We start from the raw sequence: 40621 nt of genomic DNA on the forward strand, positions 1-40621 counted from the left end.
GCCAGTGCCAGTGCCAGTGCCAGTGCCAGTGCCAGTGCCAGTGCGGCACCTTTTTATAGGCGTGCCGCTGTGGTTACTGTGGTGGGTGTTGGGGCTGGTGGCGTGTCGCGTTTGGTGCGGGTGTGTCAGTTTGCCGCAGGCCGGGCTGTGTGGTGCGGGCAACCTTATACGGGGCAAGCTGTATTGGCTGTGCGGCAAGGGGTGCCCGTTGTGCAGCAATGCCGTGTTGTGGTTGGGCAGCCTGTTTTTTGTAACGGGCCTTATACAGGCAAGGCTTTAGTACAAACACCACAGGGTTTTTACGCACAATGCCGCGTAAGTGTTGGCTCTATAGTATTTTGCGAAAACCCATTTAATGGAAAAGGTTTAGCAGACTCTATTGGGGCGCCCTAGAGCTGTAGGGGTACATAGCTGCTCTTACGCAGTTTTATGCTGCATTATTGTGGGTGTATTGGGCAGGGAGTGCGTTCTCCCTACCCAACATGGTTTTTTAAGGGGTTTGAGTGAGGCCGCGTGCAGCCAGCATGGGTTCAATTTCGGGGTCTTGGCCGTAAAAGGCTTTAAACATGGTGCTGTAGTCTTGCGTGTACCCGCGAGACAAAATCATGTCTCGAAAGCGTTGGCCGTTTTGGCGTGTTAGGCCGCCATTTTTTTCAAACCAAGCAAACGCGTTGTCGTCCAGCATTTCTGCCCAGAGGTAGGCATAATACCCAGCCGAATACCCATTGGCCCAAATATGCAGAAAATAGCTTGAACGATACCGAGGGGGAATGCTCTGTGTATCTAACCCTGTTTTGGCAAGGGCTGTTTTTTCAAACGTATCCACATTTTGTTTGGGGGCCGTAGCGGGTAGGCTGTGCCATTGCATGTCTAGCTCAGCAGCGCTGAGCACTTCGCCCAGTTTGTAGCCTTGGTTAAATGTTGCGGCTTTTTTAAGCTGCGCCACAAGGTGCTCTGGCATAGGGGCGTTGGTTTTGTAATGGCGGGCGTAGTGGGCCAGTACGGTTTTATCAAGCGCCCAATGCTCGTTAAACTGAGACGGAAACTCTACAAAGTCTCGGGCTACATTGGTGCCAGAAATAAGGGGGTAGGTTTGTTGGGCAAAAAGCCCATGTAGCGCATGCCCAAATTCATGGAACATAGTGGTCACATCATCAAACGTTATAAGGGCTGGCTGGCCCTCTGCCGGTTTGGTAAAATTGCCCACATTATAAATAACAGGCTTTGTGCCAAGCAGTTTAGACTGCCCCACAAAATTAGACATCCACGCGCCGCCTGTTTTGTTGTCGCGCTGGAAGTAGTCAAAATATAAAAGGCCCAGTGCTGTGCCGTCATGGTCAAAAGCTTCATACACCATAACATCTGGGTTGTAGGTGGGTATATCTGTGCGGCGTTTAAAGGTTAGGCCATAAAGTGTGTTGGCGGCAAAAAACACACCATCTTGCAGCACACGGTTAAGCTCGAAATAAGGTTTGACCTGGCTTTCATCAAAATCAAACTTCTGCTTGCGTAGCTTGTCGGCGTAATAGGCCCAGTCCCACGGTTGTAGGGTAAAGTCGGGTTGGGCCGTTTTTTTGCTTTCTTGGTCTATTACGGTTTGGAGCTCGGCTTTTTCGCGCTGTTGTTCGGCGGCAAGAGCAGGGGTTAGGTGGGCCATAAAGGCTTCCGCCTGCTCTGGTGTTTTGGCCATTTGGTCTGCCAATGCGTAGCTGGCATAATTGGGGTAGCCAAATAAAGCCGCTTTTTGTGCACGCAGGTAGGCTAGGGTGGCTATGGTGTCGCGCGTGTCGTTTTCTCCGCCTTGTTCAGAGCGGTTCCAGCTTGCATCAAACAACGCGTGGCGGGTTTGGCGGTCTGTTAAGCTAGAAAGTGCCGGTTGTTGTGTGGTGTTTTGTAATGGTAGCAGCCATTTGCCCTCTAATTTACGGCCCTTGGCGGCCTCTTGGGCGTTATTTAGGCCCGCGCTGTCTAGCCCTGCCAGTTGGGCTTTATCTGCCACAACCAAGGCGGCAGCTTTCGTGCCAGCTAAGAGCTTTTGCTGAAAAAGCGTTTCAAGTTTAGACAACCGCGTATTGATATCGCGCAGTTTGTCTTTATCGGTATCAGAAAGCTGTGCGCCAGAATGCACAAAATTTTGGTAGTAAACCGTTAAAACCTGCTTTTGCTCAGCATCTAGGCCCAGCCCGTCTTGGCGCGCATGCAAAAACTGTACGCGGGCAAAAAGTTGGGGGTTCATGTAAATACTGTCTGCGTGGGCGGCAAGTTGCGGGCCAACAATTTCCTGCACTTTGTCGAGTGTGGCAGATGTATTGGCAGAATACACCCCGTTAAACGTCTGGCTTACCCGGTCTAGCAAACGGCCAGAGCGCTCTAGGGCGGCTATGGTGTTGTCAAACGTTGGGGCCTCGGGGTTTTGGGCAATGTGGGCTATTTCGGCGGCTTGCTCTGCCATGCCCTGTTCAAAAGCGGGCTGGTAGTCGCTTTCTTTTATAAGGTCAAAGCGGGGGGCGTGGTAGGGCAGGGGGCTTGGCGCAGCAAAGGGGTTGCTGGCTGGCAACGGTGCGGCCTGTGCTAGGCTGCCGCCACTGGTTAGGCAGGTAGCCGCGGCCATAACATACAGCCAAGAGCGGTGTTTCATGCAGGGTGTTCCTCCAGCCATTACAGCACAGGCCTAAGCGTGAGTGTGCGGTTGTCTTTTGTTGTCAGCACAAGTGTTTCCCCCTGCATGTGCCAGTGGGTTACATCTTGTTTTAGGTCGTTAAATTTTTGGGCTATTGCGGCATTGGGGCCTATACAGGCCATTAAAGTGCTTACACCGCTTTGTGCGCTGGGTTTTACTGTGCCGTTGGGGCTAAATTCCAGCCCATCTGCATAACGGTTACAGCCGTCCGAGCCAGAAATTTTGCCAGTGGCGTTAATATCTAGCGTTGGGGCCATGTCTTGTATGGCAGTGTTTGGGGCATGCTGGCCTGTGGCTAACGCTGTGCCATTAAGCGCAGTTACACGCCATTTGGTATTGTACAGGCTGGCAGGGCCTACGGGGTCTCCGCCGCAGCCTTTAAAGGTTTGGTTGTGCATTGTTACCCGCACCGTTTCAGAAAATTGCTGCCCGCTCAGGGTATCTGTGCAGGGTTTGGCGGTTATCTCTGCCCGTAGGTCTTGTGCCTCGTACACGCGGGTGGTGTCTTGCGTGTGGGGGGTAGTTACGGTGCTTACACTTTCGGGGCTGCCTGCCTGTTTAAAGGTAAGCGTGTTGTGTGCCAGCGTTAAATGCCATGTGGGGGCGTTACCTGCGGCTTGGTACACGCTGTCTGGTGCGCTGGGGGTTGTAGCTGGGTTTTGGTTGGCTGGGGTGCAGGCCGCAACAGCAAGGGGCAGCAGTAGGGCGGTGGTTGCGTAAGTGGTGCGTGCCTTAACCCATGTTAATTTTTTCATTACGGTTTTCCTGTTACTTCAGAGCGTTACGGTGTTGGCAGGGCACGCGCACCCTGTTTTACAAAGCGGTTATAGTTAACACGCTAACGCCGCCAGCACGCAAACGGTTTGCAACCTGTGTGGGGTCTTCTTGCGCACTGGCCGAGGCATCTGCCAGCACAACGCTTTCAAAACCCAGTTTTTGCGCTGCTAAAGCCGTGTCTGCCACACAGACATCAAGCGCTAGGCCGCACACGATAACGCGCTTTATACCCCGCTCGCGCAGTAACCCGGCAAGGCCGGTGGGGTTTTGGCCGTTATTATCGGTAAAGGCCGAGTAACTATCTACCGCCTGCGCCATGCCTTTGCGCAGTATGGCGCAGAGTGTGTCTGTGCGTAACAAGGCGGCTAACTCTGCCCCTTGTGTGCCTTGCACGCAGTGCGTGGGCCACGGGCCACCTTGGGGCGTAAAAGAGCAATGCCCTGCCGGGTGCCAGTCTTGGGTGGCAATACTGGCCCCAAAGGGTTGGTCAAGCAGGGTATTAAGGGTGGGTATAAGGCGGTCTGCCCCGGCTATGCCCAGCGCCCCACCGGGTAGAAAGTCGTTTTGCATATCAACAATAATAAGTGCGTCTTGCGGGCTAATGGGCATGGGGCTTCTCCTTGCAATAGGGGCAGGTTACGCCTTTTTGGCCGGGGCACCAAAGGCCAAAACCCCGCCCTAGGCGTGACGCCCCCAGCCATAGCCCTTATACTGCCCACTCTCTTACCCCCGGTATGGGGCCAACACATACAGGAGGCTACTGCATGCGAGCGCACCCTTGGGCTAAAAAGGCCGCTGTTATTACCCTGAGTGTTGCCATAACGCTGGGCCTGCTGTTTGCGTGCCTGAGTTTAGCGGGTACCGCCATGCAACTGCTTACCGGCCAGCACACGCCCGGCCCCTTGGCGCGTTGGGGGGTAAGCCTAACACCGTGCATTTTGGTAGCGGTGTTATATGCGCGTTGGCGGGGCCGCCGCCAGCAGCGTAAAGCGCCCCAACCACGCGGGCTGCGTGCGGCTCCTATGCCCGCCGCTACGGCCCCCCAGCCGCACACCGCCCCAACCCAGCCCCTTACCTTGGCCGACCGCCGAAAGGCCCTTCAAAACCAATGATTGTTCAAGGCTACAACTTTTTTTGCGATATGCCCCAAGACATGCGCTACCTGCGCCAAGAGAGCGAGGGCGAACGTTTTATTGAAGAAAATATGATCTTTATTCTGCCAGACCGCCTGCGTAAGTTTCGTAAAAACTTATGGCATGTGCGTAAAAATGCGGGGCCTACACATATTTATGTGCCCCTTTTTAGGGTGCAAACCCAACTGGCAAGCGAGCCTTTGCCCCAAGGGTATGCAGGGCCGCTAGATGTGTACCCCTTTTACACCCATACCGCGCGCAGGCGTAGCCGCTCGCTCGATTACTACGTGCTGTTTGTGTTTAAAGATAAAACGTCTTTTGTTAAATGTAGCCAGCTTTTGCCCGCACCCACTTAAAGGCACGCGCTTAAAGATTGCATCTCGCGTGGGTGCCTGCTACTGCCAGCACCCCTTTGCTCCACTCGTTTTTCCCGCACCACTCCACTGGCCCCCAGTGCGTAAATAAGGCCCGCAGGCGCATGAGCCACTCTGTGCTCCCACACCATTCCCGCAATCTTATGGGCTGCACACGCTAATGGTGTACCATTTTGAGGCCATACAGGCGTTTTCACGTTCTGCCTTACCTCGGCTTGATATTGTGGCAACGGCTGTTTTTGCCATATCTGGGGCTTTGCAGGCGGCTAAAGCCCGGCAAAATATTGTGACCTTTGCTTTTTTTGCCGCTGTAACCGGGGTGGGTGGCGGCACCGTGCGCGACCTGCTTATGGGGGCTCCCGTTTTTTGGGTGCATACCACAACCCCTATGGCGGTGTGTCTCGTTATGGCGCTGCTGGTGTGGTTTACCCCCACACGGTGGTGGCCCCACCACGCCATAGACTGGTTTGATGGCATGGGCGTTGCCGCTTACGGCGTATATGGTGCCGCCAAAGCACAGGCTTACGGGGTGCCGTGGCTGCCTGCTGCGGTGCTGGGTGTAGTTACAGCCTGTATGGGCGGTATTTTTCGCGATGTGCTGGCCAATGTGCCCTCTATTGTTATCCGGCCAGAACTCTACGTAACCGCTGCGGCCCTGTCTGCCGGGTGTTATGTGTTACTTGCAGCCTGTGGGGTGCCCCAACTTGTGGCAACAACCATTGCATTTGCCGCAGGTTTTGCCCTACGCGGCGCGGCTATACGGCACGGTATAAACCTACCCGCCTACCGCCGCTCTTAACGGGTATAGGTGTTAGCTTATGTGGCGGTGGCGTGCTGCACTGGCTCCGTACTTTACACACCCTGCCACAGCGTATGGCGTGCAGCCCCAATGTTTCCATAACGCAAACAGGGGGGCACCCTTAAAGCGCCCCCCCAACAGGTTATTTGGGAACAGGTGCCGTATTTTTGGTAGGGTCAATGTGCGGAAAGGCTACACGTTCCAGAGCATCCGCTTTGCTCGGCAAAGGGGTTTTGCTGGCTGCTACGCCGTTTTCACGCAGTAAAAAGGCCAAAATATCAGCGTTTTCTTCATCAGACAGCGCACCGGGGGCAGAAAGCGGCATGGCGTGGCGTATATAGTCAAACAGGTGGCGTAGCGGCACACCAGACCAGTTGGCAACAAACCGGCCAGTAAGGGGCGGTGTATCAAACGCGCCCGCTAAAGCGGGGCCGTGGCATAGGGCGCAGGTTTCTTTGTATGTTTCAGCGCCACGCTCGGCTTGCTCGGCGGTATAGGTGGCAGCGGGCAGGGGTTTTGTTTTACCGTTTTGCCCTGCCGCATGGGCAGGCGCACTTAGGGCTATAATCAAGGCCAAGGGGGCAATGGCCACAGCAACGGCACTGTTCATGCGGGGGTGGGGCATGCCTCTAAGCAGGGCATGGGCAGCAAGTGTGCCCGCTGCGGGCATAAACATGCTGCCTTGCAGGCTTGCGCCATAGGGGTGGTTTTGGTGCGCTTGCTGTGCGGGGTCGGGCAGAATGTTAGCCAAGAGCTGCACGGTTTTTTGCAAAAAACGGGTCATGCGGGCTGCCCTTTCATGCGGGCAAACAGGTCTTCAAAAATACCGATTGCCTTTTCAGCTTCAGAGCGGTCTGGGTGCTCAAAACTGTTGTTAACGCCAACCATGTCGCCCAAGCCGGTAAAGTCTAGGGCTTGCACCATAATGCCATCTGTTTTGCACAAAAGGGCTGCCCCTTTATAGCGCACGCCGTATAGGCTGTTGGCTTGGGGCGGTAGCCAGTTGGTTTGACCGCGTATGGGTATAAGGCTTTCATCTTGGCACAAGGCGCGTGCGCCGTAGCCGGGGCAGTTTATGACCACAGGCTCGCTCAGGGTTTTAAATTCGGCCGGGGTATGGAACTCCCGCACCACAATTTTACCCCCAGCCTGAAAAAACTCAGACAAAAGAAGGTGTCCGTAGGCTCCAAAATTAAAAATCATCAGGTTTTTACGCTTGGCATGCGCAACGGGAAACGGGTTTTCGCTCGCGTCCAGCACATCAGCGTTGGGAATAATGTCTTTAATCAGCTCGCCATATTCAGCAAATTCTGCGCTATTTTGGGGTTTGCCGGTGCTGGCGTAATCGGGGCTGCCCGCAGGGGGGGCGGGGGGTTCTGGGGTTTGGTCAAATGGTGTGTCAGACAGGGTGTAGCTGTCTCTAAAGTCTATGGGGTTGCCGGGCAGGCCCAAATAGTCACGGTAGGTTTTCCAGCTATAGCGGGCCATTTGCTCCCACAGGCTGGCAAAACCCGGCCCGGCGGGTTTGGTCAGTGCAATGCGGGAGTCTGGTGTCCAGCTTCCGTTAGCGCGCACGGAGCGGGTGTGGGGTAAAAGGTCTTTGGTATAAATAGTAACATCCATACCCGCGCGTTGGGCGGTAAGGGCGGTTGTTAGGCCAATAACGCCACACCCAATAACGGCCACGCGTTTTTCAAGCGTGCTGGCAGCCTTACCCACCACAATATCAGCAGACCCCCAAGAGAGAGACCACCCGCTCCCCCCATGCCCGTAATGATGGATAACGGTTTTATCGCCAATTTTTTCAACATCAAGCCGTGGCCCCGCAGCCCTAAAGGGGCGTAGGCACACTTTAATGTCGGTTAGCTGGTTCATGTGCACACGCAAAGGGGGCAGGTGTGGCATGGTGCCGGGTGTGGCCGTGCGTTGTAAGGCCGCCGCTGCCGCAGGCACAGACGCCCAGCTATTGCGGGCCGCCACAGCACCCAAAGCAAAAGACCCTGCAAACAAATCTCTTCTTTTCACGTGTGCCTCAACCCTTTTTTGGTGTGTGCGGGCCTACCCTGTAAAGGGGAGTGCGCTCTTATACAAAGAGTGTAAGGGGGGTATGGCGTAAAGCAAGTGTTAAAAGCAGGGAGTGGCCACAAAAATACATAAAAATAAAAAGAGGTTTTAAAACATAAAGCACAAAAAAAACACGGGGCGTTGCCACCCCGTGTTTTGTTTATGTCGCCTATGGCGTGTTGGCGTATTAGAAGTCTACGTTCAGGCGGCCATAGTAGTAACCCCCGGTTATAGGCACCTGTAGGGAGTATTGGTCGTAAATTTTAGCACCGCGAGAGTTGTTAATCTGGTTAATGCGGCGTGGGCGAATGTTAAAGATGTTGTTGGCGCCAATAGCAAGGTGCCAGTGTTGGTTAAAGCGGTAGCCAAATTCAAGGTCTGTCAGCCAACGCGGGGTATTTTTAAACTGTGCAAAGCAAGAGTTAGAGTAGGCAAGCGCACCACCGCTTGGGCAGGTTAGGGTTTTGTCTGTCCAGTCAGCATAGCTCAGCATGGAGGTGGTTTCGCCGTAACGGGTCTGGCGAATGTTCACGTCCCAGTTTTTCCAGGTATAAAACGCGTTCAGAATAATTTTGCTGCGTGGGTAAGCGGTTGTAATGTAGGCAACGTTTTGTGCGTTAAGCAGTGGTTGGCCATCTGTGCCCAATGCGTTGTGGTGCAGGCGGGTACGGTTAAGGTCTAGGGCCATGCTAAGGGCAAGGTTACCCGCATTACCCATATGGAAGGTATAGTCGGCCTTAATATCTAGCCCCTGTGTGCGGGTGCTGGCACCGTTGGTCATGTAGTAGGCAGAAACATCGTTTAAGTTAATGCTGTTGGTTGGCAGCGCGTAGCCCATAGCGGTAATGGCGTCATAGGCTTGCTGGCCTTTAACTGTGCCACCACCCACAATGCGGTTACGCAGGTTAATCTGGTAGACATCAACCTCAACATGCAAACCCTTGACAGGCTCAACAACAATGCCGCCGCTTTCGCTCACAGACTGTTCAGGCTTAAGCGCGCTTGCGCCCAGCAGTTTTGCCGCAGCAGAGTTAACCGGCAACAGGCCAGAGGCCGAGTTGGGGTCAACGTTCATGGCGCTATAGTGCTGCTCTGCCAGTGTGGGCGCTCTAAAGCCTGTGCTAATGGTGGCACGTACCGCAATACGGGGGCTTATGTCGTAGCGTGTTGAAATTTTACCGTTCTGGGTGTTGCCCACATCGGTATAATGTTCAAAACGTCCGGCAAAGTCCAAGTCCCAGTGTTTAACGGGGTGAAAGTCACCATCAACATAAGCGGCCCAGATATCACGGCTCCAGTTGCCAGCACTGTTGGGGCCAAGACCCGCATAGCCCTGCGTGCCACCCAACTGGTAAGAGGCAGGCGTGCCTTCAATAATCTGGTAGGTTTCCAGGCGGTGCTCACCACCAAAAGCCAGTGTCATGGGTACAACATGGCCAATGTTGAAATTACGCCTAAAATCGAGGTTGTTTGTCCATTGTGCCATACGGTACGTTTCTGCACGGGTAGAGGTAGGCGACCAGCCACACCCATCGGCAGAATAGTAAGCAGAGCTTGAATCGGTTGAGCAGGTGCTGGCCAGCATACCGGTGTTGGCGGTGTTTTTGTTGCCAATTTTGGCGCCATCTGCCCCATAAGTGGTGCTCAGGTCCCAATCAAACCCAAAAAAGTTGCTGCCTTTTAGCCCAAGAGTTGCCGCATAGTCGTTTTCCTCAATGGTTTCAAGCGGAGAGAAACCGCCGGGGTACATTGTGGGCGCAATGTTGGGCGTACGGTAGTTCTGGTAGGTTTCACCATGGCGGTGCATGTAGGTAATAAGACCATAGAAGTCTATGTTCTCAGATACTTTCTTGCCAAAATCAATAGCCAGACTCTCACGGGTTTCCTCCCCAGTGCTCAGGATCTTGTTGGAATCCTTCGGTACGTTCTGTGCATTGCTGACAACACCGTTATAATAGCCGGTGGTGGTGGCATTGGTGGGCCAGTAGCCCAGCAGGCGGTGGTCTTGTGCGCCTACAACCATGTGGTCTGTGTGGTACATCTGGCCACTAATGTGCATGTAGCCATCGTTACCCAGTTTCAGCCCGCCATCAGCGTTAAGCTGGTACTGCCAGCCATCGCCGTTATAGGCGTTAGCCCCTGTCTGGGCAGAGGCATGAAAGCCGTGGTCTTGTTTTTTGGTAATAATATTAACCACACCTGCAATGGCGTCAGAGCCATACATGGCGGCGGCACCATCTTCCAAAACCTCAATATGGTCAATGGCATTTGCAGGAATGGTGTTAAGGTCTGCGCCGGTAGAGCCAAACTGCGGGCCAGCATCGGCCACAATGTTGGCTGTGGTGTGGCGGCGTTTGCCGTCAATCAGCACCAGCACTTCGTTCGGGCCAAGGCCACGCATCTGGATAGAAGAGGTAAGGGCAGCAGAGTCACCCGCCATAGCCACAACGTTAACAGAGGCATAGGTGCGGGTTAGCGCATCGGCAAGGTTCACCATACCAGAGCGGCGCAGCGTTGCAGCAGAAACCACCGTAACAGGTGATGAGCTTTGCCGTGCCTTACGGTTGGTAGAGTGGGTGCCGGTGGTCACGTTAATGGTTTCGGCATCTCCCGCCATAACAGGGCCGCTGGCTTTTTTGCGGCGTGCTACAGGTGTGGCTTTTGCCGCCGCCGGTGTGGCGTGCGTGCTTGTGGCGGGGGTGTGGTGTGTGCGGCTGTGGGCGTGTGCCGGCGCTGTGCTTACTGTTGCGGCAGATGCACTCATATAAGGCACAACGGTACACAGTGTCGTGGCAAGTAGGGAAAAACGCCTCTTCAGTCTCATAGTTTACCTATTGCCTCCATTATGACTCTGGCCGTGTGCCTGAGCGTTAAGGGTAGTGTGCCTTATTTCTCTCCCAAAACAATTATCAAAACGATACAGAAACAAATAAGCGCTACTTCTGTTGCATAGCTGCAACAAAATGTGCCCTCAGCCCCCATATTTTTGCACATCATGCGCCATTGCCCCTACGCAAGACATAAAAGACCCCCAAGCTAATACCCCATAGGGGTGTGGGCGGCGTGCGGCCCATTGCGTTGGGCCTACCCCCACAGGGTAACGGCGCAGTTGGGGTAGCGGGCTATGTTAAAAATTGTCTGGCCTTAAATGGCCTCTTGCTGGCGGGCGGGTATGTCGTCTTGTTCAATTTCTTCCGCTAAGGCCAAAAGGGTGGGGGCGCACTCTAGTACGGCAAAAGGGCGGGCTTGGCAGTCTAGCCTTGCTATGTAAGGGCTTATGGCCACAGCCGTTGCGCGTAAGCTGCGGGCAATATGGGCCATGTCGTGGCAGTCGGCCTCGGCTTGTTGTTGTGCGTAGGCCAGTGTGCCCGGTAAGGGGCCGGGCAAAGGGGTTATTATACGGCGCGGGCTGGCGGGCTGTGCAGGCAAAACAGGGTGGGGCAAACGCAGTGCCTTCCTTTAAAATGTAAACCGGGTGGCACGTTATAAAACCGACCACCCGCCCGCGCAGCGTGCCCTATGGTGGCCTGCACCCGGTTAAGCTGTTAAAACCACCTTACCCATAGGCACATTTAGCACGATAAAACGGAGGGCAGGGGTATGACATGGCACGTCTGGTGGCTGTTTAGCGGTATTGTATTGGTGCTGTGCGCCATGCCCGGCCCCAATATGTTGCTGGTGCTCAACCGTAGCGCACAAGAAGGCTTTAAACGCTCTGTGGCCGCCATGTTGGGTTGTGCCAGCTCTTTGCTGTTGGTGCTGTGCCTTTCAGCGTGTGGGCTAGGCGCTGCCTTGGTTGCGGCACCGCGTGTGTTTGGCGTGTTGCGCGTTGTGGGGGCGTTTTACCTTATCTATCTCGGCCTTAAGGCGTGGTGGGGGTCTTTCGAGCGGCAGCAACAAGGGGGCGCAATACCGCAAGACACACCCCAGCCCGCAGCCGGTAAACCTGCACTGTCTGTCTGGGCTTTATGGCGCAATGGTTTTTTGGTGGGGTTAAGTAACCCTAAATTTTTATTGTTTGCGACAGCGTTTTTTCCGCAATTTATTACCCCCGGCCAACCCCGCGTGCCGCAATTTGTTATTCTTATAACCACTTTTTTGGCGTTAGAGCTGCTGTGCTACCTTGCCTATGCCGCCGGGGGTGTTAGCCTTGCCCGCCTGTTGGTTAAGCCCGCACTGCGTAAAGCGTTTGAGCGTATAAGCGGCACAATTTTTTTAGGCTTTGGCGCAGGCTTGTTAAAAGCCCGTTTTTAAACAAGGCTGGTGTGGTTTACAGTTTACGCGCAAACCACACCACACGGCCAATAATCTGCACTTGCTCGGCTGGCACACAGTAAGGCGAAAACCGCGTATTTTCAGACTTAATACGCACCATAGGCTCGCTTGCATCGTGCGCGCGCTCAACCCATTTGCACACCACGCCATCTCCATCAAACAGCACAAAAATGCCCGGCTCTATAATAGAGGTGCGGCGTGTATCAACCAGCACCATGTCGCCATTTTGGAGCATGGGCTCCATAGACTGGCCCTCTACTTCTATCACGCGCAGGTCGCACGGGCTGGCGCGTAGGGCGCCGCGTACAAATTCTTCTTCAAAAAACTTGGGTTGGCCTAAAAGCTGGTCTTCAACATACCCGCCCCCACCCATACCCGCTTTAAGCGAAATAAAAGGCACAGCCACATAACCCGGCGGGTTAAGGTGTTGGGTAATTTCGGGCTGGTCTGCTGTGGGGGCGTAAGGGGGGGTGTGCTCACTCTCATTGCGCGCCGTCTCGTGCCGCGCACCCCGGCTACGTGCCCCTGCTCCTGTGGTGTTAAGCGGAAACAACAGGTCTCGCGCCGTGCAGCCCAGTATGGCGGCAATACGCTCCAGCTTTTCGCCGCCGGGGTTGCGCGACTTTCCTTTTAAAATATCGCGCACGTACGTGTCTCCCACGCCAGCGCTCCGGGCCAACGCTTTTTGCGTCAGGCCCAACAGGGTCATGCGGCGTTCGAGTTCTTCAGCAACAGCAGAGCGTATCATGAAAGGACATATTCCACGGTAACAAACCAAGAGTGAAAAAGGGATATATCACATATTTTCCGCTTGACCAAATGTGACTAGTCACATTAGCCTTCCCCTTAAGCCCGGTTGGTGTTTTCCGGCTTGGGGCTTTTTGTGTTTTAGCAGAAAAGTTTACCATGTCACGCTCTTATACAGCGCCTTTATTCCAGCCATTAGACCCCAAAAATTGGTCTTTAACACAGCATTTTTCACACTATACCCCAAGCATGGCGGCACAGTTTGCCCCATGCTGCCCACCTCATGCCCCCATTGCGGCCAGCCCTCACTCTGGTAGCGATACACGCCCTCAATCCGGTTTTTCTGTCTCTATGGAGTGTGATATGTCACACCTCATTTCACACCATCTTGCGCCCCAAGGCCGTGGCGCAGCACGGCCACAGCCGCTTGCCGCCTGTGCCTCTGGCGGCTTTACCCCCCTTAAGGGGCAGCAGCCACAGCGCGTGCACTCAACGGTGCCTGTGGCCAGTGCGGTGCGTGCCCCAACGGCTTCGCACCACTCTGCACCTTCTTCGCCCGCACCCTCTGTGCCAGTTGTTGTGCTACCCACTGCGCACCCCGTCATACCGGCCAGCCAACAGGGGCGCACGCAGGGCGGTGCACACGGTAAAACACCGCGCACACCAACACAGGAAAAACAGAGCAATTCTAAAAAGCATGAACATAATTCTACAGGTGTTGCTCATGCCGCCTATAAACCTGCTGCCCTAAACGCCCCTCACACACAGCTCACGCCGCACAAGCCGAGCCACATTACGAGCACCCCCAAGGCGGCTCAGGCAAGCCCGCCACACACGGCCCTCCCCAAGGTGGCTCAGGTAAACCGGCCATACACGGCCACGGCTCTTACCGGAGCGCCACAGGTTACAGACCCCGCCTGCCACGCCGCGGCACGGGCGCGTACGTCTGTTGCCCAGCTAGAGCACATGGTGGCCCTGCGGCGCTCTGGTTTGTCGTTGCGCCAAATTGGGCGGCAGGTAGGCCGCTGTATGGAAGGTGTGCGCCAAGCCCTTATGCGCTACGAACAAGCCCGAGAAGACACCCCACCCCAAAAAACCACACACCAGCACGATGAAAACTGGTTAGACGACCCCCTGCGCGAGCCAGAACCACTCCCCCCCGGCCACCCCGTAGCCATGCGTGGCCTGTGGCGTGGGCTAGAGCATTGGCGGGGGTTGGTATGAGCAAGCGCCGGTGGTCAAAATTCTGGTGGCAAGACCATGAAAGAGATGCCGCCCTGCGCCTGTGCTCGCTTGCGGCCCAAGGCTTGTGGGTGCGTTTGTTATGCCTCATGCACGAGGCTGAGCCTTACGGCTATTTGTGCCTTAATGGCCACCCCGCACAGCCCCGGCAGCTTGCGCTTATGGTTGGCGTGCCAGAGCGCCAGCTTACGCGGCTTATGGCAGAGCTTGGTAAGGCCAGTGTGTTTAGCACCACGCCCGAGGGCTGCATTTTTAGCCGCCGCCTTGTGCGCGACCGGCTGGTGTCAGACCAAGGGGCGGCATGGGGCCGCACCGGGGGCAACCCGCGCCTGCAAACCCAGCCAGACCCCACCCCCACGCCGCCACCCCATACCGGCCCAGCAGGCTTAACCCCACCCCATAAACACCAAGAAGCAGAGGCAGAGACAGAAGCAGAAATAACGCTCACTCTGTTCACGCCAACCCAAGATGCGCGCACGCAACTTTTCAAACAGGGTTTGGTGTTTTTGCAAACTGTTACCGGCAGGCCAGAGCGCTCAAGCCGTGCTTTGCTGGGTAAGTGGCTCAAAATGCTGCACGATGATGCCCAAACCCTCAACACCGTGCTGGCTGAATGTGCCACCTTTCGCCCCGCCGAGCCTGTATCGTGGCTAGAAGCCACCGTGCGCAAACGCGTGGCAGAGCAGCAAGAGGCCAGTACAGCCCCCATACCCGGTGCGGCAACAGGGGCTTTTGTGCTCAATGGTGCAGGCATGCCCACGGGTTTGCCCGAAAGCACGGCCCCAAACACCCCCACAGGTGCGCCTGCTGCCAACGCCACAGGGCTTTTGGCAGGCACAGCAGGTGGCACAACCGCAGGCACACCCAACAGTTTTGCCCCACACGCCGGTGCGGGGCACAGCACGGGCCACAGTGCGCACCAAACCGGGGGTACACGTAGTGCGGCCCAAAGTGCGTTTGCAGCCGCATGGCACAACGTACCAGACCTTGAAGGCATTTAACCATGCACCCAACACACCCTAACCCCGCCAAGCAGGCTGCCTTTATGGCCCCACCGGCAGCATCTGTTGGCAACACGGTGCACGCAAACTTGGCGCAACCTGCTCTTGCCCCGTCTGTGCAGGCACATGGCGGTGGCAAAGTAGTGCCGGGCCGTGCAGCAGCAGGGCAGGGGGGTGCCCCCGCACAGCCCCCACAAGGCGTTGCCCCCTACCAGCCCCCAAGCCCGGCTTTACGCGCGGTGTTTGCGGCCCGTGCCGCACAGGTGCCGCTTACCCGGCAAGACCTACCACCGGCTTTACTAGAAAGCGTGCCGCATTGTTGGGCAGCGGCACAGGCGGCCAGCCAACCGGTTACAGAGTTGCACGTAGCGGCATGGCTTAAAAAACTGGGGCCACTGGTTACCAACCCACCGGGGCCAGCCACCGCCGCAGCCCAATGCCGCGCTATTTATGAGGTCTGTGCCGATATTCCATGCGGTGCATGGGGCCACGCCGCACGGTTGGCATGGGTGCGCCAGCCGCCGCGGCAGGGCTACCCGGTAGGGGCGCGCTGGCCCAGCCCGAACGAACTCCGTACCCACTTACAGCCTTTTGCCAACGCCATTGCGCAAGATGTTGCAGGCTGCAAAGCCCTTATGGCCCTGCACCCGTTACAGGAGCACTAAAATACTATGGCTCTACAAGCACTTTCCCGCACCTCTGCTAAAAAACGCGTAACGCCTGCACTAGCTGCGCTGGCGCCTGCCACACCCACGCCAGAGCGTCTGGCCCGCTCGCAGTTTGTGGGCACACACCCCATGCGGGTTTTACGCACCGTGCAGGCGCTTTTACATGCCGGAGATATCAGCCAATCTGCCGCCGATGCAGCCGAGCGGTGGTATCAGGATTATATTTTTGGCTATTGTGACTACAAAGAAATACCGCCAGACCACCGCCCCAGCACGCTCACCCGGCACGATAGCGTGTCGTGGCAGTTGGTGCGCGGCAAAGCTATGGCCCGTATTAGCGCAGTGCAAGCGGCCTTGGGCCTGTGTGCCCACCAGCGTTTGCGTATGATGTTGGTAGATGAACTGTCTTTTCGGGCTATGGGGGCTGCGTTGTTTCCAGCCCTTGCGGCCAGCTCGGCCCAGCGCAAAATTGCCGCCCAATGCGCCTTAGTGCTTGAACAGCTTGAAGCCTTAGAAGACGCCGCCCGTAAAGCCGCCCGCGCCAAACGCAAAGAGCGTGTGCCGCCTAGCAGCACACGCCCTTAAACCTCGCTCTAAAAGGTCTTTCTTTAGTAACTAAAGTTTATGAAACCCCCAATCGTGCGGCGTGCATCAGGTGATGTGTAGTGCAGGTAGCCAGCAGAGCCGTAAAGCTGGTAACCGGTTGAGAAATACTGGTTAAACATATTGCGCACATACAGCCCAACTTGCAGCCGCTTGTTAAGGGGCAGTAAGCTAACACGCAGGTTTACAAGGCTGTAGGCTGGCACTTTTGAATAGTTGGGCTGGCCCGTTACTGTCCATGTTGTGCCGCGGTAGGCGTAGTCAAGGTGGGCCTGCACACCAAGGCTTGGGGTCAGGTCGTGGTGGTAATCGACATACGCATTGGCAGACCAAACGGGTGAGTTCGTAAGGCGCGTATTGGTGTAGCTTACCGTGGGTTTAGGCTGGTAGTCGGTAAAGTGGGCATCTGTAAAAGACACAGAGCCAGAAAAAGTTAGGTCAGGTATTGGTTTATACGCAACGTTTCCTTCAACACCCTGGCTCACCAGCCCGCCTGCGTTACCAATGGCGCTGGTCAAAATAGTGGTGCCATTACCCGCAGGCACTGGCGTTAGCACTGTTGCCTGAAAGTTCGTGAAATCTTCACGGAAAACATCCATATTCAAGCGTAGCTTGTGGTGCATCCATTCAGACTTCAGGCCAGCTTCGTAAGAGCGCACGGTTTCTTTGTGGTAGGGGTCATACACGTTACCCACAAAGGCAATACCCGCAGGCTTGTACCCGGTCGAAAACGTAAAATACGCCATAACGTTAGGGTTAAAGTGGTATTCAGGCGAAATACGGCCAGAGAAATTCTGCCCGCTCATCTGCCCCCATGGGTAAACCGGGCCGCCTTTAGTGGCAACAAAGGTTGGGTTGTAGCCCGTAATGGCTTGAGCGTCAGAGTTAATAAAGCTCAAGCCCTGCGAATTCTTGTCGTGGGTGTAACGGCCACTAATCGCAATATCAAAGTGTTTAGAGATATTAAATTTAAGCTGCCCAAACGCTGCCAAAGACTCGTTGCGCGATTGAAAGAGAGACGTATTGCCGCTCTGCCCAGTTGCGCCCGAGTTATTATAAAGGATAGGTGAGGGCTGCCCATTCACATAAAGCGGTGCCCCAGCCGTGCCCCACTGGTACTGGGTCTGGCGGGCATCTAGGCGGTTAAAGAAGCCCCCAACCAGCCACTCAACATGCTTCCCTTTTGGTGAAGAAAAGCGAATTTCATCACTAAACTTCTGGGTGCTCAGGTGGCCATAGTTGTAGGGGTAGTAAGCATAAACATCCAGCGGCACTAAATCGACTGGGGTGTTATTGCCATAAGTAGAGCCACGCCACGCGCTAATAAAGTTCAGGTCGTTTTCACCCAACTTGGCATGAATTTTCAGCGCCGCCCCATATTCCTGAGATACAATGGTGCCGTACATGGGGTCTGCGGTATCGGCATTTTTGGGGCCGGGGTAAACACCTAAAGAATTCAGGGCAGATGTCACTTCTGGCGTCTGGCCGCCAACGGGGGTACGCACGCTGCTGTCCCAATGGTGGGCGTAGTCGCCTTGTAGGGTAATGTCTAAATTATCTGTTGGCTCAACGTAAAATTTGCCGCGTGTGCCATATTCATTGGTAGAGCCTACCAGTTTGTTCAGCACTACGTTGCGGCCAAAACCGTCTTGCGCGTTATCAAACCCAGAAATACGAAAAGCCGCTTTCTGGCCCAGTGGCACGTTAAGCGTTGCATTTAAAATGCGCTCGTTATGCTCACCATAGCTTGCACTACCGCGTGCTGTCAGCTTGTTTAAAACTGGCTTGCCGGTTGTTACCGCAATCACGCCAGAGGTCGAGTTCATACCAAACAGCGTGCCCTGTGGGCCCATCAAAATATCAACGTTATTGATATCCACCATACCAATCATGCCGTTGGCGCGCTGTGCGTCCATCACAACGTCATCGACCACCACGCTCACAGACTTGGCGTTAGAGAAGTCAAAAGACTCACTCCCCACACCACGGATCTGAAAAGCAGCCCCCTGTGTGGGGTCATACTGCACGCCCGGTGCTAAATATTGTAGGTCGGTCAGGGCCGTATAACCAGCATTGGCAAGAGTTTTACCATCAATATGCTGGATAGAAAGCGGTACGCTCTGGCTGTTTTCAGCACGGCGCTGCGCACTTACGACAACAGATTCAAGGCCAGCACTTTCGGCCTTTTTGTTTTCAACTGCTTTTGCATCTGCCTTACTGGCACGCAGCACCTTGGCTTTCTTGGCAGCCTTTTTGGTGTGCGGCGTTTGTTCAGCAGGGGCAGTGCTTGGGGTTTGTGCCCATGCCGTATAAGGCAAGGCAATGCCACAGCATAAAAAAAGTTTAAAAAACGTGTTTTTCATTAACCTGATTTTCCAACTCATGCGTGGCGTTGCCCATGCCTAAGCACCGTTTGAAAGAGTCTGGGTAAACGGCTGCTCAGCCAAGGGCAGTGCAAGATGCGCATGGCACTACACAAAAAAATGTATGAGTAAAAGAATGATTCTCGCACCGTAATATAAGTTTAATATGACTACAGTTCATTTAATTACAAATAATAAATAAGTATTTACAGTAAATAACTCGGCAAGAATATACGATTAAATAGCGTGAAAATGGGGTTTGTAAAGTCTCAAGATGTTAACGTTTTATGTATAAATAAAACTTTAGCCATAAAGAGCGTAACGCAGCATTTTAAACGCCTTTCCCATGACAAAAATATGACAACGGCACTCCTGCGTTTCATTTCTTGTAAAATATTTCTATTTCTTTGCACACACTCGCACTTTGCTTTCTTAAATTCGGACACCGTCATGAAAACAGCGTTCTGCGCCTTACCCGCTTTGGGCACCCTGCTTGCCGTGCTCACCCCCCACACCAGCTTTGCGGCTGATGAACAGGTTAAAATGAATCAGGTGCAGGTTATTGGCACCCACAACAGCTACCGGCGCAGCATTGCCCCTAGCACGCTGGAATGGCTTAAAAAGCAGTCGCCCAAAATGGCAGAGGCGCTAGACTACCAGCACGGCACCATTCCCGCCCAGCTTGATGGCGGCGTACGCCAGCTCGAAATTGATATTTATGCAGACAGCACCGGCAAACGCTATGCTCACCCCAAAGGGGCTGCATGGCAGCAAAAAGCTGGCCTAACCCCAGACCAAAACCTAAGCGATATTGCAGAAAACCAAGGCACAGACTTTAAGGTTATGCATATTGTTGATATAGACCAACGCTCAAGCTGCGAACCGTTGCGTAACTGCCTTATGGTTATTAAAGCGTGGTCAGATGCACACCCCAACCATTTGCCACTTTATATAGATATTGAAACCAAGCAGGACGTACCGCTCAAAAACGGGGCTTTCACAAAGCCAGAGCAGTTTACCCCCGCCACTTACGATAAGCTGGATGCAGAACTGCTTTCCGTTTTCGGGCGCGATCGTATTCTAACCCCAGATGATGTGCGCGGCACCTACCCAACCCTAAACGAGGCCATTCGTAAACGTGGCTGGCCCACGCTGGCGTATGGTCGCGGTAAAGTGGTGTTCACCTTCGACCGCCCGCACGACACAGCACGCTACCTAACCGGGCACCCCTCGTTGCGTGGCCGCGTTGTCTTTACCAACGGCCGCCCCGGAGACCCAGACGCAGCTTATACAGAAGCCAATGAAGGCTTTGTTGGCATGGCAGGCAATGGCAGCGCAGAGGTCAATAACGCCGCTGCCCTGCACCAAATTCAAGACCTGGTAAAACAGGGCTATCTGGTCAGAACCCGCTCAGATGCCAATACCGTAGAAGCCAGACAAAACGACACGGCCCGCCGCGATGTCGCGTTCCAGTCTGGTGCACAAATTATCAGCACAGACTACCCCTCGTTTGAGCCTGCGCCATGGCATAACTTTACGGTGGCCTTCCCCGGTGGCGTTATTGCCCGTTGTAACCCGGTAACAGCCCCCGCAACCTGCACCGCAGCAGATGTTGCTGAATAAAAAAGTGCTTTTTTAAAAAACGGGTGTGGCGCTCTCTCTTAAATAAAGAGTGCCACGTTACCCAGCGTTGCTGGCAAAAATGCCAGCTTGCCCAGCCGGGCTTGCGGTCGTTATTGGGCCTGTTTTTCGTCTTTGGCAGCGGTAATGCGCCATATAATATTCCCAATATCATCAGCCACTAAAAGCGCACCAGAGCCATCAAGGGCCAGGCCCATAGGGCGGCCGCGTAGCTGGGTGTCTTCCGGGTTTAAAAAACCTGTCATAACATCTTGGGGTTTTCCGTAAGGTTTGCCATTTTTAAACGGAATATACACAATTTTATACCCGTGCTTGGGCCTGTGCGCCCAGCTACCCCGCTCAGAAACAAACAGGCCATGCCGCCATGTTTCTGGTAAATTGCTTTCATAAGAAAAAACTAACGCGGCGGCCCCGGTGTAACTCCCTAATTTATAGTCATGGGTTTGTGCGGTAAGGGTCAGTGTTGCCCAACCTGATACAATGCGCCTACTCACGGGTATATCATTGGCGGGCAGGGTAGGTAGCCACGGCATGTTTTGCACTAAAGATGTTATATAATCATTATCTTTATGAGAATAGGGTGTTCTAAAATCATTTAAAACAACCCATAACAGGGCTGTCTGGGGGTCTTGCGCCATACCCATAACACTTGGCAAATCTGTGCTAAACAGGCTTAGGTCTTGCGTGCGTAAGTCTAGGCGCATAATGGTGCCGCCCTTTTTAAGCAGGCTTTCAAGCTGGCCCTGTTTTTTGGTTGTTTTATCTAACGTAACATATAAAAAGTGGCCGTCTTGGCTTGGTAAAATATTTTTTGCCCAGTTATGACCATAAAGCGGCAAGTTTACAATATGCGTCCCTTGCGAGGTTATTTGCGTCTGGCCAGCCTCGTAGGGGTAGCGGGTAATGGCATCGGCCGTGGCAACGTAAAAATTATTGCCAATCAAAGCCATACCAAAAGGCAAATACATATTGCATAAAAAAGGAGTTTTTAGGTCTGCAAGGCCTGCGCCTGTACTATCGCGTAGTAATATAATACGGTTAGCACTATATTGCCCTTCTGTAGCACTTTGCACACGCTCGGCAAGGCGGTGTGTTGGGTCTAGGGTCTGGGCATCTGGGCTGCCGGTTTCTGCTACTAAAACATCGCCATTCGGTAAAGTATAAAGCCAGCGCGGCCTATTTAAGCCTGCGGCATAAACACTTACCGTCAAGCCTGCTGCAACACGGGGCAACTCCCCCGGTAGCCAAGGGGTTAGGCGGGCAATATTTCTGGCTGGTTCTAAAAACCCTTGTGCTGTGGCCTTGTGGGTAAAATGCACTGTCTCCCGTGTAAAAAATTTTGTAAAAGAGCGTTTATAAAGCAGGGGCATTCCGTAAAGGTTGCCTATAACCATCATAAGCGCAGAGCTTATGCTTAGCCAAAACCACCCCACGTATCTCATGGTGTGTGTCCTTCGTACCAGATAAAGTGGTGTTGCACCACTTTCATAAAAACATCAAAACATAACACAGGCTGTTCTTACTTACCGTTTTAAAAATGGCAAGATGCCGCCTGCGGGCGTTTGTGCCGTATGGTATGGCTGCGGGAGCATTTTGGTTAAGGGCTATGTGGCCTTATGCCCATAGGGTACAGGGCGTGCGGCGTTACTGAAAAAGAGTGCCATAACAACGCCATCTTTTTCAATAACGCCATAGTGGCGCCCTTTAGGGGCCAGCTTTGCTTTTTATAGAAACGCCCTCTTGGGTGGGGCTTGAAGGCACCATAGCATATATAGATTAAATATATTTCACTTATTCGTTATTTCTTTTAGTTTTTGTTTAACATTTTTGTGTGCAAACGCTTTGCCAGCGCGCGTGGTCAGCTCTATCCCTTAGGCATCATCACAAAAAAGCCGCCCAGAGCGCCTTAGGGGTTCAGGCTGCGGGTTTTCCTTTTTAACCAGTGGTTAAACAACGCTTTATGCCTTCTTTACCCAAACCTGTGGCAACGCCCGCCCGGCGGCCCCGCACGCGCAAAACGGCTGCGCCTATTACCCCGTTGGCCATTTTTACCCGCATTATGCAAGGCGATGAAACCATAACAGACCGCCAGTTTGATGCCGCAAAGGTGGCCGCCCCCTACATGCACCCCAAACTTTCTGGCCTGCCCTTAGCGGCCAGCCCCCGCAAAGCGCTGGAAGACTATTCAGATGAAGAACTTGCAGCCCTTGCACAGGCAGGCCAGCCAGACAGCACAGAATGAGTTAGCAACCCGCAAACAGGCCCGCACCAGTTTGCTTGGCTTTACGCGCTACACCATGCCAGACTACCGCTGCGGCCCCCACCACACCTTGTTGTGCCAAAAGCTAGAGGCCGTAGCGCAGGGCCATATTACCCGGCTTATGGTTTTTATGCCGCCCCGCCACGGTAAGTCAGAACTGGTGAGCAGGCGCTTTCCCGCATGGTATCTGGGCCAGCACCCCACGCGGCAGGTTATTGCGGCGTCCTACGGTGCTACTTTGGCGCAAGATTTTGGGCGCTCGGTGCGTAACCTTGTTACCACCCAGCCTTTCCAAGCCTTGTTTCCCGGCGTTAAATTGGCCCCCGATAGTGCCGCCAAAGATGTCTGGCACACGGCCCAAGGTGGCAGCTACACAGCCGCGGGTGTTGGCGGTGGCCTTACTGGTAAAGGGGCCCATCTCGCCATTATAGATGACCCCATAAAAGACCGGCAAGAGGCCGAAAGCCCGGCCCGGCGCCTAGCCGTATGGGCTTGGTACCGTGCTGTGCTGCGCACCCGCCTTATGCCCGGCGGGGCCATTGTGCTGGTCATGACCCGCTGGTCACCCGATGACCTCGCAGGCCGCCTTCTGGCCGACATGCAAAACGCTACGGGCGAGGCATGGCATACCCTCAGCCTGCCCGCCGTGGCAGAGGCCTCACCCAGCCCCCAACCCAGTCTTCCACCGGCACAGCCTCTTAACGTGCCAAACGGGCCTGCCATTCCCGCTACCCGCTTTGTCCCAACCAGCCCTGCCGCCTCACAGCAACACTCTCTCCAACCCCATGGGCAAGCCGGCCAAGTCCCCTTGCCAAGCCTCTTGTCAGACCCCTTAGGCCGTGCCCCCGGCACCCCATTATGGCCAGCGGCGTTCTCAGCGCAGGAGCTTGAGCGTATTCGCTTGGCTGTGGGCCCAAGGGAGTGGAGCGCTCTTTACCAGCAGCACCCTGTCCCGGCTGAGGGCACGCTGTTCAAAACAGCGCTCATAAACGTGCAAGACGCCCTGCCTGCCAGCCAACATACCGTGCGCCGGTGGGACTTAGCCGCAACAACCCGCAGCACAGCAGACTGGACAGTAGGCGTTAAAATGGCCCGCCTGCCAGATGGCCGCTTTGCCGTGCTCGACATAGCCCGCCTCCGCGCAGACCCAGCACAGGTTGAGGCCGCCCTTCTGGCCACCGCCGCGCAAGATGGCCCCCAAACCGGCATTATTCTCCCCCAAGACCCCGGGCAGGCCGGGGTTGCACAAGCCCGCTACCTTACCGGGCGGCTGGCTGGGTATAAGGTGCATACCGTGCGCGAAAGCGGCAGCAAAGCCACACGGGCCAGCCCGTTTGCGTCACAGGTTAATGCGGGCAATGTGGTGCTACTGCGTGCGCCGTGGGTGCCTGCGTTTTTAGAAGAACTCGCAGCCTTCCCAACCGCCACGCATGATGACCAAGTCGATGCCGCAGCCGGTGCGTTTACCGCACTGGCTGAAACAACGCCGCTGCCCCGCTTTGGCCCAGCCTTTCTGGCGCGTATTTAACCGCACCCAAGCACCCGGGCGGGGGCACACAGCCGCCCACACGCACCGGGCACATACTGCACAAACAGTGCGGTGCGCCCTTTTGCGTAGGTGGGGTGGCCTTAACCGCTTAGTCGTTTAAGCGGGCAAGGGCGGCTTTTACCAAGGCGGCTTCTTGCTCTCTGTACGCGCGTTGGCGCTCAAGCTGGGCGGCACGCTCCTGCTTTTTACGCTCGCGCACGGCAGCCATTTCAGCCCCAAGGTGGCTCTCGCCACGTTCTTCCGCCAACTGGGCCTGGCGTTCACGCTCGGCGTAGCGGGCGCGTTGTTTGTCTGTACGCTCAGCATGGCAGTGCGGGCAGCTTACGCCGGGCTCGTACAGCTCAGACAGGGTTTCTTCTTCCGTCAACGGGGCCCGGCAGGCATGGCACAGCAACAAAGACCCCGGCTCCAGCCCGTGCTTAACGGTTACGCGCTGGTCAAACACAAAGCATTCGCCTTCCCACAGGCTTTCTTCTTTGGGCACGGTTTCAAGGTATTTCAAAATGCCACCTTGTAGGTGGTACACCTCATCAACCCCTTCAGCTTTGGCAAATGCGGTCGATTTTTCGCAGCGAATGCCCCCCGTGCAAAACATGGCAATACGGGGCTTGCGGCCCTGTTCTTCCCACTCGGCACGGTGCGCCCTAAACCAGTCAGGAAACTCCCGAAACGTTTTAATCTGGGGGTCAATAGCGCCCTTAAACGTTCCCACCACCACTTCGTAGTCGTTGCGGGTATCAATCAGAATCGTGTCGGGGTCGGCCAGCAGGGCGTTCCATTCGGCAGGTTTTAGGTAAGTGCCAACTTCAGAGCGGGGGTCTAGGCCCGGCACACCCATGGTCACAATTTCTTTTTTCAACCGCACTTTCATACGCAAAAACGGCATGCTTGGCGCGCGCGAAAACTTAACCTCAATTTCTGCACAGCCGGGCAGGGCGCGCACATGGGCCAGCACGGCGGCTATGCCGTCATCTGTGCCAGCTATTGTGCCGTTAATGCCTTCATGGGCCAGCAACAAAATGCCCTTTACCCCGTTTGCATCGCACACCGCCCGCAAGGGGGCTTGCAGGTCTGCAAAGTTCTTAAACGGCGTAAAGCGGTACAGAGCCGCCACGCAAATGGGCAAATCCTGCTCATTGGCAGTGTGGGTGGGGGCACTTTGGGTTTGTGTCACGGCAACAACCATCCAGTTCAGGCGGATTGCAGGCCGGGTCTTTGGGTGGGCGCATGGCCAACCCCCGCCGCAATCTCGGGGTCTTTCTCTTAACGTGCCTGTGCTCAGGCAGCCCAGACTTACTCCCCCGCCCCTAGGCCAGACAAGAGGCAACACAGCCCCGCACACGGTTTTAGCCGGGGTGTCTGTTTTGGGCGGGGGTTTTTGTCACCATCTTGTCACGCTTCCCCCTTCCTTTTTTTGCAACATGGTTCATAGAAGAGGGCAGGCAGTAAAGGATATCGCCATGCAAGACCAAGACCACACGCCCGACCAAGACGAAGACGACGTAATTGTCGGCTACCTCATCCAGCGCGAAACGGCTGAGGGAGATGTGTCTTTCTGGGAACCCCGCAACGAATGGCAGGAAGACCCCAACGAAGGCAAACTTTACGAAAGTGAAGACGAAGCCAACGCAGACGCCAAATCCCTGCAAGATGGTGATGACGCGATCATTACCGTAGAAATCGTTTTCGAAGCCGATGAAGACGAAGACTGGGGTGACGAGGAAGAAGAAGACCACAAAGCCTAATACCGGCTTTTTGGTTTATTTTTCTCTTACGCCCGCATGGCCCTTAAGTGGGCCATGCACCTGCGCCCTTATTATACCCCATAAAAGAGCTGGTTTTACGGCGTTGGCGTAAAATCAAACACCACTACATTAGCCAAATACGGGGCGGCAAAGGCCTTAAACGCATCATGTGCGGGGTCATACTGTCCAGCTTCATGCACAATGGGGCGGCCTACATAGTAGTTGCGGTCTCCGGCAGAGGCAAAACGCACCACATACCCATAATCCAGCCCAAGGTCAGCGCCCTCGCCACTCTTTTGCGGGCCAGCTTCAAGGCTCTTAATAACCAGCGTGCCATCTGCACGGCGGGCTTGCTGCGCCAGCGCCATAAAGCGCTTGGTCACCTCCTGCCGCTGGGCCGGGGTTGCCGTGGGCTTAAATTGAAACAGCACAATATGCTCCACCACACCCGGCTTATAGTCCGGTGCGGTAAAACGGGCCGCGCCCACTTGTAGCGCTTCTTGGCGTACAGCCTGCGCACTTTTGCTCAGTACCACCGTAGCGGCAGGGCGGGCAGCCCCATGTGCAGGGGTGGCTGGGGCTGCATAAGCCAAAGGCATAGCACCCCCCATACCCGCCATAACCGCAACTAACCCCATTACCCAAACACGCCCTTTAGCGGGCGCTGCCCTGTGGCCAGTACGGTGCTGCGGGGCGGGGTTTGGGGCGTGTGCTGTCGCGGGCATGTTTGCGCTTTCCTTATTGCGGTGGGGCAAAGCGGCACCATAGCGCCCAGCACGCACGTTGTCCTGCCTGCCTTCTCTCCCTTTTTCTTTTAAAGGCTCACTCACGCCCATGCCGTCTTTGCCGCCACATATTGCGCCAGCACCTGCTGCCGCACCTTCATTGCCGCCCTCCCGTAGCCTATGGCAAAGCGTTAAAGCATGGTGCACACCCCCGTACAGGCAACCCATTGCACCACCCACCAGGTGCGAGCCTGCTTTACCCCCCGCACACGCCCCTCGCAGCCCGGCTCCTTTCCCCAATGGGGTTACAGAGAGCTTGCGCCATACCGCCAGCACACACGCCTTTAAGCCCTATCAGGCACCAAGTGGTGTGCGCGGCACAGACAGCCCCGCTCTGGCGCAAGATAGTGCGCCCCAACCCCACACAAGTTTTGCCCAAGCCGTGGCAGAGGGCATGGTGTTTCCAGGCTACCCTCATCTGGCCGAGCTGGCACAGCGGGCCGAATACCGCCACATGGTCGAAGTGATCGCCACCGAAGCCACGCGAGAATGGATCACCTTCCGTGCTCGCGGCACAGCCTGCAAACAGGCGCGCATAGCAGCCTTAGAGGCCGAATTTACCCGCCTAAACGTGCGGGACACCCTGCGCCGCATGGCCGAGTATGATGGCTATTACGGCATGGGCCTGCTCTATATTGATACCGGGCAAAATGCCGCAACCGGCGGGCAAGACACGCCGCTTTTGCTGCGCCCCCAAACATTTGCCAAAGGCAGCCTGCACGCTCTAACGCCCATAGAACCAGTCTGGACAACCCCAGACACCTACGGCACGACCAACCCTCTCAGCCCAGACTTTTACACCCCCACACAGTGGTGGGTGCAGGGCAGGCGTATTCACCACACCCGGCTACTGCGTTTTGTGTCCCGCACTGTGCCAGATCTTTTAAAACCCGCTTATAATTTTGGCGGTTTGTCTTTGTGCCAAATGGCCCAACCTTATGTTGAAAACTGGCTACGTACCCGCCAATCCGTCTCAGACCTGCTCAATGCGTTTTCCATTGTTGCGCTCTCAACCGATATGTCAGCCTACGCCCAAGACCCGGAGGGGCTTTTGGGCCGCATAGAAGCCTTTAACCGCTTCCGCTCCAATCGGGGCACATTCGTGCTGGATAAAGAGCGCGAAAAACTCGAACTCCTTTCCGCCCCGCTCGCAGGGCTAGACCGCCTTCAGGCGCAAGCGCAGGAGCATTTATGCAGTGTAGCACAAGAGCCTTTGGTAAAATTTGCAGGTCTCACCCCAAGCGGTCTTAATGCCTCAGCCCAAGGTGAAATTCGCGTTTTTTACGACCGTATCAACGCCTTTCAAGAAAGCGTTTTTCGCACTCCGCTTACCACCATTTTGCACATGGCCATGCTTAACCTGTGGGGCGAAATAGACCCAGACATCACCTTCACGTTCCGGTCTTTGTGGCAGCTTGATGAAGCCACTCAAGCCGCAGTCGAAAAAACCCGCACCGAAATAGATGCCCAAAACATACGCTCAGGCGTACTTACCCCCCAAGAAGCCCGCACCCGCACCGCCCACGAAACCACCGGCCAATATAGCGGCATTGCGCCATAAAGGTGGGTTTCAAAACTCACCAAGCCCGGCGTTGCGTACTACTTGGCACCTGCAAGTAGTGTAGTTGTTGCCCCCCAAAAGCACCATGGTGGTAACACTCCTGCCTACGCGGCAAACAACAAGCGCAAATTATAAATATATCTGTTGTGGCAATCATAAATAAAAAACATCTTCTAAAAAACAGCGCTAAAATCAGGCTATCGCACCATAAAGCCCCGCTACTATTCTACTATTTTCCCTAAACACTCTTTCACCATGCCCTATCGCAAAAACTGCCAAGAGCCTCAGCCTGTCAGCGCCTTCTCCTTCTCGCTCTGGCAGAGCACGCCACTACAGCCTTTAGGCGCAGCACACACAGCCCGCTTTTCTGCCGCTCTGGCTGTTTTGCAGCAAGTTTCACACTATGTTTTCACGCGCCGCTCACCTTACTTCAGGAAAAATTCCTTTGCTGCACAGCACTCTTTCCTACAAAGCGGCCGCCCCCGGCCCGCCCAATTTTGCCGCACCAGCCATGCCGCCCCATACTACCGCCACCCCAATAACCCCATACTCCGGCGGGGCAGGGGCCATAGCCTTGGCGTTAGATGGCTCCGTACGCCGGATTGATGCAGATGGCCATTTACACATTGCCACCTGTATTCTCTCCGCCGCCACAGTATGCCCCTATTATGGGCACGAAATACCCAACGCACAGGCACTCGGGCTTGTACCAGATAAACTCTACCAAGTGTACCGCCCCCCGCAGGCATTGGCCGCAGCGGCAGCTAGTCTGGCTGGCAAGCCCATACTTATGCGCCACCAGCCGGTTTCTGCCCAAGACCACCCCAGCACCCTTACCGTGGGCGCAGTGGGCAGCAGCGTGCAGTTTACGCCACCAAACTTGGTCGGTAGCCTCACAATTTGGGAGAATGCGGCCATAGCCGCCATTACCAGCGGTCGGCAAAAAGCAGTTTCTGCCGGGTATCGGTACAAAGCAGTGCCCCAAAGTGGCACCCATAACGGCGTGGCCTACACATTGGTTATGGCCAATATTGTGTTTAACCACTTAGCCCTTGTGGCCCACCCCCGCGTACCCACCGCCATTATTGGTGATGCCGCGCCAGAAACGCACACTCCCCCCCAAGCCAACGCACTCGCCAACGCACAAACGCACGACCACAGCCACGCTCACGCTCACGCTCACGCTCAACCCCAACCCCAACAACCAGCCCCAGCGCCGCAGCGCCCATACACAAAGCTCCCTCCCACCACTGGGCTAAACCGGCGGCCCCTCAAACAAACGCCGCCACACACCCAGCCAGACACACCACCCAGCACACCACCCAGCACGCCGCGCACCACACCCCTAACGGGGCCAGAAACCGGCCCTGCCACATCTGCTACCACCACGCCCCCCAACACCCCACGCCACACCCAACCAGTCCCCCCACTGGCCCCGCCGGGTATGGCGCTGGCTCCCTTTTCCATTTTGCCGGAGTTCACACCCCCGCTTATGAATACCCCCACCCTTTCCAGCACAGCTTATGCAGCACACCCAACCCAGCATGGTTTGCAAAACACCGCAAATGCTCATGAATGTTCTACAAATTCGGAGCACGAGCCCCCTGTTGCGCCAACCGCACCCCACACAGCACCCCCCGCTACGCTGCACAACACCGCACAGCCTTCTGCACACACATCGTCACAGGCTGGTGCCACGGCTTTGCCCTCTCACAACTCCTTGCCCGTAACCGCTATGGATACCGCCTTAACGCACGCCATTGCCCAGGCAGAAGCCGGGGCCATTCGCCGCCTAGAAGCCCTACACACAGCCCGCGCCGCCGTGCGCCCTTTTGTGGGTGATGTCGCAATGGATAGCGCCGCCGCCGTGTACGGTTTTGCCTTGCAGGAAAACGGGGTCAATACCCAAAACCTGCCAGACAGCGCACTCCAACCTTTGTTCGAGCAGTTTGCCCGCCTTAGCACACAAGCGCAGGCTTACACACAAGGTATGGCCAACGCAGCTTTGGGTATGGATAGCGCCAAAACCGCCTCCTTCCGTGAAGAATTCGGCCTTACCCGTATTACGGTGAAAGCATAAATCATGCCGTTCCAAACACAGGTTTTAACACAACCAGCCCCTGCTGTAGCAGGAGACTTCGCAACACATAACCCCGTAGCCACCTTTCCGGCGGCAGAGGGCGCACTGGTGGCCGCAAGTGGCGGGTGCACCGTGGGGGCATTTGGCTGGGTTCAACCCGATGGCACAACCGTTGCCAATACGCCCCCCACCAGCACCGCTACCGCGCCAGATGGTTTTGTGCACCGTAACCTTACTGGCCAAATCAGCAGTTTTGGCACAGAGGGTAGCCTCGTTATTCCACAAGGCTTTCCGGTAACCTTGTTCAGTGCAGGAGACTTCTGGGCAACAACCAGCACAGCCGCCACACCGGGGCAGGCTGTCTTTGCGTCCCTCACCACAGGTGCCATTTCTACCGCTGCCGCCGGGGCAAGTGTTGCTGGCGCCGTGCAAACCCGCTTTGTCGTGGCGTCCAGCGCCGCACCGGGCGACCTTGTTAAACTCTCTACCTGGAACAGCGCACAATGAGCCGCCACACCGCAGAATTAGCCGAACTCAACCGCCTGGGTTTTATCATGCCCCACGCCCAAGGCATGATTGCCAATGCCCTGCTGGCCTCAGACCGTATGGCGCAAGATGCCCAGCCAGCCCTTTCAACCAGCGCTAATGCCGGTATTCCCGCCTTCATGAGCGCTTGGGTAGACCCAGCCCTTGTTAAGGTGGCCTTTGCCCCCATGCGCGCAGCAGAACTGCTGGGCGAGGTGCGTAAAGGAGATTGGGTCACCCGCACAGCCCTGTTCCCTATGCTAGAAACCACAGGGCAGGTCTCAAGTTATGGAGACTGGAACACAAACGGCACTGTCGGCCTTAACCCCGCCTACCCAGAGCGTCAGTCTTACCATTATCAGGTTTTTCTGTCTTGGGGCGAGATGGAGCTGGCGTTAGCAGGCCAAGCCCGCTTGCAGTGGGTTGCCAACCTGCGCGAGGCCGCAGCCCTCAAACTCAATAAATTCCAGAACCAGACGTATTTTTTTGGCGTCACTGGCCTGCGTTTGTACGGCTACCTCAACGACCCCCGCCTACCAGCCGCCATTACCCCCGCCGTTAAAGCCGCCGGTGGCACCGGGTGGGACAAAGCCACCCCAGAAGAACGGCAAGATGATGTCATTACCCTCATCAACCAGCTTCGTAGCCAAACAGCAGGTTTGGTCGATACCGAAACCCCTATGGTGCTGGGCCTTTCCCCCACGCGCATGGGCCTGCTTACCCGGCGCAACAGCTACGGTAACTCGGCGGCCTCTTTGTTAAAAGACACATACCCTAACCTACGCTTTGTGCAGGCAGTAGAATACGGAGATAGTGCGGCAACACCCCTGCAAACCATGCAAATTATGGCAGAGCAGGTCGATGGCCAAAAAACAGCAGAAACCGCCTTTACCGAAAAACTCCGTGCCCACAGCGTGGTAACCGAAGCCTCAGCTTGGAAACAAAAACTCTCCCAAGGCACATGGGGCGCGGTTATTTACATGCCAGCAGGCATTGCTACCATGAGCGGCCTTTAACAAACCCGCTTAGTGTTAAAAGCTAAAAAAGCAGAGGGCCGTTTTCTCCCCTCTGTTTTGGCTGCATTCTGGGGTTACGCATAACGCCTTTAATGGCTGTTTGCACCTTACGCCCTTACAGAGTGCGGCGTGTAAAACAGGGTAGGGCGGCCACCGCACGGTGTTTGCGGCGTGCAGCTCATACACTGCCGCACCCTAACGGCACGGTTGGGGTGCTGCACGCACACGCTACACCGCTCAAATTCCAAAACCATATTAAAAAAACAGGAGCCTTCTATGGCCTCTTCCGCTACTGTTACCATTGGCTGCAAACTCCCAATCGGCCTTACTTTACGTGTCGGCACTGCCACACACACCCTTGCCGGTGCTAACGCCGGAACCCTTATTGGCGGCTACGGCCTTACCCAAGTGCCAGAAGACTTCTGGGCCGCGTGGTCAAGCAATTATGCCGAGTATCCGCCCCTTAAACTTGGTTTGGTTTTTGCACAACCAACAGCCCAAAAAGCCGCCGCCCAAGCACAAGAGCAAGCCAACCTGCGCACAGGGCAAGAGGCCATAAACCCGCAAAACCCATCGCCGGGTATTACCCCAGTCTAACGTGCGGCCTCACCCGCTACCGCACCTGCAAAGCTGTATAAAAAATACCTCATAACCGGAAAAAAAACCGCCTTATGCCTGCAAGCTCTTTTTCACTCACACTCTGGCAACAGCGTTACCCAAGCCTTTTTGCCAGTCTGGGCGCACAGGGCATACAGGCCAGCGCAGCCCTTGCTACACAGTTTTTACCCCCCAGCGCCCTACGCAACCCCACCCGTTCTGCAGAGCTATTGGGCCTAGCCACAGCCCATCTTGCCCAACTCGGCCTTGGCTCATGCACACAAAACGCCCAAAGCCAAAACAACAGCGCAGCACAAAACAGCAGCACAAGCCAAACTGCTACACAGGTCGCAACGAGAGATACGCAAAGCTCTAGCAATAACAATCAACAGTCTAGTGCGGCATCACAAAATACATCCAGCACAGCCCAGCAAGCGGCCTCGGCCAGCAGCACAACACCTGATAGCACGCCAATAAGCACCACAAGTGCAGACAATACGGCCACACCACCCCCCGCTACCCAAGCGCAAGGCACTGCCACAACCACCCCATTTCAACAACCCGTTCTGGTTGGCCGCATTACCACAGCGCGTATGGGTAGCCTAAGCGTGCAGGCCGATGCAGGGCCTGTTGCAGGCTCTCAGGCGTGGTGGCTGCAAACCCCCTATGGGGCCGCTTTTTGGGCCGCAACCACCAGCTTGCGCACTGCCTTATACGTACCGGGGTAACACGCATGGTAAAACTTCTAACTACGCTGTATCAGGCTAAAAATTTTCTCAATACACTCAGTAAAGGGCAGGGCATAAGCGTGCGTACAAGCGCGCCCCATATACCGTGCGTTAAAGCTGGTTTTTTGCCCGGCGCAACCTACCCAAACGGCACCCCTGTTGCGGCTATTGCTGCCGTGCAAGAGTTCGGGGCTGTTAGCCACCATAAAACAGGGCACGGGTCTGCCGTGCAGGTTACGCCACCCCGGCCTTTTTTACGCCCAGCCATGCAGCAGGATGCGCCACACTGGGCCAAAGTTTTTCAGCAGGCTTTTGTGCAAAATTATAGCGTCTTGCCCTTACCGCAAGCCCAAAATGCTGCATTACAGGCAACGGGGGCGGCCATGCAGGCCAGTATTGTGCGTGCCATTCAAGCGGTGCAAACACCCCCTAACGCGCCCTCTACGCTCCGGCATAAAAAAACGCAAAAACCATTGGTAGAGAGTGGCCGTCTTTTAAAAAGTGTTTCTTACACGGTCAGTCATGAGCTTTAATGTATTTGCCCTTGCCGCAGCCGCCACCGCAGCCCTTGTGCCCCCAACGCAGGCTGTGCTGCGCACCCAAACAGGGGGCACCACATTGCCAGATGGCACCGTGCAGCCAAGTTACACCGCATTGCCCGTTACTATTATGGTGCAGCCCGCCACTAGCGCAGACCTTATGCACCAAGCTGGGCTTAACCAAAGCAGCCCCACCCGCACGGTCTATATACAAGGCCCTGTGCACGGGTTAGAGCGCGCCCACCAGTATGGGGGCGATATTCTGTTTTTTGATGGCACAGACTGGCTTATTACCAGCATGCCTGAACAATGGGGAGAAACCCAGTGGTCCAGACTTCTGGTAACGCAGCAGGGTGCCTCAGCCAGCCCGTAACAGCAACCTGCCTGGCAGCACTGCGGGCTTTTGTGCAATTACTCTTGCCCCAAGGCACACAGATTATACGGGCACAACAAAACCACGTTGCAGCCCCTCTGGGGTTATTTGCCCTGCTTACCCCCCTTAACCGCCAGCCTTTGGCTACCGCCAAACAAAACGGCACAGCAAACACGCATATCGTTACTGTAGCAGAAGATTACAGCATACAACTCAGCCTTTTCGGCCCCGGTGCGGCAGAGGCCGCGCACTGTATTGCAACATTATTTAAAACAGACTGGGCCTGCCAGTTTTTTAACAACTGGGTGGCGCAAAATACCTCCGTGCCAGAAAGCAGCTTAACCAGCCAGCACGCCTCTGAAACCACCCTTCAAACAGCTACCCCACCAGCCACTCCTCTTCAGGCAACAGGCGCCCAGCCTACCTTAACGCCTGCACATATAAGCCCTCTTTACGCCACGGCAGCACAGCAAACACCCTTTATAACAGGTGAAAACCAGTTTGAAGACCACTGGTTTACTGAACTGCACTGCCAACTTAACACCAGCTTTACCCTGCCACAGACAACGGCCCCCGCAGCACACCTTACGCTGGCCTCTCTCCCCCTTACTTTGCAGGACACCCCCGCATGACCCTTCCCATCGCTTCTCTCGTTTCTGTCACGCCGGGGGTTATTAGCCCCGGTGGTACGGTAAGCGTGCTTTCTGGCTTGCTATTTTCAACAAACACAGCCCTACAACAGGGTATTTCTGTTTTTATGAACGCGGCAGATGTCGCGAGCCTGTGCGGTGCTACAAGCCCAGAGGCCAGCATTGCCAGTATCTATTTTTCAGCCTACACCAACGCCCAAGACCTGCCAGAAAAACTCTATATTTTTCAACTCCCCCCCACCCCGGTAGAGGCAGACTATGGTACTTATCTTGCCACTGCCGCCGCACAAAAAACAGACTGGGCGCCGTTCTTGTTTGCTCAAGAGCCAACCGCTACGGCCAAAACCCAAATTGCCACATGGCTTGCCGCTAACCCCAACCGCTACTGGGGCATTATACCCGATGCAGACCCCGCCATTCTTACCAGTAATGCCAGCACCTGCTTTGGTGCTACAGTAAAAGCGCAAAATATTCCGGGCATAACCTGCCTTAATAATACAGACGGCACAGGCCTTTTAGCCGCAGCACTCTGCCTTGGGTGGGCCGCAAGCCTTAACCCGCAGCGTAGTTTGGGGCGCACAACGCTTATGTTCCGTAATAATGGCGGCGTTAGCCCGGCACAGCTCAGCGCCACCCAAGCCGAAAACTTGCTCAATAATGGGTATAGTTTTTATGGTAGCTATAAAACAACAGACACAACATTCAGCTTTCTCAACAATGGTGCCGTAAGTGGCCCCTTTGCCTGGGCCGATAGTTATATTAACCAAATTTGGATGAACGCCAGCTTTCAAGCAGATCTGCTCAAGCTGTTTACCAATGCCGGGCAAATTCCCTACACTACGCAGGGTGATACGCAAATTGCCACATCTGTGCAAAATACCATTGATACAGCCCTCTCTTTTGGAGCCATTCAGCCCAATGTCAGCCTGTCTGCCTCTCAAGCGCAGGCGGTTAATGCACAGGCTGGCCGCACAATAGACAGCGTGCTGTCTACACGTGGGTGGTATTTGTTACCCGGTGCATCGACAGCGTCTGCCGCCACCCGTGCCAGCCGCGGGGCGGTGCAGGGGCGGTTTTTCTATACCGATGGTGAGTCCGTGCAGGCCATCACCCTTGCGTCTATTGAGGTGCAATAACAATGTCTGAGTACGATATTACAGCCGCCAACTCGGTTTTTACACTCACCGTACCGGGCCTTTATAACGCCCCCATAACCTTGCAAAACTACGCAGCAGACCGCGCGTTTGAAACAGAAAGCCGCGAACTGGCCGAAACCGCCATGAGCATAGATGGCTACCTTAACGCAGGCTGGGTGCCCAACCCGGTTACGCAAACCATCAGCCTTGCCGCCAACAGTGAAAGCGCATTGGTGTTTGAAGCCATTGTTATGGCCCAAGATGCCCGGCGCGGCCTGTACCGCATGGGGGCAGAAATTCAACTTCCTGCCATTGGCCGTAAATACACTATGGTACGCGGGCTTTTGCGGTCTTTGGTAAGCATACCCGGCGCTGGCCGCGTGCTAGAAGCCCGCCGGTTTGAAATCGTGTGGGAGCGGGTGCTACCCGCCGCCCTGTAAGGCATAGCATGAAAACGCTTGATTACACCTGCACACACCCCGGCGCAGACCACGGAAAATGCTTTAAACTGACACGTATGGACGCTTTTAGCGCAGACCAATGGGCACGCCATTGCCTGCAAGCGGCCGTGCGCGGCGGGGCGCAAGTGGGGGCAGACCTTGCCCAAGCGGGCCTTGCCGGTCTGGCCGCCTTGGGCATAGAAATTTTTGGCTTTATGGAAGAAACCGCACTCGACAAAGCCCTAGACCGCCTTATGCACTGCGTTAGCTTACGCCCAGACCCCACAAACCCCGCCCTAACACGCCCCGTTATTGCCGCAGACTTTGAAGAGCCCGAAACACTAGGCCTTGTGAGGGCAGAGGTATTTCGCCTGCATGTGGGTTTTTTACTGGCCGCCGCACACCAGCTTTTCCCCGTTGTGGCGGCCTTACTGGGCGAGCCACCGCCCCAGCCACCCAATGCGTAAATCTCTCTCCCGCTTTAGCTGCGGTTATAGGGGCAGGGCTTGCTACCCTACACGATCTTAAAACCCATTACGATAGCGAAGACCTTTACCTTCTTCTCGAAGTCGCATCGGTGCAAAGTTACAACCGCCTTCAGGCAACCTGTGGCCAGCAAAGCCCCGCCACCCCCTATTTGGGAGCCCCCACCCCATGAGCAGCACCGTGCTAGATGAGCTGGTTATTCGCCTAGGGCTAGACACCGGCCCCATGCAGGCCACTGCCCAAAAAGCATTAGGCACACTAGACCAACTTGAACAAAAAAATACGGCATTAAGCAAAAGCCTTATTCAAACAGGTAAAACAGCAACGGCCTCTCTCAGCACCATGCGGCGCGAGGCATTGGGCCTGCTCGGTTTGGTCAGTGGGGGGCGGGGGCTTGGGGCTGTGTTGCAAACACTTGCACCCAATGCCAAGCAACCGCTTAAAAAGACTCTAGCCCCTAAAACCTTTGCACAAGGGCTTAAAAAACAGCCCCTCCCACAACGGCAAAGCACACGTGCAAAAAGGCTTCCTGCATTTTATACGCAAAATTTTGCACAATCGCTTACACGCTCTACGGCTCTAGCGCCTGTTTTTGTAAAACAAGACCCGTACCACACGGCTAAGCCTGCACAACAGCACATAATGCCACGCTTGTACTCTGGGCCTGTTTTAGCTAAAAAAATACAAACTGGCGGAGGGAGTGTTAAAGAAAGTTCCTTTTCTAAAAACCTATTCTTTCCAAAAAATACACCCGCTTTACGCTTTACCCCTAAACAGGCCGGGCATTTTAGCCCTCACCACTTTGCCGGGCGGGGTAGCCAGTTTGCGGCTCTGCCTTCACCCACTATAGTGGTGCCGGGGGGGCAGCGTTCTTCCACACCAACACCCGCGCGTTTAAAGGTGGGTAGGGCAGTGCCACGCTCATTGCATCAAAACAGTCTATCCGGGCATTTCCCTTTTGCTGGGGCTAAACAAAGCAATGTACAAACACCATTAGCGGGTTATACCTTGCGGTACAGCCAAAAGGGGCAACACGCCCTGCGCACCCGCACTCTTGGCCATGTGGGGCGGGTTGCGCCGCGCGCCGTGGGGCAAGCATCTGGTTTTGCAATGGCTTCGGGTTTGCCAACACAGGCACATAGGGGTGGCCTGCATAAGCAGGGTGTCGTGTTACCGCCGCCAGTGCCAATGCCAGTACCTGCGGCTCAGCTTCTTACTTTTGCCACGCTGCCAACGCCACAACATGCAGCAACACCATCATCGGTGGCTGCGCAAACTACTTATATTGGGCCGGTTACTATTTCTGTGCCATCAGGCAACCCACAAGCCATAGCAGAGGCTTTGCGGGCTATGGGGGCCCATACCAACCACACACTGGCCAGTTTAGCGACACGCGGTGCGGTTTAAACTCCACTCTGCCACGCTATGGCATCGCACCGCATATATGCTCATTTTGTAAAAGGAGAGAAGCCCCATGCCCATGTTACCCGTTAGCTTGCCCTCGGTCTGGTCTGTACCTGTGGCAGCCGGGGTGCCTGCTTTATTGGGGCAGTCTGTTGCTAATGGGGTGCGGGCGGCGGCCTCTGTTACCCTTGGCTCTGTGTTAGAGGATGCTCTTATTACAAATGCCGCTGGCCAGTGGGGCATTTTTTCAGCCAGTGGGCAGTGTGTGCTTTCCGCAGCGCATGTAGTGAGTGTTGAGGCTGAAAGCCACTACCACATTGCCACAGCCCCGTTAGAAGATGGCGGTTTTGTCTCGTACAGCAAAGTGGCCACCCCCCGCACCCACCGCGTGCAAATGGTATGCGATGGCTCAGAGGTGGGGCTTGGCTCTTCTCTTACAGGGGTTTTTATGCCCCCAGAATTAACAGAGAGGGGCAGCGCAGGTGCATTGTATGTTCGTAAAGCGTTTTTTGAAACATTAAGCCAAATAGAGGCAGACCTTGCCCTTTATGCCGTGCTTACCCCAGAGCGTAAATATAGCGCTGTCAACGTTACTGGCCACCGCTGGCTGCGCAATGCCCGGCACGGTATTACCATGCCGGTGGTAGAAATTACGTTGCAAGAAGTACGCCTTGCCCCAACCCCACTTTATACCAACACCCGCCAACCGCAGGGGCAGGCAGTGGTGTGCGGGGGTATGGTGCCTGCACAAAGTGGTGCCAACTCTACGGCACAAAATAGCCTGTCTGGCTCTGTAAATAATACATCTTGGGCCAGTATGGGGGCAGGCGTGTTATGAGCGCACAAGCAACACCATTGGTTATGGTGCCTTTGGCGCAACAGGCCGCACAAGTGCTTAAAGTGCCGTTGTCTGGCACGGTTACGCAAATTGCCTTACGCCAGCGTAGTACCGGTTTATATGCCGAGTTTTGGCAAAACGACACACGCTGCCTTGCAGGTATACTCTGCCAAGACCGCACATGGCTGATACGGAGCAAAGCCCTTGGTATAGCCGGAGACTTTTGCTTTATAGACACACAAGGCACCCAAGACCCTACCTATACCGGCTTAGGGAGCCGTTACCTACTGCTCTACCGTGCAGGGTGGCCTGCATGAGTGGCAGCATAGGGCAAAACACCGGGCAACCCAGCTTTGTGCCGCGCAAAGTGCGGGTTATTTTTAGGCTGTTGGGTCATAGTTTTGGTACAACTGGTGCAGATACTGTCACGTTAGATGGCCTCCATGTGCAGGCTGATATTACGCAGGCCCAATTCCCGGCAGCCGAGAGTGCAACAGTGCGCCTACAAGGTGTACAACCCGACCTTATAAACCGCCTAAGCCTTGCTGCACCTAATTTAAACACCCAAAACGCAAGCGAGTTAACGTTGGCAAGCCTCCAGCCCGATGGCACCGTGGCCGTTGTGTTTCAAGGTGGCGTAACTCTGGCATATGCAGACTACACAAACGCACCAGAAAATAGTTTTGTTGTGCAGGCGTTTTCATCAGCACTACCAAATGCTCTTGCCGCACCACCAACAAGTTTTAAAGGGCGTGTGCCCGCCAGCCAGCTTATGGGGGCTATTGCCAGTAAAGCCGGGCTACGGTTTGTTAATTACGGTGTGCAGGCCATGTTTTATAACCCTTATTGCTACGGTAGCCCCGGCCAACAACTTGCACAATGTTTGGAAACCACCCCCATGCGGGTCGGTTTGGGGCGCGGGCAATTATCTGTTTGGCCCATAACGCAGGCTATCCAAAGCGGGCAAAGTGGTGGGCAAACAACGCAAGCATACTCTGTTGCCACAGCCTCTGCCCCCACTACTCTTATGCAAAAAGAGAAAAGCCAAACAGCACAGGCTATAGAAGTTTCTGCCGCAACTGGCCTTATAGGGTATCCCTCTTGGTCTGCTGGGGGGCTGGTGTTGCGTATGCTTTTTAATGCACAGGTAGGGTTTAATACGGTGCTGCATTTGCAAAGCCGTTATCAACCTGCCGGGTGGGGGGCGCAGGGGGCTGGCCTATGGCGCGTGGTGCAAGCCTACCATAGTTTACAAACAGAAACCCCAAACGGCGCATGGTTTACAGACGTTATTGCTCAAGCCGAGGTCTAGCAGGGCAAAAAGTGCATATGGTGCATATGGTGCATATGGTGCACGCACATGTCCTGCCTCAGGTCTCCAAAGTCAATGCACACAAAAGAATGCTGCAAAATAGAGTTAATTTTAATGGATTTGTGCATGTTTTTTCTTAAATGGCGAGTCTAAGTCTAAGTCTAAGTCTAAGTCTAAGCCCACACCCCACACCCCACACCCCACACCACACAACCGGAATATACGGCTTA

Annotated in this window: 41 protein-coding genes; 29 read left to right on the forward strand and 12 right to left on the reverse strand. The window is 55.2% G+C overall.

Going from position 1 to position 40621, the window contains the following annotated elements:
* A partial coding sequence (locus Abor_RS06950; protein WP_048841131.1) for a hypothetical protein occupies positions 1-393 on the forward strand: 393 nt, incomplete at its 5' end.
* A 97-nt stretch (positions 394-490) separates the two neighbouring features.
* Here Abor_RS06950 and Abor_RS06955 read toward each other — a convergent pair.
* The 3 genes from Abor_RS06955 to Abor_RS06965 are packed head-to-tail and all read right to left on the reverse strand — an operon-like array spanning position 491 to position 4066.
* Positions 491-2638: a M3 family metallopeptidase gene (locus Abor_RS06955; protein WP_048841132.1), complete on the reverse strand. Its 2148-nt coding sequence runs from the start codon at positions 2636-2638 to the stop codon at positions 491-493.
* 20 nt (positions 2639-2658) lie between these two features.
* Positions 2659-3435, reverse strand: a complete 777-nt coding sequence (locus Abor_RS06960) for an META domain-containing protein (RefSeq protein WP_048841133.1) — start codon at positions 3433-3435, stop codon at positions 2659-2661.
* Between the two features lie 58 nt (positions 3436-3493).
* Positions 3494-4066 carry a nicotinamidase gene (locus Abor_RS06965; protein ID WP_048841134.1) on the reverse strand — a complete coding sequence of 191 codons (573 nt, stop codon included), beginning with the start codon at positions 4064-4066 and terminating at the stop codon, positions 3494-3496.
* Positions 4067-4221: 155 nt separating this feature from the next.
* Here Abor_RS06965 and Abor_RS06970 point away from each other — a divergent pair, with 155 nt between their 5' ends.
* The 3 genes from Abor_RS06970 to Abor_RS06980 all read left to right on the forward strand — a co-directional run bounded on the left by Abor_RS06970 (position 4222) and on the right by Abor_RS06980 (position 5763).
* Positions 4222-4569 (forward strand): hypothetical protein, encoded by a 348-nt coding sequence (locus Abor_RS06970; protein ID WP_048841135.1) that lies wholly within the window; start codon positions 4222-4224, stop codon positions 4567-4569.
* Positions 4566-4946: a hypothetical protein gene (locus Abor_RS06975; protein WP_048841136.1), complete on the forward strand. Its 381-nt coding sequence runs from the start codon at positions 4566-4568 to the stop codon at positions 4944-4946. Before Abor_RS06970 ends, Abor_RS06975 begins: the two co-directional genes overlap by 4 nt.
* Before the next feature lie 178 nt (positions 4947-5124).
* Positions 5125-5763, forward strand: coding sequence for a trimeric intracellular cation channel family protein (locus tag Abor_RS06980; protein WP_086553268.1), 639 nt, complete (start codon positions 5125-5127; stop codon positions 5761-5763).
* 142 nt (positions 5764-5905) lie between these two features.
* On the opposite strand, the gene Abor_RS06985 is transcribed toward Abor_RS06980, so the two are convergent.
* The 4 genes from Abor_RS06985 to Abor_RS07000 form a co-directional block, all read right to left on the reverse strand.
* Positions 5906-6547, reverse strand: coding sequence for a c-type cytochrome (locus Abor_RS06985; RefSeq protein ID WP_244877877.1), 642 nt, complete (start codon positions 6545-6547; stop codon positions 5906-5908).
* Positions 6544-7788, reverse strand: a complete 1245-nt coding sequence (locus tag Abor_RS06990) for an FAD-dependent oxidoreductase (RefSeq protein WP_048841137.1) — start codon at positions 7786-7788, stop codon at positions 6544-6546. Before Abor_RS06990 ends, Abor_RS06985 begins: the two co-directional genes overlap by 4 nt.
* A gap of 226 nt (positions 7789-8014) precedes the next feature.
* On the reverse strand, positions 8015-10651 hold the full coding sequence (locus Abor_RS06995) for a TonB-dependent receptor plug domain-containing protein (protein ID WP_048841138.1): 2637 nt from the start codon (positions 10649-10651) through the stop codon (positions 8015-8017).
* A gap of 320 nt (positions 10652-10971) precedes the next feature.
* Positions 10972-11271 (reverse strand): hypothetical protein, encoded by a 300-nt coding sequence (locus Abor_RS07000; RefSeq protein ID WP_048841139.1) that lies wholly within the window; start codon positions 11269-11271, stop codon positions 10972-10974.
* Between the two features lie 156 nt (positions 11272-11427).
* Between Abor_RS07000 and Abor_RS07005 the strand changes: the two genes are divergently transcribed.
* Positions 11428-12081, forward strand: coding sequence for a LysE family translocator (locus Abor_RS07005; RefSeq protein WP_048841140.1), 654 nt, complete (start codon positions 11428-11430; stop codon positions 12079-12081).
* A 16-nt stretch (positions 12082-12097) separates the two neighbouring features.
* On the opposite strand, the gene Abor_RS07010 is transcribed toward Abor_RS07005, so the two are convergent.
* A complete protein-coding gene (locus Abor_RS07010) occupies positions 12098-12850 on the reverse strand; it encodes a LexA family transcriptional regulator (RefSeq protein WP_048841141.1) in 753 nt (250 codons plus the stop codon).
* A 158-nt stretch (positions 12851-13008) separates the two neighbouring features.
* On the opposite strand from Abor_RS07010, the gene Abor_RS07015 reads away from it, so the two are divergent.
* Genes Abor_RS07015 through Abor_RS07030 form a run of 4 tightly spaced genes read left to right on the forward strand, consistent with a single transcriptional unit; the run spans position 13009 to position 16345 of the window.
* The gene (locus Abor_RS07015; protein ID WP_052946381.1) at positions 13009-14073 is read left to right on the forward strand and encodes a hypothetical protein; all 1065 of its coding nucleotides are present in this window, start codon (positions 13009-13011) and stop codon (positions 14071-14073) included.
* Positions 14070-15092 carry a winged helix-turn-helix domain-containing protein gene (locus Abor_RS07020; RefSeq protein ID WP_181014215.1) on the forward strand — a complete coding sequence of 341 codons (1023 nt, stop codon included), beginning with the start codon at positions 14070-14072 and terminating at the stop codon, positions 15090-15092. The genes Abor_RS07015 and Abor_RS07020 overlap by 4 nt, the downstream gene beginning before the upstream one ends.
* Positions 15093-15094: 2 nt before the next feature.
* Entirely contained in the window at positions 15095-15757 is a 663-nt protein-coding gene (locus Abor_RS07025) for a hypothetical protein (RefSeq protein ID WP_052946382.1), read from the forward strand.
* 6 nt (positions 15758-15763) lie between these two features.
* Positions 15764-16345 (forward strand): hypothetical protein, encoded by a 582-nt coding sequence (locus tag Abor_RS07030; protein ID WP_052946383.1) that lies wholly within the window; start codon positions 15764-15766, stop codon positions 16343-16345.
* A gap of 23 nt (positions 16346-16368) precedes the next feature.
* On the opposite strand, the gene Abor_RS07035 is transcribed toward Abor_RS07030, so the two are convergent.
* Positions 16369-18726 (reverse strand): TonB-dependent receptor, encoded by a 2358-nt coding sequence (locus Abor_RS07035; RefSeq protein WP_232015004.1) that lies wholly within the window; start codon positions 18724-18726, stop codon positions 16369-16371.
* Positions 18727-19176: 450 nt separating this feature from the next.
* Between Abor_RS07035 and Abor_RS07040 the strand changes: the two genes are divergently transcribed.
* Positions 19177-20349: a phosphatidylinositol-specific phospholipase C1-like protein gene (locus tag Abor_RS07040; RefSeq protein ID WP_048841167.1), complete on the forward strand. Its 1173-nt coding sequence runs from the start codon at positions 19177-19179 to the stop codon at positions 20347-20349.
* Between the two features lie 110 nt (positions 20350-20459).
* Here the strand turns inward: Abor_RS07040 and Abor_RS07045 are convergent, their stop codons facing one another.
* Positions 20460-21809, reverse strand: coding sequence for a PQQ-dependent sugar dehydrogenase (locus Abor_RS07045; RefSeq protein WP_048841142.1), 1350 nt, complete (start codon positions 21807-21809; stop codon positions 20460-20462).
* Positions 21810-22327: 518 nt separating this feature from the next.
* On the opposite strand from Abor_RS07045, the gene Abor_RS13120 reads away from it, so the two are divergent.
* Together Abor_RS13120 and terL are read left to right on the forward strand one after the other, a co-directional pair.
* A complete protein-coding gene (locus Abor_RS13120) occupies positions 22328-22609 on the forward strand; it encodes a hypothetical protein (protein ID WP_232015005.1) in 282 nt (93 codons plus the stop codon).
* Positions 22557-24155, forward strand: a complete 1599-nt coding sequence (gene terL, locus Abor_RS07055; RefSeq protein WP_048841143.1) for a phage terminase large subunit — start codon at positions 22557-22559, stop codon at positions 24153-24155. The genes Abor_RS13120 and terL overlap by 53 nt, the downstream gene beginning before the upstream one ends.
* Before the next feature lie 109 nt (positions 24156-24264).
* Here the strand turns inward: terL and trhO are convergent, their stop codons facing one another.
* Complete coding sequence (gene trhO / locus Abor_RS07060; protein ID WP_048841144.1) at positions 24265-25362, reverse strand: oxygen-dependent tRNA uridine(34) hydroxylase TrhO; 1098 nt, start codon at positions 25360-25362, stop codon at positions 24265-24267.
* A gap of 274 nt (positions 25363-25636) precedes the next feature.
* On the opposite strand from trhO, the gene Abor_RS07065 reads away from it, so the two are divergent.
* Positions 25637-25921, forward strand: coding sequence for a hypothetical protein (locus Abor_RS07065; RefSeq protein ID WP_048841145.1), 285 nt, complete (start codon positions 25637-25639; stop codon positions 25919-25921).
* A 95-nt stretch (positions 25922-26016) separates the two neighbouring features.
* Here the strand turns inward: Abor_RS07065 and Abor_RS13125 are convergent, their stop codons facing one another.
* Positions 26017-26874 carry a Dabb family protein gene (locus Abor_RS13125; protein ID WP_244877878.1) on the reverse strand — a complete coding sequence of 286 codons (858 nt, stop codon included), beginning with the start codon at positions 26872-26874 and terminating at the stop codon, positions 26017-26019.
* Positions 26875-26962: 88 nt separating this feature from the next.
* Here Abor_RS13125 and Abor_RS07075 point away from each other — a divergent pair, with 88 nt between their 5' ends.
* From Abor_RS07075 to Abor_RS07150, 16 genes are all read left to right on the forward strand, one after another.
* On the forward strand, positions 26963-28267 hold the full coding sequence (locus tag Abor_RS07075) for a DUF1073 domain-containing protein (RefSeq protein WP_244877879.1): 1305 nt from the start codon (positions 26963-26965) through the stop codon (positions 28265-28267).
* 445 nt (positions 28268-28712) lie between these two features.
* Positions 28713-30347 carry a DUF2213 domain-containing protein gene (locus tag Abor_RS13010; RefSeq protein ID WP_244877880.1) on the forward strand — a complete coding sequence of 545 codons (1635 nt, stop codon included), beginning with the start codon at positions 28713-28715 and terminating at the stop codon, positions 30345-30347.
* 3 nt (positions 30348-30350) lie between these two features.
* Positions 30351-30854 carry a structural cement protein Gp24 gene (locus Abor_RS07085; RefSeq protein ID WP_048841146.1) on the forward strand — a complete coding sequence of 168 codons (504 nt, stop codon included), beginning with the start codon at positions 30351-30353 and terminating at the stop codon, positions 30852-30854.
* Positions 30851-31888 carry a major capsid family protein gene (locus Abor_RS07090; RefSeq protein ID WP_048841147.1) on the forward strand — a complete coding sequence of 346 codons (1038 nt, stop codon included), beginning with the start codon at positions 30851-30853 and terminating at the stop codon, positions 31886-31888. The genes Abor_RS07085 and Abor_RS07090 overlap by 4 nt, the downstream gene beginning before the upstream one ends.
* A 276-nt stretch (positions 31889-32164) precedes the next feature.
* Complete coding sequence (locus tag Abor_RS07095) at positions 32165-32485, forward strand: hypothetical protein (RefSeq protein ID WP_048841148.1); 321 nt, start codon at positions 32165-32167, stop codon at positions 32483-32485.
* A gap of 74 nt (positions 32486-32559) precedes the next feature.
* Positions 32560-33213, forward strand: coding sequence for a DUF4054 domain-containing protein (locus tag Abor_RS07100; protein ID WP_048841149.1), 654 nt, complete (start codon positions 32560-32562; stop codon positions 33211-33213).
* Between the two features lie 5 nt (positions 33214-33218).
* A complete protein-coding gene (locus tag Abor_RS07105) occupies positions 33219-33746 on the forward strand; it encodes a hypothetical protein (RefSeq protein ID WP_126621320.1) in 528 nt (175 codons plus the stop codon).
* Positions 33736-34125: a hypothetical protein gene (locus tag Abor_RS07110; RefSeq protein WP_048841151.1), complete on the forward strand. Its 390-nt coding sequence runs from the start codon at positions 33736-33738 to the stop codon at positions 34123-34125. The genes Abor_RS07105 and Abor_RS07110 overlap by 11 nt, the downstream gene beginning before the upstream one ends.
* A complete protein-coding gene (locus Abor_RS07115) occupies positions 34077-34757 on the forward strand; it encodes a phage neck terminator protein (protein WP_126621321.1) in 681 nt (226 codons plus the stop codon). Before Abor_RS07110 ends, Abor_RS07115 begins: the two co-directional genes overlap by 49 nt.
* On the forward strand, positions 34754-35911 hold the full coding sequence (locus Abor_RS07120; protein WP_048841153.1) for a DUF3383 family protein: 1158 nt from the start codon (positions 34754-34756) through the stop codon (positions 35909-35911). The genes Abor_RS07115 and Abor_RS07120 overlap by 4 nt, the downstream gene beginning before the upstream one ends.
* A 2-nt stretch (positions 35912-35913) precedes the next feature.
* Positions 35914-36351, forward strand: coding sequence for a phage tail fiber protein (locus Abor_RS07125; RefSeq protein ID WP_048841154.1), 438 nt, complete (start codon positions 35914-35916; stop codon positions 36349-36351).
* 8 nt (positions 36352-36359) lie between these two features.
* Positions 36360-36818 (forward strand): hypothetical protein, encoded by a 459-nt coding sequence (locus Abor_RS07130; RefSeq protein WP_048841155.1) that lies wholly within the window; start codon positions 36360-36362, stop codon positions 36816-36818.
* A 187-nt stretch (positions 36819-37005) separates the two neighbouring features.
* On the forward strand, positions 37006-38244 hold the full coding sequence (locus tag Abor_RS07135; protein WP_048841156.1) for a hypothetical protein: 1239 nt from the start codon (positions 37006-37008) through the stop codon (positions 38242-38244).
* A 67-nt stretch (positions 38245-38311) separates the two neighbouring features.
* A complete protein-coding gene (locus Abor_RS07140; RefSeq protein ID WP_048841157.1) occupies positions 38312-39079 on the forward strand; it encodes a hypothetical protein in 768 nt (255 codons plus the stop codon).
* Positions 39076-39396: a phage baseplate plug family protein gene (locus Abor_RS07145; RefSeq protein WP_048841158.1), complete on the forward strand. Its 321-nt coding sequence runs from the start codon at positions 39076-39078 to the stop codon at positions 39394-39396. Before Abor_RS07140 ends, Abor_RS07145 begins: the two co-directional genes overlap by 4 nt.
* Complete coding sequence (locus Abor_RS07150) at positions 39393-40391, forward strand: hypothetical protein (protein ID WP_048841159.1); 999 nt, start codon at positions 39393-39395, stop codon at positions 40389-40391. The genes Abor_RS07145 and Abor_RS07150 overlap by 4 nt, the downstream gene beginning before the upstream one ends.
* The last annotated feature ends 230 nt before the right edge of the window (positions 40392-40621 follow it).

The organism is Acetobacter orientalis, from assembly GCF_000963965.1.
GTDB lineage: Bacteria > Pseudomonadota > Alphaproteobacteria > Acetobacterales > Acetobacteraceae > Acetobacter > Acetobacter orientalis.

Excerpts from the sequence above, each read along its gene's own strand:
- Abor_RS06955 (WP_048841132.1), bottom strand. The coding sequence starts at position 2,638 with ATGAAACACCGCTCTTGGCTGTATGTTATGGCCGCGGCTACCTGCCTA.
- Abor_RS06960 (WP_048841133.1), bottom strand. The coding sequence starts at position 3,435 with ATGAAAAAATTAACATGGGTTAAGGCACGCACCACTTACGCAACCACC.
- Abor_RS06965 (WP_048841134.1), bottom strand. The coding sequence starts at position 4,066 with ATGCCCATTAGCCCGCAAGACGCACTTATTATTGTTGATATGCAAAAC.
- Abor_RS06970 (WP_048841135.1), top strand. The coding sequence starts at position 4,222 with ATGCGAGCGCACCCTTGGGCTAAAAAGGCCGCTGTTATTACCCTGAGT.
- Abor_RS06975 (WP_048841136.1), top strand. The coding sequence starts at position 4,566 with ATGATTGTTCAAGGCTACAACTTTTTTTGCGATATGCCCCAAGACATG.
- Abor_RS06980 (WP_086553268.1), top strand. The coding sequence starts at position 5,125 with ATGGTGTACCATTTTGAGGCCATACAGGCGTTTTCACGTTCTGCCTTA.
- Abor_RS06985 (WP_244877877.1), bottom strand. The coding sequence starts at position 6,547 with ATGACCCGTTTTTTGCAAAAAACCGTGCAGCTCTTGGCTAACATTCTG.
- Abor_RS06995 (WP_048841138.1), bottom strand. The coding sequence starts at position 10,651 with ATGAGACTGAAGAGGCGTTTTTCCCTACTTGCCACGACACTGTGTACC.
- Abor_RS07005 (WP_048841140.1), top strand. The coding sequence starts at position 11,428 with ATGACATGGCACGTCTGGTGGCTGTTTAGCGGTATTGTATTGGTGCTG.
- Abor_RS07010 (WP_048841141.1), bottom strand. The coding sequence starts at position 12,850 with ATGATACGCTCTGCTGTTGCTGAAGAACTCGAACGCCGCATGACCCTG.
- Abor_RS07015 (WP_052946381.1), top strand. The coding sequence starts at position 13,009 with ATGTCACGCTCTTATACAGCGCCTTTATTCCAGCCATTAGACCCCAAA.
- Abor_RS07020 (WP_181014215.1), top strand. The coding sequence starts at position 14,070 with ATGAGCAAGCGCCGGTGGTCAAAATTCTGGTGGCAAGACCATGAAAGA.
- Abor_RS07025 (WP_052946382.1), top strand. The coding sequence starts at position 15,095 with ATGCACCCAACACACCCTAACCCCGCCAAGCAGGCTGCCTTTATGGCC.
- Abor_RS07030 (WP_052946383.1), top strand. The coding sequence starts at position 15,764 with ATGGCTCTACAAGCACTTTCCCGCACCTCTGCTAAAAAACGCGTAACG.
- Abor_RS07035 (WP_232015004.1), bottom strand. The coding sequence starts at position 18,726 with ATGAAAAACACGTTTTTTAAACTTTTTTTATGCTGTGGCATTGCCTTG.
- Abor_RS07040 (WP_048841167.1), top strand. The coding sequence starts at position 19,177 with ATGAAAACAGCGTTCTGCGCCTTACCCGCTTTGGGCACCCTGCTTGCC.
- Abor_RS07045 (WP_048841142.1), bottom strand. The coding sequence starts at position 21,809 with ATGAGATACGTGGGGTGGTTTTGGCTAAGCATAAGCTCTGCGCTTATG.
- Abor_RS13120 (WP_232015005.1), top strand. The coding sequence starts at position 22,328 with ATGCCTTCTTTACCCAAACCTGTGGCAACGCCCGCCCGGCGGCCCCGC.
- terL (WP_048841143.1), top strand. The coding sequence starts at position 22,557 with ATGAAGAACTTGCAGCCCTTGCACAGGCAGGCCAGCCAGACAGCACAG.
- trhO (WP_048841144.1), bottom strand. The coding sequence starts at position 25,362 with ATGGTTGTTGCCGTGACACAAACCCAAAGTGCCCCCACCCACACTGCC.
- Abor_RS07065 (WP_048841145.1), top strand. The coding sequence starts at position 25,637 with ATGCAAGACCAAGACCACACGCCCGACCAAGACGAAGACGACGTAATT.
- Abor_RS13125 (WP_244877878.1), bottom strand. The coding sequence starts at position 26,874 with ATGGGTTGCCTGTACGGGGGTGTGCACCATGCTTTAACGCTTTGCCAT.
- Abor_RS07085 (WP_048841146.1), top strand. The coding sequence starts at position 30,351 with ATGCCGTTCCAAACACAGGTTTTAACACAACCAGCCCCTGCTGTAGCA.
- Abor_RS07090 (WP_048841147.1), top strand. The coding sequence starts at position 30,851 with ATGAGCCGCCACACCGCAGAATTAGCCGAACTCAACCGCCTGGGTTTT.
- Abor_RS07095 (WP_048841148.1), top strand. The coding sequence starts at position 32,165 with ATGGCCTCTTCCGCTACTGTTACCATTGGCTGCAAACTCCCAATCGGC.
- Abor_RS07100 (WP_048841149.1), top strand. The coding sequence starts at position 32,560 with ATGCCTGCAAGCTCTTTTTCACTCACACTCTGGCAACAGCGTTACCCA.
- Abor_RS07105 (WP_126621320.1), top strand. The coding sequence starts at position 33,219 with ATGGTAAAACTTCTAACTACGCTGTATCAGGCTAAAAATTTTCTCAAT.
- Abor_RS07110 (WP_048841151.1), top strand. The coding sequence starts at position 33,736 with ATGAGCTTTAATGTATTTGCCCTTGCCGCAGCCGCCACCGCAGCCCTT.
- Abor_RS07120 (WP_048841153.1), top strand. The coding sequence starts at position 34,754 with ATGACCCTTCCCATCGCTTCTCTCGTTTCTGTCACGCCGGGGGTTATT.
- Abor_RS07125 (WP_048841154.1), top strand. The coding sequence starts at position 35,914 with ATGTCTGAGTACGATATTACAGCCGCCAACTCGGTTTTTACACTCACC.
- Abor_RS07130 (WP_048841155.1), top strand. The coding sequence starts at position 36,360 with ATGAAAACGCTTGATTACACCTGCACACACCCCGGCGCAGACCACGGA.
- Abor_RS07135 (WP_048841156.1), top strand. The coding sequence starts at position 37,006 with ATGAGCAGCACCGTGCTAGATGAGCTGGTTATTCGCCTAGGGCTAGAC.
- Abor_RS07140 (WP_048841157.1), top strand. The coding sequence starts at position 38,312 with ATGCCCATGTTACCCGTTAGCTTGCCCTCGGTCTGGTCTGTACCTGTG.
- Abor_RS07145 (WP_048841158.1), top strand. The coding sequence starts at position 39,076 with ATGAGCGCACAAGCAACACCATTGGTTATGGTGCCTTTGGCGCAACAG.
- Abor_RS07150 (WP_048841159.1), top strand. The coding sequence starts at position 39,393 with ATGAGTGGCAGCATAGGGCAAAACACCGGGCAACCCAGCTTTGTGCCG.